Consider the following 57671-nt stretch of genomic DNA (forward strand, 5'->3'; position numbering starts at 1 on the left):
TTAACCGTATAGGGGAGCCGTAGGGAAACCGAGTCTTAACTGGGCGTCTAGTTGCAAGGTGTAGACCCGAAACCGGGTGATCTAGCCATGGGCAGGTTGAAGGTTGAGTAACATCAACTGGAGGACCGAACCCACTAACGTTGCAAAGTTAGGGGATGACCTGTGGCTGGGGGTGAAAGGCCAATCAAACTCGGAGATAGCTGGTTCTCCCCGAAAGCTATTTAGGTAGCGCCTCGGACGAATACTACTGGGGGTAGAGCACTGTTTGGACTAGGGGGTCATCCCGACTTACCAACTCCATGCAAACTCCGAATACCAGTAAGTAATATCCGGGAGACACACGGCGGGTGCTAACGTCCGTCGTGAAGAGGGAAACAACCCAGACCGCCGGCTAAGGTCCCAAAGTTCTGGTTAAGTGGGAAACGATGTGGGAAGGCTCAGACAGCTAGGATGTTGGCTTAGAAGCAGCCATCATTTAAAGAAAGCGTAATAGCTCACTAGTCGAGTCGGCCTGCGCGGAAGATGTAACGGGGCTCAAACCAGGCACCGAAGCCGCGGATTCACACTTATGTGTGAGTGGTAGGGGAGCGTTCTGTAAGTCTGCGAAGGTGTATCGAGAGGTATGCTGGAGATATCAGAAGTGCGAATGCTGACGTAAGTAACGATAAAGGGGGTGAAAAGCCTCCTCGCCGGAAGACCAAGGGTTCCTGTCCAACGTTAATCGGGGCAGGGTGAGTCGACCCCTAAGGTGAGGCCGAAAGGCGTAATCGATGGGAAGCAGGTTAATATTCCTGCACGACTTGTAATTGCGATGGGGGGACGGAGAAGGCTAGGTGGGCCAGGCGACGGTTGTCCTGGTGAAAGTGCGTAGGTGGTGTTTCTAGGCAAATCCGGAGACACAACACTGAGACACGAGACGAAGCCACTACGGTGGTGAAGCCATTGATGCCCTGCTTCCAGGAAAAGCCTCTAAGCTTCAGATTACAAGTCATCGTACCCCAAACCGACACAGGTGGTCGGGTAGAGAATACCAAGGCGCTTGAGAGAACTCGGGTGAAGGAACTAGGCAAAATAGAACCGTAACTTCGGGAGAAGGTTCGCTCCTGACAGTGAAGTCCCTTGCGGATGGAGCAGTTGGGAGTCGCAGTGACCAGATGGCTGGGACTGTTTATCAAAAACACAGCACTCTGCAAACACGAAAGTGGACGTATAGGGTGTGACACCTGCCCGGTGCCGGAAGGTTAATTGATGGGGTTAGCGCAAGCGAAGCTCTTGATCGAAGCCCCGGTAAACGGCGGCCGTAACTATAACGGTCCTAAGGTAGCGAAATTCCTTGTCGGGTAAGTTCCGACCTGCACGAATGGTGTAACCATGGCCATGCTGTCTCCACCCGAGACTCAGTGAAATCGAATTCGCCGTGAAGATGCGGTGTACCCGCGGCTAGACGGAAAGACCCCGTGAACCTTTACTACAGCTTGGCACTGAACATTGAACCTACATGTGTAGGATAGGTGGGAGGCTTTGAAGGCGTGACGCCAGTTGCGCTGGAGCCGTCCTTGAAATACCACCCTTGTATGTTTGATGTTCTAACGCAGGGCCCTGAATCGGGCTCGCGGACAGTGCCTGGTGGGTAGTTTGACTGGGGCGGTCTCCTCCCAAAGAGTAACGGAGGAGCACGAAGGTTGGCTAATCCTGGTCGGACATCAGGAGGTTAGTGCAATGGCATAAGCCAGCTTAACTGCGAGACGGACAGGTCGAGCAGGTACGAAAGTAGGTCATAGTGATCCGGTGGTTCTGAATGGAAGGGCCATCGCTCAACGGATAAAAGGTACTCCGGGGATAACAGGCTGATACCGCCCAAGAGTTCATATCGACGGCGGTGTTTGGCACCTCGATGTCGGCTCATCACATCCTGGGGCTGAAGTCGGTCCCAAGGGTATGGCTGTTCGCCATTTAAAGTGGTACGCGAGCTGGGTTCAGAACGTCGTGAGACAGTTCGGTCCCTATCTGCCGTGGGCGTTGGATGATTGAAGGGAGTTGCTCCTAGTACGAGAGGACCGGAGTGAACGAACCTCTGGTGTTCGGGTTGTCACGCCAGTGGCACTGCCCGGTAGCTAAGTTCGGAATCGATAACCGCTGAAAGCATCTAAGCGGGAAGCGAGCCCTGAGATGAGTCATCCCTGACCCCTTGAGGGTCCTAAAGGGCCGTTGGAGACCACAACGTTGATAGGTGGGGTGTGTAAGCGCAGTGATGTGTTGAGCTAACCCATACTAATTACCCGTGAGGCTTAACCATACAACACCCAAGAAGTGTTTCTGGCCTTGTAGCGAATGAACGAACTACTTACCTAATTCAGTGATAGTGATAAGCCAAGCGCAACATCATTACTCACGTCAGCTTTCTGGATTAAGAATTTGCCTGGCGGCCATAGCGCCGTGGAACCACCTGATCCCATGCCGAACTCAGAAGTGAAACGCGGTAGCGCCGATGGTAGTGTGGCATTCGCCATGCGAGAGTAGGACACTGCCAGGCACCCAACATTGAAAGCCCGCTCATCCGAGCGGGCTTTTTTATTGGCTGAAATTCAAGTGCTGGGCTGCAATGGCGGGGTGATGCTTTCCTTCTGGCCCTTTCATTCGTTTATTTTTCCCCGCTCTGATTCGGATTACTGCGCTATCCCGCGTTATATATCCCCGTCCATTTCGCTTGTCTGAATATAAAAAACACAGAATGTGATACCCCTACCTTTCTTGTTATGCCTGCTCTGCTTTAATTCGTCTGCTCAAGTTTGATGGGCCAAGGAATCACAATAATTTGAGGAATGGATACATGTTCAAAAGAACAGTAACGATGATACTGGCGGCGGGAACCCTGGTATTAGGCGGTTGCGCGTCCCATGGTGGTGCAGAGCAGACTGCGGCAGACAACAGCGACTTCGGTGGCAAGTCCATCTACCTGCGTGGGGAGATGAACGACTGGATGGCGGTGGATGAGAGCAAGGTGGTCAAGGTGGCCGACAAGCTTTACATGGCCAAAGGCACCCTCAAAAAAGAGTGGGCTCCCTACAAGTTCAAGTTTGCTGACTCTGGCTGGAGCTGTGGTACCAACTTTGGCTACAAGAGTCCGAGTGACGGTGTTGCCGTATTGGGCGGTGAGGCAGTGCCGGTCAACCCCTGCTCCAAGTATGAGGAGATGAAGTTCTCACCGGATGTGGATGGTGTCTATGAGTTCTATCTGAATATGGCGGGTGAAACGCCGACCGTTTACGTCAAGAAGCCCTGATCTATCTCTGAGTGTTAAATTTCTCAGAAAATTAATCGGTTAAGTGCCCTGGCCCAGAAATCTGCTGGCCGGGGCATTTTTTTAGGTTAGAATCGGCGCCCTCATGGCATTAGGTGTACTATATATTGTGTCATTTATTTTACATGGCACTATTTGTTGTGTTTTGTGCTGTTGTCATGATGTTGATGCATTCACATAAGGTTGATTGAAAATGGCTAAATCGAACCCGGTGCTGGAGAGTGAGCTTGGCTCCCGCCTTATCCCCCTGCAGGAAACGTCCCTCGAGATCTGGGATAGCAAGTATCGCCTCAAGAGCAAGGATGGCACTCCCATCGACAGCTCTATTGATGAGACTTACCAGCGGGTAGCCCGTGCGTTGGCAGAGCAGGAGCTGGAACCGGAGGCCTGGTTTGAGCCGTTCCTGTGGGCGCTGCGCAATGGGGCCATTCCGGCTGGCCGCATCACCTCCAATGCGGGGGCTTTTGAGCACAAGCCTGCCACTTCAACCATCAACTGCACTGTCTCCGGTACCATTGAAGATTCGATGGACGATATCCTCGGCAAGGTGCATGAGGCTGGCCTGACCCTGAAAGCCGGTTGCGGTATCGGCTATGACTTCTCGACCCTGCGCCCGCGCGGCGCTTTTGTCTCCGGTGCAGGTGCTTACACGTCCGGCCCGCTCTCCTTCATGGATATCTACGACAAAATGTGTTTCACCGTCTCGTCAGCCGGTGGTCGCCGTGGCGCACAGATGGGCACCATGGATATCCGTCATCCCGATGTGATCGAGTTCATCCAGGCCAAGCGGGAAGATGGTCGTCTGCGCCAGTTCAACCTCTCCCTGCTCATCACCGAAGATTTCGTCAAGGCGGTGAAGGAGGATGCCCCCTGGCAGCTGATCTTTCCCTACACAGCCAAAGAGGTGGCGCAGGATGGCATTGCGCTGGACGATCCCGCTCAGGCGCTCTGGGCTGACTGGCCCAACAAGGAAGGGGTTGTTTTCAACGAGCTGGGGCAGGTCGCCTGCAAGGTCTACAAGACCCTGCCTGCCCGCAAGCTGTGGAATGTCATCATGACCTCCACTTACGACTATGCAGAGCCCGGTTTCATTTTGATCGACAAGGTCAACCAGATGAACAACAACTGGTTCTGTGAAGAGATCCGCGCCACCAATCCCTGTGGCGAGCAGCCGTTGCCACCCTACGGTGCCTGCCTGCTCGGCTCGGTCAATCTGACCAAGTTTGTGCGCGACCCTTTTACTGAAAAAGCGGCTTTCGATTGGCAGGCGTTTCGCAAGGTGGTGGCTATCTTCACCCGCATGCTCGACAACGTGGTGGAGATCAACCAGCTGCCATTGCCCAAGCAGCGCGAGGAGATCACAGCCAAGCGCCGTCATGGCATGGGCTTCCTTGGTCTTGGTTCGACCCTCACTATGCTGCAGATCAAGTACGGTTCTGCGGCATCCGTGGCGTTTACCGAGCAAGTCTCTCAGGAGCTGGCGATGACTGGTTGGCAGGAGTCGCTGCGTCTGGCCAAGGAGAAGGGCCCGGCCCCCATCATGGAGCAGGAGTTCGAGGTGACCGGCAAGATGTTGCGGCTGCGTCCGGAAATGGTGGCCGATGGCCTCAAGGTTGGCGACAAGGTGAAGGGCAAGGTGCTGCACGCGCGCTACAGCCGCTATATGCAGCAGGTCGCAGAAGTGGATCCTGCGCTGGTCGCCGAGTTGGCCGAAGCCGGTGGCCGCTTTACTCATCACAGCAGCATCGCGCCGACCGGCACTATCTCGCTGTCGCTGGCCAACAATGCCAGCAACGGTATCGAACCGAGCTTTGCCCATCACTACAGCCGCAACGTCATCAAGCCGGGCAAGAAGAGCAAGGAGAGCGTGGACGTCTACTCCTTCGAGCTGCTTGCCTACCGCGAGCTGGTGAACCCGGCGGCCATGCCTTACACGGATGATGACGCCAGCCGTCTGCCGGAGTACTTCATCACCGCTGACGACATCACGCCGGCCCAGCACGTGGACATTCAGGCGGCGGCTCAGCGCTGGATTGACTCATCCATCTCCAAGACCGCCAACGTGCCGACCGATTTCCCGTTCGAGCAGTTCAAGGACATCTACATGTATGCCTCGGATTCGGGGCTCAAGGGCTGCACCACTTTCCGCTTCAATCCTGAGGCCTTCCAGGGCGTGCTGGTGAAGGAGAAGGATCTGGAGAACACTCAGTACGAGTTCACCCTGGAAGATGGCTCCGTCGTCTCCGTCAAGGGGAACGAAGAGATCGAATACGATGGTGAGCTGCACACTGCCGCCAACCTCTACGACGCCTTGAAAGAAGGCTATTACGGTAAATTCTGAGAACGACATTATGGCCAAGAAGATCGACAAGAAAATCGTCGCCTACAAGGTGAAAACCCGGGATGAGCCGCAAGAAGACCTGTCCCCGCAGGATGACGTAGTGCACATGCATGAAACCGTGCTACGCCCGGAGCGGCTGATGGGCACCACCTACAAGCTGAAGACGCCGGAGCATGTATCCGAGCACTCGCTGTTCATCACTATCAACGACATCATTCTCAATGAGGGCACGGTGCATGAGACCCGCCGCCCGTTCGAGATCTTCATTAACTCCAAGAGTCTGGAACACTACCAGTGGATAGTGGCGCTGACCCGCATCATCTCTGCCGTGTTCCGCAAAGGGGGGGATGTCACCTTCCTGGTGGAGGAGCTGAGATCCGTGTTCGATCCCAAGGGTGGCTATTGGAACAAGGGCAAGTATGTTCCCTCCCTTATCGCCGAAATTGGCAACGTGATCGAGACCCATCTCACCGAGATCGGCATGATCAAATTGCCGGGACTGGATGAGCATCAGCAGGCATTTCTGGCCGAGAAACAGGCTGAACTGCAGGTTCAGCAACAGGCAGAAGAACAGCAGGCCGGCAGTGGTTTCCCGGCCAGTGCAGCGCTCTGCTACAAGTGCCGCACCAAGGCACTTGTGCAAAAGGATGGCTGTATGACCTGTCTCAACTGCGGTGATTCCAAGTGCGGCTGACAAGCTATTGTTAACTTTGACAAGACCGGCCACAGTGCCGGTTTTTTTATTGCTGCTTTTTTGTTCGAACGATCTTGCTACTCAAGCGATTTGTTGCGTGATAGTAAAATCGGGCGTAGCGTTGGGGGTAATAAATCTGTCACGCTCGTGTGGTTTCAATGACATCTGAGATTCACACACGTGGCACCTTCAGTGCCAAGGAGGATGCTTATGGACAACACGGACCGAAAGCTGTTTATCCTGGATACCAACGTTCTGCTTCACGAACCCCTCGCCATCTACTCCTTCAAAGAGCACGATGTGCTCATCCCCATGACGGTGCTGGAAGAGCTCGACAACATTAAGGATCGCTACAAGGATGTCAGCCGCGACGCCCGGGTGGCTATTCGTGCGCTGGAAGATGTGTTCCGCGATGCAACGCCCGAGCAGATCACCCAAGGCGTACCGCTGGCGGGTGAGGCGAGTGGCAATGTCTGTATCTTCAGTGACCACCATCTGCCTCAGGATGCCGAGGTGTTCACCGATAAAGAGGCCGATAACCGCATCATCAACGCAGCCCTCTATCTGCAAAAGCACGAGTTGAAGCGTCAGGTGGTGCTGGTCACCAAGGACATCAACATGCGCCTCAAGGCCAAGGGTGCCGGGTTGGCGCATGTCGAGGATTATCGCAGCGACCAGCTGATCGATGATATCCGTCTGCTGGCCAAAGGCTTTCAGGTGGTACCCGGCAGCTTCTGGGAGCGGGTCGGCGAGTGTGACAGCGAGACCCATGGCCGTGATACCGTCCATGTGATCGATGCCAACCTGCTGGAGGGGGTACACGTCAACCAGTACCTGCTCGACGAGGAGAACTTCTTCGCCGCCAGAGTCTTGAGCAATGATGGCCACAAGATCCGTATCAAGGATCTGGGCCGTGAGCGGCTGATGTCCCGTAAGGCCTGGGGTGTACACCCCAAGAACGTCTATCAGGGGATGGCGCTGGATGCCTTGCTCGATCCACACATCGATCTGGTGATCCTGACCGGTCCGGCCGGTTGCGGCAAGACCCTGCTGGCCATGGCGGCCGCGCTGGAGCTGGTCATTGAGAAGGGGATTTACGAGAAGGTGATCGTCACCCGGAATACCCCGGAAATTGCAGAGAGCATCGGCTTCCTGCCTGGCACCGAAGAAGAGAAGATGATGCCCTGGCTGGCGGCGGTGACAGATACCCTGGAGGTGCTGCACAAGCAGGACGAGAACATGAGCGGCTCGCTGAGCTACATCATGGAAAAGGCCAATATCCAGTTCAAATCGGTCAACTTCATGCGTGGGCGCAGCATCCAGAACACCTTCGTGTTGCTGGATGAGTGCCAGAACCTGACCGCATCCCAGATCAAGACCATCATCACCCGTTGCGGTGAGGGGACCAAGATTGTCTGCTCCGGCAACTTGGCACAGATCGACTCCAACTACCTGAGTCCGGTGACCTCGGGTCTGACCTACATAGTCGAGCGTTTCAAGGATTTCGATGGCAGTACCAACATTTTCCTGAACGGGGTGGTGCGCAGCAAGCTCGCCTCCTTCGCCGAGGAAAACCTCTGATTTACCTGACTATCTTCCTATGAAAAAGGGGAAGCCAAGTGGCTTCCCCTTTTTGATCCCGTTGCCGGCTCAGCGCCCCAGGGTCATTGCCCAAGGGTGCGCAGCAGGCCGGGGTGATTGCTGTTTTGCAGGATGTCGGGTTTGCCTTGCAGGGCGATGCGCCCCTTGTCCACAAACAGCACCTGATCGGCGATGAGCTGGGTATTCTCCGGCATGATAGGGGGAGACCATCCGCTTGTTAGCCAGCGCGACCAAGGTAGCGCAACAACCCGGGATGCTCGCTGTTTTGCAGGATGTCGGGTTTGCCTTGCAGGGCGATGCGCCCCTCATCGACGAACAGCACCAGATCGGCGATGAGCTGGGTATTCTCCGGCATGATAGGGGGAGACCATCAGCTTGTTAGCCAGCACGACCAAGGTAGCGCAACAACCCGGGATGATCGCTGTTTTGCAGGATGTCGGGTTTGCCTTGCAGGGCGATGCGCCCCTCATCGACGAACAGCACCTGATCGGCGATGAGCTGAGCATCCTCTGGATTGTGGGAGACCATCAACACGGTAATGCTCTGCTCGCAGGCGAGTCTGGCTACCTCCGCCAGCATCTCCCGGCGCAGGGCGGGATCGAGGGCCGAGAAGGGCTCATCCAGTAGCAGCAAGGGCTTGCCTCGCACCAGGGCACGGGCCAGCCCGACCCGTTGTTGCTGGCCGCCGGAGAGCTGCTCCGGCAGGCGTGCCAGCATGCCGCCAAGGCTGACCCGCTCTGCGGCCTGTTTTACCTGCGCCCGCTGAGCAGGGCTCAAACGCAGGCCAGGGTGCAGACCGATAGCGATGTTGTCGAACACCGAGAGGTGCAGGAACAGGTTGTGATCCTGAAACAGGGTGGTGACCGGCCGCTCGGCAGGTCCCAACGGCAGCAGATCTTTGCCATCGAAGCTGAGGGTGCCGGACTCCACCGGCACGAATCCGGCGATCATGCCGAGCAGGGTCGACTTGCCCGCCCCGCTTGGCCCTATCAGCGCGGTGATCTCTCCCTTGGGCAGGGTCGCGCTGAAGCTGACTCGCCAATCGGGGTAGCTGGTGGCAAGCGTATCAATGTTCAGCATTTTTTCCTCCAAGCCCGCGTTCTACCAGCCAGAACAGGGAAAAACAGAGCGTAAGCAGCAGCAGGGCGGTGGCGGCCGCCTCGGTCAGCCGGTAACTGCCGAGTTGCTGATAGAGCAGCCAGGGCAGGGTGGTGAGCTTCTGGCTACCAAACATGGCGATGGCACCGAGATCTCCGAGCGAGAGGATCATCGACAGCGCCATGGCCAGTGCTAGCGGGCGGCGCAGCAGGGGCCACTCCACCAGTCGCAGGCGATGCAGACCGCGCACTCCCAGGCTGTCGGCCAGTCTATCGTACTGGTGCACCACCAGTTGCATGGGGGCTGAGAGGGTGCGCAGCACATAGGGCAGTGCCATCAGGGCGTTGACCAGCACCACCAGCCAGGGGCCGAGGGCAAAGACATCGGTAAAAGGCATGAACATGATGAAGAGGCCGGTGGAGAGCACGACTGCCGGTATCATCAGGATCATGGAGCCGCTGGCTTCCCACAGGGCGGCGGCCCGCCGCTGGTGGGTGCGAACCTTGAGGTGACGGCTGGTGAGCAGCAGGCCGCTGCCGAGCAGGGTGGCAAGGGTGCCTGCCGCCAGTGCGATCAACAGCGACTGACCGCTGGCCTGCCACAGCTGTGTTGAGGCCAGCGCCGTCAGCAGGCCGGGATTGAAACCGGCCACCAGGATTGCCAATAGCGGTGGCAGGAAGACGGCGAGTCCCAGGATGAGGGCTGCACTGTCTATCAGCTTGGTACCCGGCTGGTGACGATCCGGTCGCAGGCAGGGGCGATGGCTGCTGATCCGGCTGGCCGGCGTGGTCTGCAGCTTGTGTTGTAGCAGGAGCAGGGTAGCGGTCAGGAACAGCTGCACCAGCGCCAGTCCGCCCGCGGTGGCGAGGTCGAAATCAAAGCGCAGCGCCTGATAGACGGCCACCTCCAATGTGGTGGATCTGGGCCCGCCCCCCAGCGCCAGCACAGTGGTGAAGCTGGTGAAGCAGAGCATGAAGATGAGGCTGGCAAGCCCCGGCAGGATGCCACGAATGATAGGCCACTCCAGCAGCCGGAAGATGTGGGCGGAGCGCATGCCTAGCTGACTGGCGAGACGCCAGCTCGATTCCGGTATGCTCTCTATGCTCTGCAGCATGAGGCGCGCCGCCAGTGGCATGTTGAAGAAGACGTGGGCCAACAGTATGCCAAACAGGCCGTACAGGTAGTTGCCGGGATCCAGCCCCAGGCCGCGCAGCAGCTGCGACAGCCAGCCCTGTTTGCCGTGAACCGCCACTATGCCGAAGATGGCGATGATGACCGGCAGCACCAGCGAGAGGCCAAACAGCTTGAGCAGCAGGGAGCGGCCGATGAAACGGCGCCGCGCCAGCGCTCTTGCCACCGGAATGGCTACACCTAAGCTCAGCAGGGTGGAGAGCAGCGCCTGCCCCAGGCTGAAGCCCAGCACATGGCGCAGGTAAGGGTCTGCCAGCAGGGTGCGGGGAGCCAGCGAACCGGCCTGCCACAGCAGGGCGACGAGCGGCCCCAGGGATAACAGCAGGATCAACAGGGTGGCTGCGCTACCCGGCAGCCACCAGAGGGGACGAGCCTGTGGTTTCAGATGACGGCTCACTGGGTGACGGCTTGCAGCCACTCGCGGATCCAGTGTTTGCGATTGGCGGCCACCTCATCTGCGCTGAAGGCCAGCGGCTTGGTCACTGTGATCATCTGTTCAAAGCCCTTGGGCAGCGGTGTATCTGTTACCGGATACATCCAGTTGCCAGTGGCGATCTCATTCTGGAAGGCGGGGCTTATCATGAATTGCAGGAACTGGTCGGCGAGCTTGCCCTGAGTCGCGCTGTTCAGCTTGGCGGCCACTTCCACCTGACGATAGTGACCCTCCTGGAAGGCGGCAGCCTGATACTGGGGCTTGTTCTCGGCAATCAGGTGGTAAGCGGGGGAGGTGGTGTAGGAGAGCACCATGTCCGCTTCCCCATCGAGAAACATGCCATAGGCTTCGGACCAGCCCTTGGTGACGGTGACCGTCTTCTTGGCAAGCTCCGCCCAGGCTGCCGGCGCCTCATCCCCGTAGACCGACTTCATCCACAGCATCAGCCCCTGCCCCGGGGTTGAGGTGCGTGGATCCTGGTAGATCACCTTGAGATCCGGGCGTTCTACCAGCTCTTTCAGGCTCTTGGGAGGCGTTTTGAGTTTGTCTTGGTTGTAGACGAAGGCGAAGTAGCCGTAGTCATAGGGAACGAAGGTGTCATCCTGCCAGCCGCCCGGCACCTTGATGCCATCCAGTCTGGTGGTATGCGGGGCGAACAGACCACTCTGCTTGGCTTCGCTGATGAGAGCATCATCCAGCCCCAGCACCAGATCGGCCTTGCTGTGTTTGCCTTCCAGCCGCAGCCGGTTGAGGATGGCGACGCCGTCTTCCAGCGCCACAAGGTTGAGGTTGCAACCGCACTCTTTCTCGAACGCCTGCTTGATCTTGGGACCGAGTCCCCAATCGGCGGTGAAGGAGCTGTAGGTATAAACGGTGAGGGTGTCGGCCGCGAAGGCCTGGGTACTGAGCAGGCTGGTGGCAACCAGCAGCAGGGTTTTCATCAAGTGGCACTCCCTGTTAATGATGAGGTGCCAGCGGATGAGGGCGCAAAAAATGAGCGCCATGCCTCAAATTCCTCCGCCAGCATTATCTGGATCAGGTACACGGGTATAATCTCAGCGGTAAACCGCACCCCGTTTGAGAAACGAACCGCATTGTATTAACGTTCTTGGGGGGAGGCCAGTACAATTGTTCCTGCGGGCCATCGAGATAGCGTCAGCACAACAGAGGATGTTCGTGTGATCACCAGTACCAAGGAAAGACGCGCCTTCCAGCGCATGATAATCAACGCCCCCGTCACCGTCGTTCAGCAACAGCCGGTGCTGGAGGGGATCTGTCGGGATCTTAGTGCCAACGGCATGGGGATCGCGGTATCTGAGCACCAGCTCGACATCAATCTGCCGATCCGGGTCAGCCTGGCCACGCACAACAACCTGCTGCCCCCTTTCGAAGCGCAGGCCCGTATCATTCGGGTACTGGAGGAAGAGGCAGGTTTGCTGTTGGCGATAGAGTTTCTACCCGTGACTTAAACCGGCGATCCAATCAATCGGCCGCCATTGTTAACAGTGCAAGCCTGAGTGCTACAGGTTCACTTGTTGGCCTGAACCGGTTGCACACTTAACTGTTTGCTATCGACCAGCGTTTTGCTGGTCGATGCGATTTGGCCAGCAGGCAAGGTGGCGGGGCCCGTGGGCTCGAGCAGCAGGTAGTTCTGACCCTGCCAGTTGAGGGTCACATCCCCCGGCTTGGCGGGCAGATCAACAGCCAGCAGGGCATGGCCGGGTACGAACACCATGGCCTGTTTCAGTTCCGGAAAAAGCTGGGCCAGCATGGCCGCCATCAGGGTTACCTTGCTGTCACAGTCCCCTCTATTTTGCTCCAACACCTGGCGGGGGGACAGAAATCCTTTGCCTTGCCGTCCGCTCTGGTTATCCAACTGCTGGTAGGGAATGCTCTGAATAAAGGTGAGCATATGGGCCACGGTTTTCTGGCGTGTTTCGACTTCGGTTGCCCCTTGTTGTTTCAACTGCTCTGCCAACGGTGCCAGTCCGCTGCGGCTCTCCAGCGCAATGCGCACATGATCTTGCTTGACCACCAGTTGCCCGTCAGGGGTAGTGAAGTACTGGAAATAGTACTTGGTCAGCCACGCCTGTTCTTCCTTGCTCCGTTGTGACTCCAGCCAGGCCATGGCCTCGCGAGCCTTGTCCTGATTGCGACTTTTCAGATGCAGCTCAAGCGTGGGGCGGGTGAGGGTGAACTGTACCTCGGGATAGTTTTTGCGCACCTCCCGCAACAACACCTGCAACACTTCCTCCTGCATCCTGGCGGGGCGATAGGCGATAAGTGGCGGCAGCTTGCCCTGTTCGAGCCGGTAAGTAAGCTGTTGGGGCTTGCCTTCGCTATTCTGCCAGCCGACGTTGATCTGACCGGGACGGTTGTTGAAGCTGGTTTGACTGGCGCCCGCAGGCAGGGCCAGCAGCAGGGCACAGAGCAGAGGGATTGCCGTCGGTCTCTTCATCATCCTTTCCTGTGGTGCGGGCTCGGTTTCGGTGACCCTGAGTGGGAAGCGTGGCAGACAGTAAAACAGGGAGCCGAAGCTCCCTGTTGATTCTACTTGGTTTATTGCCGCTGGCGTGTCAAATCCAGCTGGGCTGTTTGGCCTCAAAGGCGCTGATGGCAGCCTCGTGCTGCATGGTCAGGCCGATGGCATCCAGCCCGTTGAGCAGGCAGTAGCGGCGAAACTCGTCGATCTCGAAGCCGAAGCTGAGCTCACCGGCACGCACCAGATTGGCCTCCAGATCCACCTCGATCTGCAGGCCGGGGTTGGCGGCGACGAGCTGGAACAGCGCCTCTACCTCTTCCTCTTTCAGGCGCACCGGCACCAGACCGTTGTTGATGGCGTTACCGTAGAAGATGTCGGCAAAGCTCGGGGCTATCAGGGTCTTGAAGCCGTAATCCGCCAGTGCCCAGGGGGCGTGCTCGCGGCTGGAACCACAGCCGAAGTTCTCCCGCGCCAGCAGGATACTGGCACCGGTATAGCGTGGCTGGTTGAGTACGAACTCGGGGTTGGGTTGCTCGCCGGCATCGTCGAGGAAGCGCCAGTCGTTAAACAGGTGCTTGCCAAAGCCGATGCGGTTCACCTTCTGCAAAAACTGCTTGGGAATGATGGCATCGGTGTCGACGTTGGCGCTGTCGAGGGGGACGACGATCCCCTTGTGTTGCTTGAAACCTGTCATGTTAACTCCCTCTTACAGTGCGCGTATGTCGGCGAAATGACCTGTGATGGCGGCGGCGGCAGCCATGGCGGGGCTTACCAGATGAGTGCGGCCGGCGCGGCCCTGACGCCCTTCGAAGTTGCGGTTGCTGGTGGAGGCGCAGCGCTCCCCGGGTTGCAGCCGGTCGTTGTTCATGGCCAGACACATGGAGCAGCCGGGCAGGCGCCACTCAAAGCCTGCGTCTATGAAGATCTTGTCCAGTCCCTCGGCCTCGGCCTGGGCCTTGACCTGCTCGGAGCCTGGCACCACCAGTGCCTGTACCCCTGCGGCCACTTTACGGCCACGGGCGATGGCGGCGGCGGCCCGCAGATCCTCGATGCGACTGTTGGTGCAGGACCCGATGAATACCTTGTTGATGGCGACATCGGTGAGCTTCTGGCCCGGTTGCAAGTCCATGTAGGCCAGCGCCTTGCGGGCGGACTGCTGCTCCATCGGATCGGCGAAGGATTCCGGTGCAGGTATGGGTTCATTGACGGCGATCACCTGTCCCGGGTTGGTGCCCCAGGTCACCTGCGGCGCTATGTCGGCGGCGTCGAGCACCACTTCGGCATCGAAGTGGGCGCCGTCGTCGCTCTGGAGGGTCTGCCAGTAGGCGATGGCCTGCTCCAGTGATTCCCCCTTGGGGGCGAACTCCTTGCCACGGATGTAGTCGATGGTGGTCTGGTCAGGGGCTATCATGCCCGCCTTGGCACCCAGCTCGATGGCCATGTTGCACACCGTCATCCGCCCTTCCATGGAGAGGCCCGCAATGGCCTCGCCAGCGAATTCCACCACGTAGCCGGTACCACCGGCATGGCCGACCCGGCCTATGATGGCCAGCACCACGTCCTTGGCGCTGATGCCATCGCTCAGCTTGCCGTTGACCGAAATGCGCATTGTCTTGGCGCGGCCCTGTTTCAGGGTCTGGGTCGCCATCACGTGTTCCACTTCCGAGGTGCCGATGCCGAACGCCAGCGAACCGAAGGCGCCGTGGGTGGCGGTGTGGGAGTCGCCGCAGACGATGGTGGTGCCGGGCAGGGTGATGCCGAGCTCGGGGCCCATCACATGGACTATCCCTTGGTATTTGTGGTTGAGATCGTAGAGGCGAACCCCGAACTCTTTGCAGTTGTCGGCGAGCGTCTCCATCTGGATGCGGGCCATCTCGCCGGAGGCGGCGATGTCCTTGGTGGTGGTGGAGACGTTGTGATCCATGGTGGCCCAGGTCAGATCCGGGCGACGCAGCTGGCGGTTCATGGCGCGCAGGCCATCGAATGCCTGCGGGCTGGTCACTTCATGCACCAGGTGGCGGTCGATATAGATGAGCGGCGTTTCGCCTGCCACTTCACGCACCACATGGGCGTCGAATACTTTCTGATAGAGGGTCTTGGCCATTGCTTCTCTCTTCCTTGTTATCTGTTATGCGGCTCAGATCCGGGCGGCGATCTGACTGCCCATCTCGGAGGTGCTCTGTACCGGATAGCGGGCGCTGGCCTGGTGCAGGTCGGCGGTGAAGTAACCCTCTGCCAGGGTCTGGGCCACGGCTTGTTCGATGGCTTGTGCGGCAGCCTCCTGGCCCAGGCTGTAACGCAGCATCAGGGCGGCAGAGAGGATCTGGGCGATGGGGTTGGCGATCCCTTTGCCTGCGATATCGGGGGCCGAACCACCGGCCGGTTCGAACAGGCCGAAACCCGATTCGTTGAGGCTGGCGGAGGGGAGCAGCCCCATGGAGCCGGTGATCATGGCGCACTCGTCAGAGAGGATGTCGCCAAACAGGTTGGAGCAGAGCAGCACATCGAACTGGGACGGATCCTTGATGAGCTGCATGGTGGCGTTGTCGATGTACATGTGGTTCAGCGCCACATCCGGGTAGGACTTGGCGACGTCAGTCACCACCTCGCGCCACAGAATGGAGGAGGCGAGCACGTTGGCCTTGTCGATGGAGGTGACCTTGCCACGGCGCACACGAGCCGACTCAAAGGCAATCTTGGCGATGCGCTCAATTTCGAAGCGGTGGTACACCTCGGTGTCGAACGCCTTCTCGTTTGCCCCTTCGCCCTCTCGCCCCTTGGGCTGGCCGAAGTAGATGCCGCCGGTCAGCTCGCGCACGCAGGCGATGTCAAAGCCACGATTGGAGATGTCGGCCCGCAGGGGGGAGAACTGCTCCAGACCGGTATAGATGCGGGCCGGACGCAGGTTGCAGAACAGCTTGAAGTGGGCGCGCAGGGGCAAGAGGGCGCCACGCTCAGGCTGATCGTTCGGCGGCAGGTGCTCCCACTTGGGGCCGCCGACCGAGCCGAACAGCACCGCATCAGCCGCTTCACAGCCCTTGATGGTGCTTTGTGGCAGCGGGGTGCCGTGGTTGTCGATGGCGATGCCGCCCACGTCGTGGCGATCATATTCGAAGGCGAAGCCGAACTTGGCCTGCACCTTTTCCAGCACCTTGACGGCTTCGGCCATCACTTCCGGGCCAATGCCGTCACCCGGCAATACTGCGATCCGATAACTGCTCATACTCACACACTCTCCGTATTGATCTTGTCTGTTTTTGTGACGTTGCGTTCCATCTGTTCGGCCACCTGATCGGCGCGCCAGATGCTGTTGATCACGTGGATCAACGCCTGGGCCGAGGATTCTATGATGTCGGTGGCCAGGCCCATACCGTGGAATTTTCGGCCCTTGTATTCGGCCACTATGTCGACCTGGCCGAGGGCATTTTTGCCTTCGCCCTTGCCCTTGAGTTCGTACTTGTCGATGCGGATCTCATAGCCGGTGATGCGATTGATGCACTGGTAGACAGCATCCACAGGACCATTGCCGGTGGCCGCTTCGCTGATGGTCTCCTGACCCACTTCCAATTTCACCGAGGCGGTGGCCAGCACCGAGCTGCCGCTCTGCACGCCCAGATACTGCAGCTTGAAATGCTCGGGCTCTTCGTGGATCTGGCTGAAGAAGGCCAGCGCCTCCAGGTCGTAGTCGAACACTTGCCCCTTCTTGTCGGCCAGGGTCAGGAACTTGCCGTAGAGGTCGTCGAGATCGTAACTGCTCTCGGCGTAGCCCATGGACTCCATCCGGTGCTTGATGACGTGGCGACCGGAGCGGGAGGTCATGTTGAGGTTGTTTTGGGTCAGGCCAATGCTCTCGGGGGTAATGATTTCATAGGTGTTTTTCGCCTTGAGTACCCCATCCTGGTGGATGCCGGAGCTGTGGGAGAAGGCGTTGGCGCCGACGATGGCCTTGTTGGGCTGCACCGGCATGTTGCACAGCTGGCTTACCAGGGCGCTGGTGCGATGAATTTCACTGTGGCGGATGTTGGTGTGCACCCCGAGCAGGTCGGCGCGGGTTTTCAGGATCATCGCCACCTCTTCCAGCGAGCAGTTGCCGGCCCGCTCACCGATGCCGTTGATGGTGCACTCGATCTGGCGGGCCCCCATCTGCACGGCGCCGATGGAGTTGGCTACCGAGAGGCCCAAGTCGTCGTGGCAGTGCACCGAGATAATCGCCTGATCAATGTTCGGCACCCTGTTGAACAGGGTTTGGATGATGCCGGAGAACTCGGTCGGCACCGTGTAGCCCACTGTATCCGGGATATTGATGGTGCGGGCGCCCGCCTTGATGGCGGCCTCGACCATGCGGCAGAGATTATCAATCGGGGTGCGGCCAGCATCCTCGCAGGAGAACTCCACATCGTCGGTGTAGCGGCGGGCATGCTTGATGGCGCTGATGCCCATCTCCAACACATCCTCGAAGCTCTTTTTGAGCTTGCTCTCCACATGGATGGAGGAGGTGGAGATGAAGGTGTGGATGCGGAAGGCCTCCGCGACCCGCAGGGCTTCGCCGGCGGCGTCGATATCCTTGGGCAGGGCGCGGGCCAGGGCGCAGACCCGGCTGTGCTTGATGTGGCGGGCTATGGTCTGCACCGATTGAAAATCGCCGGGAGAGGAGACCGGGAATCCCACCTCCATGATGTCGACACCGAGCCGCTCCAGCGCCTGGGCTATCTGCAGCTTCTCCTTGACTGTCAAACTGGCCGCCAGGGCCTGCTCACCATCACGCAAAGTGGTGTCGAATATGATGACCCTATCTGACATGTGACTTCCCTCTTCCTCAGTTCGGTAATGTGCACCCTGCGGCGGCATAAAAAAACCCGTGCAGGGTGCACGGGTTTTTGTAAATTCCGGCTGTGCCTGAGCCCGGCTACAAGGATCCCGCGCGACTGGTCGCGATTAGGGAGAGTAGTAGTAGCGAAGCGGCAATAGGCATGATGACTCAATCCTTCCAGTCGATAACGCTCCTACCAATATCGAGATTTTTATGCTGTGTCAACCCGGACTCACAGGTTCAATCCGCTGGTTTATTTAATCGGATTGTAAAGGAGTGCAAATTTACTTGTCCCATATTCGGCCCTTGCCCGATTATCTGGTCATTCCTGCTGTACTAGATCATCTGCGCAATCAGATCGACTTATCAGTTTTTGCTGAATTATCTGAGGTATTCAATGGAAAAACGTAGACCTGGTCGTCCGGTCGGGCGTTCTGACATTCGTGACAAGTTGCTTTCCGCTGCTCGTGAGCGTTTTCTCAATACACCCTACAGCAAGGTCACTACCCGCGAGATCGCCGAGCTGGCTGGCTCCAATCTGGCAATGATCCACTACTACTTCGGCAGTAAAGAGGGGCTTTATAAAGCGGTGCTGGGCGATGTCGCCGAGCCGTTGGACCAGGCCTGGCATGATGAGACCAGCAATCGTAGCCTCAATGATCTGCTCAACACCTACTATCAGGTGATGACCCCCAACAGCGAACTGACCTCCGCCATCTCCAGCGCATTATCGACCGAGAAGAGCCCAGGGCGGGATTTTGTGCTGAATCGTCTGCTGGAGCGCCAACTGCCCCAGTTTGATGCCTTGCTGGAGTCCATGAAGAGCAACGGTGAACTGGGTGACAATCTGGATCCCGAGATGCTGAAGATCTCCTTCCTCAGCATGATGTGGCAGCCGTTCGTGATGAAAGATCTTTACGAACAGGTGTTTGGCCTGACCGTGGATGAACACTTCATGGCCCGTCTGGCGGATCACAACTGCCGGCTGATGGAGAATGGCATGCGCGGCGCCCTGAACTGATCGTTTGCCATGCTTGCCGTAAAAAAGGGCCATTCGGCCCTTTTTTCATCAATCTGTTATCTGACCGTCAACCAAGTGTCACCTCGCCGCCCTAGCCTGCACAGAGACGTCAGGGAAGGAGGGGTGATGAACAAGATCCAGCAATGGGACCTGCAGGTGTGCCGCATCTGCCTGCTCCACGCCTACAACCGGCCGCAGGCCAGGATCAGCCGACTCATCTCCCGCACCGGTGATGGCCCGCTCTACGCCGTGCTGGCTGCGCTGCTCTGGTGGCAGGGGGAGACAGAGCGTGAGCTGGTGGGGGGTGCCCTGCTTGCCTTCGCCATCGAACTGCCGCTCTATCTGCTGCTCAAGAACGTGCTGAAACGCCAGCGCCCGCGAGGCCTGCCGGTTTTCATCACCCCCTCGGATCGTTACAGTTTGCCCTCTGGCCATACCGCAGCTGCTTTCCTGATGGCCACCATACTGGCCACCGGCTTTCCGCTCTGGGCGCCCCTGCTGTTTGGCTGGGCTGCGTTGGTGGGGGCGTCACGGCTGTTGCTCGGGGTGCACTACTTGAGTGATCTGGTGGCGGGGGCCCTGCTGGGTGGCGGTTGCGCCGTGCTGGCGCTCGGCTGGAGCCATCCATGAGGATACTGTTTGGCGTGCAAGGCACCGGCAACGGCCATATCAGCCGCAGTCGCACCCTGGCGCGGGCGCTGCGCGCCCGTGGGCTTGAGGTCGACTACCTGTTCAGCGGTCGCCCCGCCGACGGCTATTTCGAGATGGCCGAGTTTGGCGATTATCGTACCTTCGCTGGCATCACTTTTGTCAGTCACGAAGGTGCCATCTCGGGCTGGCGGACCCTCAAGGGGCTCTTGCCCCTACGCTTCTGGCGGGACATGCGGGCCCTGGATTGCCGCAATTACGATCTGGTGATCAGCGACTTCGAGCCGCTCAGTGCCCATGCTGCCCGTCGCTGGGACAAACCCAGCCTCACCATCAGCCATCAGGCCAGTTTCGACTGGCCTATCCCGCGTTGGGGCGAGAGCGGCTTCAACCGCCAGCTGATGCGTCACTTCGCGCCGGTCCGCCAGTCCCTCGGACTGCACTGGTTTCACTTCGGCCAGCCGCTGCTGCCGCCCATCATAGATCCCATCGCCCTGGCCCCCGACAATCAGCAGATCCTGGTCTATCTGCCGTTTGAGCAGACTGAGGCGATAGCGGCCCTGTTGTCGCGTTTTAACCTGCAGCGCTTCGTCTGCTTTCACCCGGCCATTCGCAGCGCCAGTCAGTGGCGCAACATACGTTTCGAGCCGCAGGCGCGGGAAAGCTTCAAGCAGCTACTGGCGGGTTGTCGTGGTGTCATCACCAACGGCGGCTTCGAGCTCTCCTCGGAGGCGCTGACGCTTGGCAAAAAGCTGTTGGTCAAGCCGCTGGGGGGGCAATTCGAACAGCTGACCAACGGCAAGACACTGGAGCTGATGGGGCTGGCCCGGCTGATGGATACGCTCGATGCCAATGCGGTGCGGGCCTGGCTGGATGCCTCGGCCCCGGGCCAGATCTTTTATCCCGATGTGGCGGGCGAACTGGCGTGCTGGCTTGCGGCTGGGGCAAAGGAGAGCGTGGCCCAGCTTTCACGCCGACTGTGGGCTCGCACCCTGTTTCCGGAAGAGGTGTGTGACCGGTTGAGTGAGTTGGAAGGTGGATGTCCGTTCAATCGCGGTTGGTTATCGCAAGTGAGCGCCTTTGACTAGACTGAAAGTGATCCCACCAAGGAGAGGATGGACACAATGCGCTTTACCAATGAAAACGGCGACACCATGAACCTGGCAGACAATCTGACCCTGCACGAATTGCTGGACATGGGGGTCAGCATCTCGGTCTGCGAAGAGACGGATCCTGATCAGCAGATCTGGCTGGCAGAGCCGGAAGACGAGCAGTAAGTCTATGTTCTGCTTGATGGCCCGCCCCCAGAGGCGGGCTATTTTTTCTCGTTCCCCTCATGGTGACAGCATGATCCGCTAGCCAGTCTCGGATCTTCCCCGCATTGTTCCCACCCGTCTTATTAAGTCACTGAATGTTAATAGCTGTTTGAAATTTATGACTGTTATGGTCAGACAAAGCCGTGGACAAGCGTTCATAAGCGGGTTAAGTTGGTTTTTCACCCGCTTTTGGGGTGAATGATGGAAAAAACCTATTTTTCTACTATCGACGGCACCGAACTCGCCTGGCCCGTATTCAGACAACAACAAGACACGGACCGGCGCTGCCGGGAAGCAGCGGACTGTCGATAGCTTTCGCTTAACGGAGCAAAGCCTGGAGGGCTTTATCATGGAGATGTTATCAGGCGCCCAGATGGTGGTTAGAGCGCTGGAAGATCAGGGAGTTGAGCATGTTTTCGGCTACCCTGGTGGCTCAGTGCTCGACATCTATGACGCTCTCTTTGAAAACGGCAAGATGGAACATATCCTGGTGCGGCACGAGCAAGCCGCGGTGCACATGGCGGACGGCTACGCCCGCTCCACCGGCAAGGTGGGCACAGTGCTGGTGACCTCGGGTCCCGGCGCCACCAACTGTATCACGGGGATCGCGACCGCCTACATGGACTCCATCCCTCTGGTGATCCTGTCCGGCCAGGTGCCGACCAGCATGATCGGGGAGGATGCATTCCAGGAGACCGACATGATCGGCATCTCCCGTCCTGTGGTGAAGCACAGCTTCCTGTGCAAGAAAGCCAGCGATATTCCCGAGGCCATCAAGAAGGCTTACTACATAGCTGCCAGCGGCCGCCCGGGGCCGGTGGTGGTGGATCTGCCCAAAGATGTGCAGAATCCGAAAGAGAAGTTCCCCTACCAGTATCCCGAGTCGGTATCCCTGCGCTCCTACAATCCGACCAAGGTCGGACACAAGGGCCAGATCAAGCGGGCCGCCAAGTTGCTGGTGGAGGCGCAGCGCCCCGTCATGTACGTGGGCGGTGGTGCCATCAATGCCAATGCGGAACATCTGGTAACCAAGCTGGCCGAGTTGTTAAACCTGCCGGTGACGACCACTCTGATGGGGCTGGGGGTCTTCTCCGGCACCCATCCGCAGTGCATCGGCATGCTGGGGATGCATGGCACTTTCGAAGCGAACAAGACCATGCACAACGCGGATCTCATCTTCGCCGTGGGTGCACGCTTCGATGATCGGGTGACCAACAACGTGGCCAAGTTCTGTCCCAACGCCACCATAGTGCACATCGACATAGATCCCACCTCCATCTCCAAGACGGTGCAGGCCCATGTGCCCATCGTCGGCTCGGTGGAAACCGTGCTGGAGCAGCTGTTGGACGTGGTCCGCGAGTGTGGCTTTGACAACGACAAGCAGGCGCTGGCGGACTGGTGGAGTCAGATCGCCCAGTGGCGTTCTCGCAACTGCCTGGCCTATGAGACCCACCCCACCCTGATCAAGCCGCAGCAGGTCATAGAGGCGCTTTACAAGGTGACCAAGGGGGAGGCGTTCGTCGCCTCCGACGTTGGCCAGCATCAGATGTTTGCCGCGCTCTACTACCCCTTTGCCAAGCCGCGCCAATGGATTAATTCGGGTGGCCTCGGCACCATGGGCTTTGGCATTCCGGCCGCCATGGGCGCCCAGTTTGCCAACCCGGATGCCGTGGTCTGCTGCGTCACCGGTGACGGCTCGGTGCAGATGAACATCCAGGAGCTCTCCACCTGTTTGCAGTACGGTGTGCCCATCAAGATCATCTCCATCAACAACCGTGCCCTTGGCATGGTCAAGCAGTGGCAGAAGATGTTCTACGGCGGCCGTCACAGCCACTCCTACATGGAATCTCTGCCTGACTTCGTCAAGCTGGCGGAGGCCTATGGCCACGTCGGCATCGCAGTGAGCGATCCGGCCGAGCTGGAGAGTGCCATGGAGAGGGCCTTCGCCATGAAGGATCGGCTGGTGTTCATGGATATTTCGGTCGATCCGGATGAGCATGTCTACCCGATGCAGATCAAGTTTGGTGCCATGGACGAGATGTGGCTGAGCAAGACGGAGAGAACCTGATGAGGCATATCATTTCAGTACTGCTGGAGAACGAATCCGGCGCCCTGAGTCGCGTGGTAGGTCTCTTTTCCCAGCGCGGCTACAACATCGAGACCCTGACGGTGGCGCCTACCGAGGATCCCACCCTGTCGCGCATGACCATCGTCACCATGGGTGACGAGCGGGTGCTGGAGCAGATCCAGAAGCAATTGCACAAGCTGGTGGACGTGCTCAAGGTGTGCGATTTGAGCGAAGGGGAGCATATCGAGCGGGAGATAGCCCTGATCAAGGCGCGCGCCAGCGGTGGGGCTCGCGACGAGCTGAAACGGCTGGCGGACATCTTCCGTGGCCAGATCGTCGATGTGACCCCGGAACAGTACACGGTACAGCTGGTGGGCACTAGCGAGAAGCTGGATGCCTTTATCAAGACCGCAGCGCAGACTAACGAGATCATCGAGGTGGTGCGCTCCGGGGTCTGCGGCATTTCCCGGGCGGACAAGGCACTGCGCGCCTGATTGTTACGCGGATGAGACGGTTGTCGAAAAGGGGCTCTTCGGAGCCCCTTTGTTATTCCTCAAGGTCAAGGTAGACGGTGCGTGATCTCTCCCAAGTGGACAAGGCACAGCGCCCCTGATTGTGACGCCGATGGGACGATTGCCTAAAGAGGTTCATGGGAGTCCTTTTTGCCTGCGCAAGGTGAGCCAGGGGGAAGTGCGAGTCTGTCATTTTCTTTCAAATGATCAGTAAACTATCCACAAAAGCTGTGGAAAACTCTGTAGATTAGCGGTGTGTCTAGTGTTAGTTAGCTGATCTTAAAGGGGTATTTTGATCTGATCTCTGCTGGGGGGCAATTGTGCAATCGGCTCTGGCGGGTGTGAGTGTTTGCTTATCTTCTCCCCCTTGCCTGGCAGGCGCTGGTGATGAGGATGGGGATCCGGTCAGGATCCTGATGTGATCTTGCAGATCAACATATTGCCCGCCGACCATAAAAAAACCCGCCTCTCGGCGGGTTTTTCACTGGGCAGGCTGAAAGTCGATTACTCGGCCTGAGCTGCCTGGATACCGGTCAGGGCGATGGTGTAGACGATGTCGTCAACCAGGGCGCCACGGGACAGGTCGTTGACCGGCTTGCGCATGCCTTGCAACATGGGGCCGATGGAGACCAGGTCAGCGGAACGCTGTACCGCCTTGTAGGTGGTATTACCGGTGTTCAGGTCCGGGAACACGAACACGGTGGCTTTACCTGCAACCGGTGAGTTCGGTGCCTTGGACTTGGCCACGTTCTCCATGATGGCCGCGTCGTACTGCAGCGGGCCGTCGATGATGAGGTCGGGGCGCTTGGCCTTGGCCAGCTCGGTCGCTTCACGCACTTTCTCTACATCGGCACCGGCGCCAGAGGTACCGGTAGAATAGGAGATCATGGCGACACGCGGCTCGATGCCGAAGGCAGCGGCGGAGTCGGCGGACTGGATGGCGATCTCGGCCAGCTGCTCGGCAGTGGGATCCGGGTTGATCGCACAGTCGCCGTACACCAGCACTTGATCAGGCAGCAGCATGAAGAAGATGGAGGAGATCAGGGAAGAGCCCGGGGCTGTCTTGATGATCTGCATCGGCGGACGGATGGTGTTGGCGGTGGTGTGTACCGCGCCCGATACCAGGCCGTCTACTTCGCCACGCTCCAGCATCATGGTGCCCAGCACCACGTTGTCTTCCAGCTGTTCGCGGGCGACCACTTCGGTCATGCCCTTGTTCTTGCGCAGCTCGACCAGACGCGGCACGTAGCGCTCACGCACTTCCAGCGGATCTATGATCTCGACACGGTCGGTCAGCACCACGCCCTGCTGTTCGGCGACGCGACGGATCTCTTCCGGGTTGCCCAGCAGCACCGGACGGGCGATGCCACGCTCGGCACAGATGGCGGCAGCCTTGATAGTACGCGGCTCTTCACCTTCCGGCAGCACGACGCGCTTGTTGGCCTGACGGGCCAGCTCGGTCAGCTGATAACGGAATGCCGGCGGGCTAAGACGACGGGAGCGGGTAGAGCTGACAGTCAGCGACTCGATCCAGTGCTTGTCGATGTGGCCAGCCACATAGTCTTGCACCAGTTCGATACGCTCGCGGTCATCTTCCGGAATGTCGACGTTGAAGTTTTGCAGGCTGACGGCGGTCTGCCAGGTGTTGGTACCGGTGATCATGATCGGCAGGCCGGTGGCCATGGCCTGTTGGCACAGGGCCAGCACTTGCGGTTCCGGATGATAGTTGCCGGTCAGCAGCAGCGCGCCCAGCTTGACGCCGTTCATGGCGGAGAGGCAGGCGGAGACGATGACGTCGGAACGGTCGCCGGAGGTCACCAGCAGGCTGCCCGGACGGAAGTGCTCAACCATGTTGTGGATGGAACGGGCACAGAAGGTCACGGTTTGCAGGCGACGGCTGTCCAGCTCACCCTTGTGCAGGATCTTGGCAGCCAGGTGTTTGGCGAGATCTTTGGCACGGGGGGCGATCAGCTGGGTATTCCAGGGGATGCAACCCAGGATGCGCAGCGGGCTCTTGCCGAACACCTGCAGCACTTCCAGATTATGAGCCGCTTCAGACGCATGGTGGTGCGCCTCGAACATCTCGGTCAGGTCAGGGCGGGTCACGCCGTGCTCGTCAACCGGTGCACCAACCTTGTTGATGACGCAGCCCACGATGCGGGGATTGCTGACACCACCGAAGTTGGAGCAGGCCAGCTCGATGCGCTCTTTCAGCTTCTGGCTGGAGTCATTGCCCGGATGGGTCACGAACACCATGTCGGCATCCAGCGCCTTGGCGACGTCGTAGTTCAGCTTGTTGGCAAACGGCTGCTTGTCGGCCGGGACCATGCCTTCGATGACCAGCACCTCGGCACCGCTCGCTTTCACGTGCTCTTCAAAGCGGGCCACTATCTCTTCCAGCAGGATATCGGTATTGCTGGAGGTGATCATGTTCTCGGCGTAGGAGAGGGCGAACGGCTCGGGCGGGTTGATGTTGGCAGCGGCGCGGATCACGGCGGTGGAGCGCTCAGTACCGGTTTCACCCGGACGTGGCTGAGCGACCGGTTTGAAGAAGCTGACATTGACACCGTGACGTTCCATGGCGCGGACAACGCCAAGACTCACGGAAGTTACGCCGACACCAGTGCCGACCGGGATAAGCATAATAGTGCGTGCCACTTAATACCCCTTGTTCATTTTTTGGGATCAGGAAAAGGCCGCCCTGGGGCGGCCTTGCTCTACAGCGAAATTATGCGCCGACCAGTTCCAGCGCATCGTGGGCAATGACCCACTCCTCGTTGGTCGGGATTACCAGGGCCTTGGTGGAACCAGCCTTGGTGATCTCGCCACCCTTGCCGAAGCGGGCAGCCAGGTTGGCGTCGTGATCGACGTCAAAGCCCAGCAGACCCAGCTTGTTCAGAGTGATTTCACGGATCGGGGCGGAGTTTTCACCGATACCACCGGTGAAGACCACGGCATCCAGACGACCGTCCATGGCGGCGGCGTAGGCGCCGATATACTTGGCCAGGCGATAGCAGTAAACGTCCATGGCACGCTTGGCTTCTTCTTTGCTGTCGTAGTTGTCTTCAACGAAACGGCAGTCAGAAGTGACTTCGGTCAGACCCTGCAGGCCGGACTCTTTGGTCAGCATGGTGTTGATATCCGCCACGCTCATACCCAGTTTGTCATGCAGGAAGAAGATGATGGCCGGGTCCAGATCGCCGGAGCGGGTCCCCATCACCAGACCTTCCAGCGGGGTCAGACCCATGGAGGTATCAACAGATTTGCCGTTCTTGATGGCACAGACGGAACCGCCGTTGCCCAGGTGGCAGTTGATGATGTTCAGATCGGAAACCGGTTTGTTCAGCTGCTTGGCCGCTTCCAGGCTGATGTAGTAGTGGCTGGTGCCGTGAGCGCCGTAGCGACGGATGCCGTTCTCTTTGTAGAGCTTGTACGGCAGGGCGTACAGGAAGGCTTCTTCCGGCATGGTCTGGTGGAATGCGGTGTCGAACACGGCCACGTTCTTGTCGGCCAGGGCCGGGAAGATACGGCGGGATTCACGGATACCGATCAGGTGAGCCGGGTTGTGCAGCGGTGCATACGGCACGGCGGCTTCAATGCCGGCGATCACGTCATCAGAAATCACGACGGAGGAGGTGAAGCGCTCACCACCGTGAACAACACGGTGACCGATGGCGATCAGATTTTTGGACAGTTCCGGATTGAGCGGCAGGATCTTGTTGACGATGTAGTCCAGCGCTTCCTGGTGAGCGGCACCTGCGCCCAGATCGGCACTGCCTTTCTCGCCATTCAGTTTCCACTTGATGCGGGCGTCGTCGAGGTTGAAACACTCGGCCAGGCCGGACAACAGATCATCACCGGTGGTTGCGTCAATGACAGCAAACTTCAGGGACGAGCTGCCACAGTTAAGTACAAGAACCAGCTTACTCATGAATAAATCCTATCGCAGATTGGGTTGTGTAGGAGGATGCGCTGGACGCGCTGCGTCCAAAAACTTTCAACTTATCCTTATTGAGGGTTGGCAATCTATTGCTTGCCCCTTGTATAGTGATACAAGACCCGAAATCCAGACGTCACTGACCGCTCAACGGCAGGCAGTTGGCGCAAAAAATGGGCGTACAAAGGATAACCCGATTGTTGAAAAATAACAAAGTCATCCTCAACCTTTGTTATTGCACATCAAATATAGTCGAGGTTTTGCCGTTAATACGTTCGAAAAGAGCTCGGAGGTAGCATGAGCATGAACATTTTTGGAACTAAGTTACAGCAAGGCCGTCATTATATGACCCTTTGGCCCCGCCGTCCCGAGCTTAATTCCATGTTTCCCGAGAACCGGGTGATCAAGGCCACCGAATTCGCCCTCAAGATCATCCCGGCGCTGGCGGTGTTCAGCGTCATGCTGCAGTTCCAGCTTGGTGAGCTGCACTACTGGCCTTCGGTCATGGCCTCTGTGCTGTTTCTGCTCAGCCTGCCGCTGCAAGGCTACTACTGGCTCGGTCAGCGAGCTGATACCCGTCTGCCTCCTTCCCTTGCCAGCTGGTATCGCGAGATCAACGGCAAGATGAACGAGCAGGGCGGGCATCGCCAACTGGTGGCCCAGCCCCGTTACGAAGAGCTGGCTGATACTCTCAATGCCGCCTTCAAGCAGCTGGACAAATCTTTTCTCTACGAATAGACGAGCACAGTTTTCCAATCAGACAAAGGCGCCCAGAGGCGCCTTTTCCATCTATGGCGATCAGGCTGCCAATACCTTGCGGATCTCCTGGATGGAGAGCTTGTATTGACGGGGGCACTGGCGCCATACGGTCAGCATCCGCTGGTACTTGTCACGCATGGCGATGTCGCTGGAAAGCTCGTCACACGGGCACTTGAGTTCGGGGAAGCGCTTGTCCACTTCCAGCAGGAAGCAGACGTAGTCGGCCAGCTCCCGCTCCTGGCTGCGGCTGTAGCCATTGAACTCCAGCCGGCTGGCATTGATTTCACCTTGATCTGCGCCATCCAGGTTGCCCCAGGAGATGGCCAGTGCATGGTGTAGCTCCAGGGTGTCGATCACCTCCTGACAGGTAGCCAGATCCAGATGACCGAAGCTCTTCTCCAGTTCGAGGATCTGCAGGCAGTAGCCGCGCGCTATGATGGTGCTGGCCCGCTGGTAAGACGCTGCCTTTTCCGGATGGAGTTTGGCCAGGATCTCGTACTGATTGCTCAGGAGCAGGCGTTCGGTATGGCTCATGTTCATGGGCTTTTCTCACTGGAAAATGAAACTGGGGTCACGTTAACCCATATCTCAGATGAATTTTTTGATCTGGCATGGGAGGTTGGCGAGAAAGCGGGGTTGGGAAATCAAAACGGGTCTGTGACTGGTTAATTAAATGTAACGGCTACGCACTTGTATTTCGGCCTGAGCTGGCAACAAGAGAGGTGTCATTTGGCTTGTACCAAATGACCTGCCACCCAAGCACCCGAAACAGGCGCATGCACGACCAACACAACGATGACTTCGTCGCTGTGACCACAGGCTCTGGCCGACGGGGCAACGAAAGAGGGGGCCGAGATGGCGCCTCCACAGGGATGTGTTGGCTGATGCCATCATCACACAGTGAGACTGGCGAGCTAGACAAGCGAAGGGCCTGCAGTTGCAGGCCCTTTTTGTATGGTGTGTTTTTAATGCCGGGCGGGGTCAGCCCTTGATGAGGTCGAGCACCACCTGATGGTGGTCGCTGGTCTTGAACTTGTCGAAGCGGTGGGCGACCTTGCCCTCTTCATCGATGAGGAAGCTCAGACGGTGAATGCCGTCATACTCCTTGCCCATGAACTTCTTCGGACCCCAGACGCCAAAGGCATCGGCCACAGCGTGATCTTCGTCGGCCAGCAGGCGGAAATTAAGGCTGTCGCGCTCCTCGAATTTCTTCAGGCGCTTGGCCGGATCCGGGCTGATGCCGAGCACCACCACGTTGAGGGCGGCCAGCTCGCTATTGACGTCGCGCAGACCACAGGCCTGAGTGGTGCAGCCCGGAGTCATCGCCTTGGGGTAGAAATAGATGAGTACCTTCTTGCCGCGCAGGTCGGCAAGACGAACCGGGTTGCCGTCCTGATCGGACAGGGAAAAATCGGGGGCCTGGGTACCAGCTTGTAGTGGTTGCATGCGGTCTCCTCGGGTAAACGCCGTCAGGCGTGTTTGTTGTTGACGATGAATTCGAACGATTCTGCGCCCAGTTCGCGACAGAATCCGGCGAAGGCCGTTTCCGAACCGGCAGTCTCTCCCTGCTTGGCCAGATTGAGCTGAAAGCTCGCCTTGAGCAGATTGAAGGGCTCCTGTTCAAGGGTAATGGTCTGCATAGCCTGAATGTCCCAGCCGTGGTCGCTGAAGAACTGGGTGCACTGGCTTACGATGCCGGGCTGGTCGCGGATCAGGATCTCGGCGTTGGCGCTGATGTCGTATTGCAGTGAGTGGTGGCGCTCGGTGCGTTTCATCATGGTGATGAGATCCCACTCCTGACTGCGCAGGGGCAGGCTTATCTCGAGTTGCATCAGGCTGTTCCAGTCCCCGGACAGCAGCATGATGAAGGTGAATTCATTACCGAAGATGCCAAGACGGCTGTCGACAATGTTGCAACCGCAGCCACTGACGTGGCGCGTGACCTCATTGACGATGCCAGGCCTGTCCGTGCCTATGGCCGTTACGACCAGGTAGTGAGTCATAAATCTTCTCTCGTCCATTAGCTGGTTGCGAATGTGAACGCAGTGGGCGCCACCCTGACTGGGCGACTGGCCTTAGGCCATTCCCTGCGCTTGTACATGGCAACTTTGTTGAGAATGCAGTGGCCGCGAGCCTTGTCTTTAGTCGAGATGACTTGAGACTGGCGCCGACCGTCGCGCTCGTGCACCGCTTTTTGTGCAGAATGGTATCACGGCTTGCCCCCTGCCTCCCTTGTTTTTCCAAGGGGGCAGCTTTACCATAACGCCCCTGAAAATCGGGAGAAATATCCATGTTACGCGGTAGTATCGTTGCCCTCGTTACCCCCATGCTGGCTTCAGGCGAAGTCGATTGGACCAGTCTGGCCGCCTTGGTCGATTATCATGTCGGCGCAGGCACCACCGCCATCGTTGCGGTTGGCACTACGGGGGAATCGGTCACCCTGAGCGAGCAGGAGCACATCGCCGTCGTGGAAAAAACCGTGGAACTGGCCGCCGGACGCATTCCCGTCATCGCCGGTTGCGGTTCCAACAATACCGCTCATGCCATCGACTTGGCCAAACGATTCGCCGAAACTGGCGTGGTGGCGGGTCTCTCGGTTACCCCTTATTACAACAAACCCACGCAAGAAGGTCTCTATCGTCACTATTGTGCGATCGCCGAGGCTAGTGGTCTGCCCCAAATTCTTTATAATGTGCCCGGTCGCACCTGTTGCGACCTCAAACCGGAGACGGTAGCCCGACTGGCCAGGGTGCCCGGTATCATAGGTCTGAAAGAGGCCACCGGGGATTTGAGTCGTACTCCGCTGCTGCGTGAGCTGTGCGGAGCGGAATTCGCGCTTTATAGTGGCGATGATGCCAGTGGATGTGATTTTATGCTGCAAGGTGGCGATGGAGTCATTTCGGTCACCACCAATATTGCAGCGGCCCAGATGGCCGACATGTGTCGTGCAGCGCTGGCCGGTGATGCCGGTCTGGCCCATGACATCAACAATCGATTGATGCCGTTGCATCAGACTCTGTTCTGCGAACCGAGTCCCATCCCGGTGAAGTGGGCCTGTGCCCGACTGGGATTGATGGCGACGGCGACCTTGCGTCTGCCGCTCACCGACCTCACCCCCGAGGGCGAACAAGCGATGACGCGAGCACTGACCACTGCGGAGTTGATGGCGAGTGTTTAAAGCAAATGGAAAGGGAAATGCAGTGCGCCTGGTGCTGAGTGTGGCGACCGTTGCCGTGCTGGCAGCCTGTAGCTCACCCCAAGAGCGCAAGATGGCCAACCGTGGTTTCGAGTACGAGGATGCCCGCCTTGAAGGGCGCGCGTTCCTGGTGCCTGCCGGGTTGAGTACCCCCGCCTTTAACAGCAGCTTCGACATCCCGGCGCTGCCCGAGAGCAGTCGCGAAGGCGCCGTCGGCGCCAAGATTGACGTGCGCCCACCCGCCCAGCTGCTGACCGTGGTGCCGGGCAGCCAGGTGGTGCCCAATGCCAGCGAGCCCACCGTGGCCTTCTATGCCCTGAGCACCTCCCAGAGCGTGGAGCACGATACCTGGGCCTTCCTGATGAACTTTCTGGCCCAGTACAAGGTGACCACCGAGAAGCTGGATAAGCAGGCCGGCGTATTGCAGACCGGCTGGTTTGACAACACCAAGGCACTCGATGGCTGGAGTGAAGAGGATGACGACTTCAACATCCGTCAGCGTTACCAGTTTACCCTGCGCAACGATGCCCAGCGTCACGCCGTCAACATGTCGGTGCGGGTGTTGGAGCACGAAGAGACCATCGGCGGCGAGACCAGCACAGTGCTGACGCCGGCTGATGCCCAGCGCTACGCCACTCGCGCCCTGAACCAGTTCTCCCTCTTTTACGACAAGCAGCTCAGGTCCCGCGAACAGCACAAGTCCAATGATGGCATGGGGCTGGAGCTGGGGCTGGACAACAACGAGTTGAGTGCATGGATTGTCGAGGGTTCCTTTGAGCAGGTATGGCGCCGCCTCAACCAGGTGTTGCCTGGCTATGGCTTCACCATCAAGGATACCCAGCAGTCTCTGGGCTGGATCGACGTTGAGTACGACGAGCCGGGCAGCGACTTCTGGAAGGCCAAGGGCAGCGAGCCGTTCAAACTGGAAGAAAACAAGTATCGCTTCCAGCTTGGCGAGATGGCTGGGGGCAAGACCTCCATCACCCTGTTCGACAAGGACAAGAAGCCGGTGTCGTCCGGTGTCATCTCCCAGATGTACATCAGTCTGTCCGAGGCATTCGCCAAGGGCTTGGCTGACCAAGCAGCAAAAACAAAATAGAAACAGGGGCCTAGTGCCCCTGTTTTGTTAGGTTGCTCCCCCTGTAAATACAGGGTCTGATGCGCTTGATATGTTAACCCCCCAGAAACAAGGGCCTGGTGCTCTTGTTTTATTCCTCCCACAAACAGGAAGTGTTATTAGCCATGAGTCTTGCAGATCAAGTATTGGCGGTGAATGACGATTTGCCGATCCGTACCGATAAACCTGTCCATTCCGGCAAAGTGCGCAGCGTCTACTGGTTGACCCCCGAAGACAGTGCCCGGCTCATAAAAGAGAAAGGCTACGATGTGCCGGCCGATGCGCCCCTCGCCCTCATGGTGATCAGCGATCGCATTTCGGCCTTCGATTGCATCTGGCAAGGTGTGGATGGGCTGAACGGCGTACCGGGCAAAGGGGCGGCGCTCAACGCCATCTCCAGCCACTGGTTCAAGCTGTTCAAGGAGAAGGGTCTGGCTGACAGCCACATTCTGGATATTCCGCACCCCTTCGTCTGGATCGTGCAAAAAGCCCGTCCGGTGATGATCGAGGCGATTGCCCGTCAGTACATCACCGGCTCCATGTGGCGTGCCTACAAGGATGGTGAGCGGGAGTTCTGTGGCATCACCCTGCCAGAAGGGCTCAAAAAAGATCAGAAGCTGCCGGAAATCCTCATCACCCCCTCCACCAAGGGCGTGCTGACAGGGCTGGATGGCGTGCCGGAAGCCGATGACGTCAACGTCTCCCGTGCCGATATCGAGCGCCACTACCAAGGCTTTAACTTCAGCAAACCGGCCGACATCGACCGCTACGAAGTGCTGCTCAAAGAGGGCTTCAACGTCATCAGCGACGCGCTGGCCGGGCTGGATCAGATCTTCGTCGATACCAAGTTCGAGTTTGGCTACGTCCACGATGCCGCCGGCAACGAGAAGCTGATCTACATGGACGAAGTGGGTACCCCCGACAGCTCCCGTATCTGGGATGGCGCGGCCCTGCGCGACGGTCAGATTGTCGAGAAGTCCAAAGAGGGTTTCCGTCAGTGGCTGCTCAACCACTTCCCGGATCCGGACATCCTGCTCAACAAGAACCGCATGCCGGAACGTTTTGCCCTGGCTCGCGACAACAAGCTGCCCACCGAGGTGATGATGGATATCTCCAACACCTATGTCGGGATCGCCGAGAAGATCATCGGCCACAAGCTGGTGCGCTCTGCCAATCCCAAGCAGGAGATCATCGAGGTGCTGCGCGATCAGTACGGTCTGATCGACTAAGGGTTGCCCTCTTTTTTCGCCACTGAAAAACAAACGTTTGCTGGTGGCGAAAGAGAGAGGCAGAGAAACAGACGGGCCCCGCTGCGGGGCCCGTTTTTATTGCTGGTCTGGCGGCAAGGGGCAGCTATCAGCCGTTGACCCTGAACACCTGACCGGTCTGGATGCCCAGCACCGACCTCTTGTAAGCCTGCGCCACCTTGGCGGCGGGCACCGGCACGAAGCCCGGGAAGAAGTCGGCGTATTTGTCCATCGACTCCTCCAGCACGGTCGGGCTCACCGCGTTGATGCGAAGGCCGCGGGGCAGCTCGCAGGCGGCCGCTTTTACAAAGTGATCGATGGCACCGTTGACTGTGCTGGCGCTCACCCCCCAGTTGATTGGCTCCTCGCTCAGGATGCCGCTGATCAGGGTGATGGAGCCCTTGTCATTCAGATAGGGAATGGCGGCGCGGGTCAGGTTGATCTGGCCCATCAGCTTGCTCTGGATCCCCACCTGCCACTGCTCGTCGGTCATTTCGGTCAGGCCGTTGAAAGCGACGCTGCCGCTGGCCACCACCAGCGCATCGAACGGGCCCACTTGGGCAAACAGCGCCTTGATGGAGGCGGGATCGCGCATGTCGACTCTGGCATCGCCACGGCTGTGGCCGACCCGGATCACCTGATGACCTTTGGCAAGCAGTTCACTGACCGCGGAGCCGACGGTGCCGGAGGCACCCACAATCACAATGTTCATCTGCATCACTCCTGGTTGGGATGTGTCGATTCTAGCGCAACAGAAAATGTGAAAAAGCGCGTAAAATAAACTCATTGTTTCCATATTGGAGCTAATGATGGATATCGCCCATCTGGCCAGCTTTTACGAAGTGGTGCTGCGAGGCAGTTTCTCGGCCGCAGCCGATACGTTGGGGGTCAGCAAGGGGATGCTGAGCCGCCACGTCAGTGCGCTGGAGTCCTCCCTCAATGCGCAATTGCTGCAGCGTACCACCCGTCGCCTCAGCCTGACCGAGGCGGGCAAGACCCTCTATCAGCAGGCGGGGGAGATCTTCGTGCTGGCACGGCAGGCGGAGCAGGATATTCAGGCACTGACCGAAGATGATGGCGGCCGCCTGCGCTTTACCTGCCCGGTCAGCACCGGCGATCGCATGGTGAGCGAGCTGCTGACCTGCTTTGCCGCGCTCTGCCCGGGGGTTGAGGTGGAACTCAACTTCACCAACCAGATGGTCGACATGAGTCAGGGGGAGAACGACATCGCCCTGCGGGCCATGAACGAGGTGCCGGACAATCTGGTGGCCCTGCCGCTGGGGCGGCTCAAGGATGTGGTGGTGGCGAGTCCCGAACTGGTGGCGCGCGAGGGGCGTCCGGCCACTCCCTATGAGCTGAGCGGGCGCAGGTGCCTGTTGCAGGGGCACAATCCGGCCTGGGAGCAGTGGCACTTTATCCGTGAGGGGGAAGAGGTCCACATTCTGGTGCAGGGCAAGGTGCGGGCCAACCACTACAGTACCGTGTTGCAACTGGCCCGCGCCGGTATGGGCTATGCCAAGTGCCCGCTGATGCTGGTGGAGTCAGCGCTGACGGCGGGGGAGCTGGTGACCGTGCTCGACGAGTGGCAGAGCGGCCTGCATCAGCTCCATGTGCTGCATGCCCAGCAGCGGCGGGTACCGCGCAAGATCCGGCTGTTCAAGCAGGTGCTGGCCCAGTGGTTTGCCGAGCGGCCCCACTATCTGCTCTGAGCGGCGTTATTTTTCTGTCATCTTCGGTTGTTACCCTGCGCCCATCACAGCGATCAGGAAGATGAGTGAACATGAAAGGTTCTCAGGGTTGGATTGGGTTGACGCTGCTGTGCGCGGCGACGGGCATGAGTACGGCGCAGGCCGAGGTCGAGGTGGTGGTGCCAACGGATTTCCAGATCCTGGCGGTGAGCAGTGGCACCTTGCAGGACGAGCAGCACGCTACCCTGGCGGACGGAGAGCAGCAACTGCTGGTGCGCTATGAGGGGGTGATCCCGAGTCGCAATAGCAGCGAAAACGACCGGCAGGTGCGGTCCGAGCCACAGGTGGTGCGCTATCAGGCCAGCAATCAGCGCTTGACGCTGGTGGCCCAACAGCCAGCTGATGAGCAGGCGATGGTGGCCTATGCCAAGGGGCCAGTTGTGATGCTGCAGGCCAATGGTCAGGCGCTCGATACTCAGCAGGATGCGCTGGTGACCAGCGGCATGCTGCTTGGGGTGGACTGGAGCGGCAAACTGGCTGAATACAACCGCAGCGGCGGCAAGGCGGCGCTGACGGCGGGAGCAATATCCGCACAGCCAACTGCCACGTTCGCTAGCGGGGCGCAACCCGTTGTGGCCGCCAGCGAGCTGGAAGGGCAGTTACAGCAGCTGTTCCTCAAGGCCGACCCCGAGCTTCGCAAGCGCTTTATCGGTTGGGCTGTGCCGCGACTTTAAGTTTGTTGCCCGTTGCAGTAACGTGGGCGCTCTTTTCGTGCATTGCGCCCACCTTATCCAACGAGGTCTTCATGTTTGAATTGCATACTCGCTTGCAGGCGGATACCCAGGTGCTCGGGGATCTACCGCTGTGCCGTGTCCTGCTTGCCAAAGATAGCCAGTATCCCTGGCTCATCCTGGTGCCACGGGTCGCCAACTTGCGCGAAATTCACCATCTGGCGCCCGCGCAGCAGCAACAGCTGATGCAGGAGTCTTGTGCCGTTGCCGCCCTGATGGAACAAGCCCTCAGCCCGGAAAAGATCAACATCGGGGCGCTCGGCAATCTGGTGCCGCAGCTGCATCTGCATCATGTCGCCCGCTTTACCACGGATCGGGCATGGCCAGGTCCCATCTGGGGGGCGCATTCCTCCTTGCCTTATGACGAGGCCAGCTTGCAGCAAGAGGCCGCCAGTTGGCGCCTCAAACTTGCTCATCTGGCTGGCTTCACTCCGCTTGTTGCTGACAATTGAGTCAAGTGAGAGGCGGCTCGCTATTTCGAAGCCCAAGCCGCGCTATCTGTTAGAGTTATGGTATAGATAAGCCCATTTTCGATGTTCAGGAAGGTCCCATGATAGTGACAAGAGCCGACAACGATACCGTATTGACCACAGAGGATGTGCTGCTGAGTCTGTGTCATTCGGTTACGGACGTATTGAGTGCGGCGACCATGAGTCAGGTGCGTTTCTCCGGCATGGTGCAGCGGATCAGCAAGACCTGCCTCAAGCCGGATATCGGCTGTTTCGTGCTGTTTGATGGCGGCTTCTCCGGCCTGGTAGTGATCAACTTCTCCGCCTCTGCGGCCATGGAGCTCTATGAGAGCTACATGCTCAGCATGGGGCTCTCCAAGGAAGATCTCGCCATTTCCCACACCTCGGACGAGGTGAGTAACGTCATGGGTGAGCTGATGAACCAGATAGTCGGCAGCTTCACCGTCAAGGTGGGCCGGGATCTGCAGACTCACATTACCCAGAACCAGCCGAAAATGCTGGCGCTGAACAAGCAGGTGATGCTGAGTGTCGACACCAACCTCGACAATCCGGAAGCGCGCCGGGTTACCTTCTTCACCTCCCGCAACAACATCTTCTATCTGGAGCTGGCGATGGACCGGACAGAGTTCATCCGCATTCACAACGATGGCATGGATGAGGAGGAGCTGGATCCGGATGCCCTGATCGCCCAGACCAAGCTGGCGGCAGCCAAGCCGGCTCCGTTGGCCGCACCGGTCGTCAACGATCATGATGACTTGCTCGACTCGCTCGGTATCTGACGTCAGCCCAACGCTGAGCATGCCAAGGCCACCCATGAGGTGGCCTTGTTGCTGCAGGGGGATGGCTTAGCCGTTGTAGGGCGGACAGCTCTCGCTGTCGGCGGCGCCGAGCTCATGAATGCGGCTCTTGCTGCCCTCTCCTGCATGGAGGTTGGACTTGTAGCTGATGGCGTTGACCCCGCAGGGCAGGAAACCGGACCTGCCGGGCTGCCTAGGAGTTTCGCCCGGAGCGGCGTGGGCGGCATTGACTGCCAGCGGGCCAAGACTCAGCCGGGTGAGAGTACGTATCGATAAGACTCCTGCAAGATCATCTCGTTACATTAAGCGGCCAGCATGCTGGCGCCGCAGACTTGGCCCTGGCTGACCGAGTTTATCCCTGCATGCGGGGGCATAGATTAATCGATAATTAATCGTGCAACGGCACAAGAGTTCGGCGCGCCGTGCTGGTATTCTGTTCGGCGAATATGGGGAGAAAACAATAAGATGAAACAAATCAAATCCTGGGCGCAATACTACGTCGACCTGATGACCAAGCTCGGACTGGTGCGCTTTAGCATGTTCCTGGCGACGGGCATCATAGTGCTGGCTGTTTCCATCCAGATGGGCGTGACCCTGTTTCTGCGCGGCACAGTGGACATAGTCGACCTGGTGCGCTCTGTCTTCTTCGGTCTGCTGGTGACACCCTGGGCCGTCTATTTTCTCTCCATAGTGGTTGATCAGCTGGAGGATTCCCGTCAGCGCCTGACTCGCATGGTGAGCAAGCTGCAAGACATGCGCGAGCGGGATCTGGGGCTCAACAGCCAGCTGCAGGAGAACATCAGCCGCCTCAATGCCCAGATCGCCGAGACCAACCGGGCCGAGACCCTGCGTCAGCAGGCGATCGAGGATCTGGAAAACGAGGTGTTCCAGCGCGAGAAGGCCCAACTGCATCTGGGTGAGCGCACCGCTCTGCTGCGCTCCTTTATCGACTGCTCCCCGGATCTGGTCTACTACCGCAACGAAGACGAGCAGTTCTCCGGCTGCAACCGTGCCATGGAGGAGCTCACCGGCAAGGTGGAGGCCGAGCTCATCGGGCTGACACCGTTCGATGTCTACAAGCAGGACATCGCCAGCAAGGTGGTGGAGACCGACAAGCAGGTCTTTGCCAGTAACGAGCCGCTCACCTATGAGCAGTGGCTGGAGTATCCGGATGGTCGCAAGGCCTACTTCGAGCTGCGCAAGGTGCCCTTCTTCGATCGCTTCGGCAAGCGGCTCGGTCTGCTCGGTTTTGGCCGTGATATCACCGAGCGCAAGCAGTATCAGGACAAGCTGGAGAAGGCGAGTCGCGACAAGACCACCTTTATTTCCACCATCAGCCACGAGCTGCGTACCCCGCTCAACGGCATAGTGGGGCTCAGTCGCATGTTGATGGATACCCCCCTCGATCCCAAGCAGCATCAACAGCTCAAGACCATTCACCTGAGCGCGGTGACGCTCGGCAATATTTTCAATGACATCATAGATCTGGACAAACTCGACCGGCGCCGGTTGGAGATAGCACCAACCCCCATCGACCTGCCCGCCTTTCTCGACGAGCTGGAGACGCTGTCGCGTATTCAGGCGGAGCAGAAGGGGCTCTATCTGCATTTCGACCGGGATGGTGACATGCCGCAATTCGTGATGACCGATGGCACCCGGCTGCGTCAGGTGTTGTGGAACCTGGTGGGTAATGCGGTCAAGTTTACCGATGAGGGCGGGGTGACGGTACGTTGCCTCTCCCACGCGGCCGATGAGCCGGGCAAGCTGGCCTTGCACTTCGAAGTGGAGGACACCGGCGTCGGCATTCCTCGCGCCCAGCAGGAGAAGATCTTCGCCATGTACTATCAGGTGCAGGGCAAGAAGCACGCCACCGGCACCGGCATCGGTCTGGCCGTTTCCCGTCAGCTGGTGCAGGCCATGGGCGGTCAGCTCTACGTGGACAGCGACCCGGGTGAGGGCTCCTGCTTTACTGCCGAGCTGGAAGTGGACTGTGTCGAGCCTCAGGCCGCCAGAGCCGAGCCCGAGATGCCCTCCCTCGATATCCTGCTGGTGGAGGATGTGGAGCTGAACGTGACAGTGGCCTGCGCCCTGCTCAACAAGCTGGGTCATCAGGTACAGGTGGCGCGGGACGGTGCCCAGGCACTGGCCATGGCCAATCCCGATGACTTTGACCTGATCCTGCTGGATATCCAGTTGCCAGACATGACCGGCTTTGACGTGGCGGCCCAACTGCTTGAGCGCTACAGCGACAGTCTGCCGCCCATGGTGGCGCTCACCGCCAACGCCACTGGCAATCGCCAGTACTATCGGGATCGCGGCATGCAGGATGTGATTAACAAGCCCCTGGGCTCCAGGGCGGTGCGGGAGGTGATTGGCCACCTGTTTGCCGACCTGGCTGACGATGAGGCGGACGAGCAGGCCGATGTGGGTAGCCAGGATGAGTTGCTGGATCTGCCCTTCCTCACCGATTACGCCGATACGGTGGGCAAGCCGGTGCTGCTCTCCAGCGTCGATCTGTTCGAGAAGATGATGCCCGACTACATGGCGGTGCTCGATTCCAATATGATCGCCAAGGATCAAACCGGGGTGGTGGAGGAGGCGCACAAGATCAAGGGCGCGGCCGGCTCCATTGGTCTGCGCCGGCTGCAGCAACTGGCCCAGCTGATCCAGAGCCCGGATCATCCCGCCTGGTGGGAGAACGTGGAGGACTGGATAGAGTCGCTGCGTCGCGAGTGCCCGGGCGATATCGCCAGGTTGAAGCGCTGGCTGCTCTCCTGAGGCGCGTGCCGCCTCTTTACGCACCCAAGGAGATAAACAACATGTATCAGCGTTTGATCCCGTCACTGCGCAGTCACCCCTGGGGTGAGGAAGATCTGCTGGAGGCGACCGAGCTGGATCGCGCCCGCATAGTGCAGGCCGCGCCGGTGCGCCGGTTGCAGCAGAAGACCCAGGTCTTCCCGCTGGATGTGAAGGCCTCGGTGCGCAGCCGTCTCACCCATTCGCTGGAGGTGCAGGAGACGGGCCGCCAAATCAGCCGTCGCATTCTGGCGGCACTGCCCGCGGGGTCGGTGTGCGAGGGGGCCTTCATCAATCTGGTGGAGATGTCCTGCCTGCTGCACGACGTCGGTAACCCGCCGTTCGGTCACTTTGGCGAGCAGGTGATGAGTCAGTGGCTGGGGCAGGCGTTGGATGAGCTGTTTGCCGCCGCGCTTGGGGCCGCGCCCAGCCCGCAATGGGCCGCATTGCGCCAGGATCTGCTGGTGTTTGATGGCAATGCCCAGAGCCTGCGGCTGGTGCACAGTCTGCACGAGCTGAATCTGACCCTGGGGCAGCTGGCCGCCCTGTGCAAGTATCCGCAGCAACCCCTGCACGACGGCCAACATCATGGTTGGGCCAGCAAGCGCGGTATCTTCTTCAGTGAACAACCCCTCTACCGTTCCCTGAGTCAGAGCCTGGGACTGGCGCCCGGTTGCCGCCACCCGCTGGTCTATATCATGGAGGCGGCCGACGACATCTCCTACTGCATCGCCGATCTCGAAGATGCGGTGGACAGGCGCATTCTCAGCCTGAGCGAATTGCAACAGGCGCTGCGTCTGGCCGATGAGGGGGCCTACATGGCGGGCTTGCTGGCGGATGCCACCGCTTCTGACAGAGGTTTCTTCCCCCATTTTCGCCAGCACCTTACCCGGGATCTGATCGCGCTGGCCGCCCACACCTATGTGAGCGAGCATGAGCTCATCCTGAGCGGTGCCTATCCCCAGGCGTTGCTGCATGGTCAGGCGCCGGCGGCTATGGTGCTCGACACCCTCAAGCAGGTGGCCCGCGAGCAGGTGTTCATGCGGCCCGAGGTCGAGGCGTTGGAGCTGGAAGGCTATGCCGCCTTGCGTGGTGTGCTCTCCACCTATGCCTGTCTGCTGGCATTGCCCGCCAGCCAGTTCGAACGCCTGCTGGCCGGGCAGGGGGGCAGCGAGCTGTTCTTCGCCCGCCGTCTGTTTCACCGCCTGTCGGCCCGTCATCTCAAGGCATACCGGCTGGCGGTGGCCAGCCGGGATCCCCGTTTCGACAAGGGTGCCGAACAGGAGTGGTATTACCGGGTGCGGCTGCTGCTCGACTATGTGAGTGGCATGACGGATACCTATGTGCTGGAAGAGTTCCGCCTCTTGTCCGGGATCTGACACGCGCCAGGCAAATCCTGTGCGTGCAGTCCGGCGCCTGATGTGTGCGGCTGATGGGCGAGAGTTCTGTGTCTCGTCCGGATATTGATAGATGACTCACTCCCCATGTGGGGGGGAGGTTCTTGTATAAAATTCGGTCTTTTTTTAGACTGTGGCAACTTGTTCAACTTTCACGCGGTAAGGAGACGATCATGCAACATTCAATGCTAAACGTTGCGTTCGATCGCTGCATTGGCAGCGCGAAGACTCGTGCTCTTTTTCTACCGCGTGGAGGAAACAGGTAACACCTGCTTTTTCATCACCCGCGGTTGTCCCGCAGGGTGATTGCCTCTCTCCGGGAGAACCGCACGTTCAACTGGAGAATATCATGTCTATCGAACTGACCCTGCTGCGCACCGTCGAATCCCTGGTTCAGAAACGGATCACCCGGCTGGAACGCCGCACCTCTTACCTGCACCTCTCGCCCGCCTTGCTGAAAGACATAGGTCTGGAAGGGCAGAATGTGCAGATCGCCCACGTCCGTGAGCAGGAGTATCAAACCGGCTTCCGGCTTGGGAATCGAATAACCTGACAGGAAGGGGCCAGGCCCCTTCTTGCAAGAAGATGGCAGGATTAGACCTTAATGCCAGTCAGTTAAGATAATTTGAGTCTCAGCCCGCGAGGTATAAGGGCCAAAGAGTGAGGGAGGCATGATGCCTCCCTTTTTTATTGGATGCTAGTTAGGGCAAGGGTTTCAGACCAATTTAGGCTTAAACCATAGCGCTGTTTCTTTAATTAAAAATTTGAATATTTAGTCAAAAAAATGCTTTACTGACTGGCATTCGGCTTAGGTCTGCCATTTTTCGTATCCGCTTGAGTTTGGTTCCGAATTTTCATTCGCACATTCTGCCAAAATCTTTATCATCGCTCTCTGATCTGTTCAGGAGTTGTCCATGTTGCGTCTTTGCTATCGCGCCTTCCTGTTGTGCTGGCTTGCTTGTTGGAGCCTTGCCGCCGCGGCAGAAACCGGTCTGGACAAGGATCGAATGGGGCTGTCCGAGCGCCTGTGGCTCGCCACACGCAGCGATCTGGTGGTCGGCATGCCCTCGGTGGCCTGGCCCCCTTATGTCTATGCCAATAGCCAGGACGGTTTCAGCGGCCCGCTGGATGATTTTGCCTCTCTGGTTGCGAGCCGACTGGGGCTGACCCTGCGCTACAAGACCTACCCCTACTATGCCGGAGCCCAGCAGGCCTTGCTCGATGGCGAGGTCGACATGTTGCTCGGCGTGACACCCAGCCAGTCGCGGCAGCAACAGATGCGCTTTACCTCGGATCTCGTGGGGATGCCCCGTGGCATTCTGCTGGCGAAGGGGGATGACCAGCTGACCCTGCCCGCGGCCGGTCAACTGCGCTGGGTGTGTGAACATGGTTTCAGCTCCTGTGAGACGCTGGCTGAGCTGGGTATGGCACACCTGGCGGAGGCGGACAGCAGCGAAGAGGCTGTCTTCATGGTGAAGAGGGGCCTGGCGGATGCCTATCTGGCGGATCTGCCTGCTCTTGTTCGCTTGCAGCGTCTGCAACAGCAGGCGAGTTTGAAGGTGATCACCCCGGACTGGGTGACGGATACCTCGCTGGCCATGGCGGTGGGACCCAACAATCAGGGCCTGCAGGGACTGCTGGAGCGGGCACTCAACGACATTCCCCTCAATGAACGGCGCCGCATTCTGGAGACCGGCGGCATAGTCGACTACGAACTGGCCAATGGTCCTCGCCAGATTATTTTCAACCAGAGCGAGCTGGAGTGGTTGGCGCAGCACCCGACCCTGAGATTCGGCGTCGCCCCTGACTGGCCAGCGGTGAGTGAGATAGACGGTAGAGGTCAGCTCAAGGGATTCCTCGCTGATCTGCTCAAACTGCTCAGCATGCGCTCCGGCCTCAAGTTCACCCTGGTGCCGACCAGCAGCTGGGCCGAGACTCTGGCGCTGTTCAAGGCGGGCAAGCTGGATCTCATTCCGGCCATGACGCCGACCCCCGAACGCCGCCAATTTTTTCTGTTTACCCCCGAATACGCCTTCATCCACAGGGCGATTGTGGCCAGGCATGGGGAGGTTGAGCTTGAGGATCTCAATCAGCTCAAAGGGCGCAAGGTGGGAATCGTCGCAGGTTCGGTCGAGAAGTCGGTGCTTAAGGCGGTGGGTGCCTATCCGGTGACGGTCAGCAGTGACACCCGGCTGTTGCCCCTGCTCGATCGACACGAGGTCGATTATGTGGTGATGAGCATGACGACGCTGCAGCTGGCGTTACAGAGAGGGTTCAATAACCGCTATCAGGTGGTTTTCTCCGGCAACGAGTTGCGAGTGCCCATCGCCATGGCGACGCATCAGCAAGATCCCATGTTGCAGCAGATCCTGACCAAGGTGTTGCTCTCCATCCATCCTGACGAGCTGTCGAGGCTGGAGCAGAAGTGGCTCTCCCTCACCATCCAGACTGGCATCAACCCGGCGACCGTGATGCGCTGGTCTTTCTTCGGGATTGGTGCCTTCCTGCTCAGCGCTTTGCTGTTCATCGGCTGGAACCGCACGCTGCGCCGCCAAATCGTCCAGCGTCAGCTGGCCGAGCACAAGTTGAACGAGCAGCTGACCTTCGTGCAGACCCTGCTTAACTCCCTGCCCAACATGGTGGCGCTGCGAAATCGTGAGCAGTGTATCACCCTCTGCAACCAGGCTTACCGGGATGCCTTCATCGGGGCCAAGGACGGCGATGATTACGACGATCTCGACGGCATGCCGCCCCAGGAGCAGGAGCGGGTGCTCAGGGAGGAGTTGGAGGTGTGGCAGAGCGGTGAGCAGCTGGAAGGGGCGGGTTACAGCCGCCGCCAGGATGGCGCCATGTTCCACGTCATCTATACCAAGCGCCCCTATCGCTCCCCGAATGGCGATATGCTGGGCGTACTGACTGTGCTGACCGATGTGACCCGCATCAAGGAGGCCGAGGCGCGGGCCCGCCAGGCGGAGACCCGGCTCACTCAGATCACCGACAGCATGCCGGGCATCGTTTATCAATATCTGTGGCAGGGGCCTGGCAAGGGCCGCTTCCTCTATGCTTCCCAGGGGGCGAGTGAGATCCTGGGCGTCAGTCAGCAAGATATACTGTCGGCCGAGTCGGGCGGCGAGGTGTTCGGCTTTACCGAAGAGGCGCTGCAGGACTTTGTCAGCAAGGTGGCCAATCATGCCGAGACGCTGGCGCGGCTCGATCTGGAGGTCAGGGTCGAGCGTCCCGAAGGGGATCGCTATTTGCAGGTGCGCGGCAGTTTCGTGCCGCAGGATGAGGGAAATCTGATCCTCAACGGGGTGATCCAGGACATCACTGCACTCAAGCACCAGGAGAACGAGCTGAGAGAGGCTCGTGCCTATGCGGAGCAGGCGATGCAGGTGCGCAGCCGCTTCCTCGCCACCATGAGCCACGAGCTCAGGACCCCCATCTCCGGCATGCACGGCATGTTGGAATTGTTGCAGATGAGCGAGCTGAACGAGGATCAGCGCTACATGCTGCGCAACGTCATCACCTCCACTAACAACCTGCTGTATCTTGTCAACGACGTGCTCGACTTTTCCAAGATAGAGGCGGGCCAGTTGCAACTGCATTATCAGGATTGTCGCCTCTCCTCCGTGATCTGCGATGTGATCCGTGGCCATGCCACACTGGCTCATGGCAAGGGGTTGAAGGTGGCGTTGGAGTGGGCGCTCGAGGTGCCGGATCTGGCCCGTATCGACGCCGTGCGGGTGGGGCAGGTGCTCTCCAATCTGCTTAACAATGCGGTCAAGTTCACCGAGCGAGGAGAGATCCGTATCCAGGTCAGCTATCGCGTTGAACAATTGTTTATCGCCGTCAGCGATACCGGTATCGGCATCGCGGAAGAGAAGCAGGATCGCTTGTTTACCCCGTTCGAGCAGGTGGAGTCCGACATAACCCGACGCTTCGGTGGCACCGGGCTGGGACTGGCCATCTGTCATCAGCTGGCCCAGAAAATGGGGGGCAGCCTGGCTCTTGAGAGCAAACCGGGCCAGGGCACCCGGCTGACCTTTGGTTTCCCGCTGACGGAGTGCCAATGGGATGCGCCGCCGCTGGCTGGTCAGCAGTGGTGGCTGTTTGGCGAGGATGCGGCCCTGCAGTCTGCCATGCAGCGGCTGGGGGCCAGATTGAATCGTCTGGACCCCCAACAGTGGCAGCAACCGGTGAGTGGTTTGTTATTAGCGGAGGAGGGCTGGCTCGAGCAGGCGCTGGGCAGCGAGTGGTCGACACGTTTGCAGCAATCCGCCCTCAAGGGCATAGTGCTCTCCCCGCTGGAAGCGCTGCGCGGCCGCATGGACTCGGATGCTTGGTGGCGCCTGGGTCAATCCCCGCTTTACCCCGATCTGTTGCTGGAGACCTGCCACCAGTTGCTGGGGGAAAAAGCGATCAATCCGGTGCAGGCCCATGCCGCTCAATTGCAGGGGCGGGTGCTGGTGGCCGACGATCATCCCATCAATCGCGCCCTGTTGGCGCGCCAGCTTGGCATTCTCGGGGTGGACGCCGAGGTGGTGGACGATGGCGAGAAAGCGCTGCGTACCTGGCAGGGGCAGGACTTTTCCCTGCTGCTGACCGACTGTCACATGCCGGTGATGGATGGCTACACCTTGACCCGGACCCTGCGGGCACAGGGGGAACAGGCTCCCATCATCGGCGTCACTGCCGATACGTCGGAAGGGGCCGGCCTGCAGATGCAGCAGGCCGGCATGAACGACATGCTGTTCAAGCCCTACACCCTGAATACCCTGCGCCAGATGCTAGCCCGCTGGTTGCCAGCGGTCGTGCCGGCGGAGGAGGCGGCGCCACAGCCTACTGAACCGGCCAGGCAGCAGGGAGAGCGCTGGATCTCGTTGTTCGGGGATGATGAGGTGGCCCGCAGCATGGCGCAAGAGTACCTGGATTCCAACCGACAGGATGGCGATGACATGATGCAGGCGGTGGCTTGCCAGGATACCCATGCCCTGGTGGAGACGGCGCACCGCATCAAGGGCGCTGCCCGCATGGTAGGACAGTTGGCATTGGCAGAGGAAGCTGCCCGACTCGAAGCGGCGGCCCGTCTGAAGCAACTGGAAGAACTCACCGAGTTGAGCCAGACAGTACTGGCGCTGATGAATTCTATTACACGCGAAATTGGACTATGGCTCGATGAACAAAACACAGCATGAGTTGGTGATCATGGTGGTGGAAGACCACGCGTTCCAGCGCAAGGCACTGATGCACCAGATCCGTGGGCTCGGTTATTCCTCCTTGCTGGAGGCCCAGGACGGATTGGAGGCGCTGGCCATGTGTCAGCGTCATCAGGTCGACATCCTGTTTTGCGATCTGCGCATGCCCGGCATGGATGGCATGGCGTTGCTGCGCCGTCTCTCCCTCGGCGGTTTTCGTGGCGGCATTATCCTCTCCAGCGCGCTGGAAGATGACGTGGTCGAAGCCGTGCTGCGGATGAGCGCTGCCTATGGTCTGCAGGTGCTGGGGCGCATCGAGAAGCCCTCCAGCCAGCAGCAGATCAGCCAGCTGATTGGCGCCTGGCGGCCACAACAGGAACGGGCCCAGGAGGAGGACGGCCACAGCCTGACCCTGGATGGGCTGAGTCGGGCGTTGGAGCAGGATCAGTTGCTGCCTTGGTATCAGCCCAAGGTGAGCTTTGGCTCGGGGCAGTGGGTCGGCATGGAGGCGCTCGCACGCTGGCAACATCCGGACTACGGCCTCATCTCGCCGGCTCGCTTCATTCCGCTGGCGGAGCACAATGGTCTCATCGACCAGCTGACCGAGGTGATCATCAGCAAGTCCCTGCGCGATGGCCACCTGTGGGAGCGGACCGGTCTTTCCCTCAACCTGTCGATGAACCTCTCCACCACCTCCCTCATCGAAGGGGATCTCTGTAACACCCTGATCAACCAGTGTCAGCGCTGGAGTATCAACCCCGAGCTCATCACCCTGGAGGTGACGGAGAGCTCGTTCGTGAAGGATCTGGGTAAGTCGCTGGAGGTGCTGACCCGTCTGCGCATGCATGGCTTTGGGCTTTCCATCGATGACTTCGGGACCGGTTACTCCTCCATGCAGCAGCTGGCCCTGCTGCCTTTCACCGAACTCAAGCTGGATCGCTCCTTCGTTGATCGCTGCTATGAGGATCCCTCACGTTTGGCCATAATAGAGTCAAGTATCGAGCTGGCCCGCAAACTGGGGCTCAAGTCGGTCGCCGAGGGGGTTGAGGATGAGCTGACCTGGCGACTGCTGGCCAGATTGGGGTGCGATGTGTGTCAGGGCTTCTTCTCCGCCCGACCCATGCCGCGTGATGAATTGATGGGATGGCATGACTCCTGGCGCGAACGGTTACCGGGTCTGATCGGAGACTGAGTGCCGGGGTGCATGCCGAAACGAAGCTACTGGAGCTGGCGCTACCGGCCCTGCAGCGGGATGAGGCAATCCAGCCAGCGCAGTCGGCAGGGGGAGGAGATAGTGGCCCGACTGGCGCAGGATACTGGACGACTGACGTCCGTCATCAGCCGCTTCGAGCTGGATGCCAGATGGCCGGATAGTGAGGAGGAAACAGATAAACTGAGACGGGCCTGTGGGCCCGTTTGCTTATCAGTCCAGACGGCGGAAGGCCTGATTGTCGAAACTGCTGCTGGTATCCTGGTTCAGCAGACTGACCAGCAGGAGTGAGGCGTTGCTCGCCATGGACGCCAGATGAGGGTTAGTCCAGACGGCGGAAAGCCTGATTGTCGAAACTGCTGCTGGTCTCCTGGTTCAGCAGACTGACCAGCAGGAGTGAGGCGTTGCTCGCCATGGACGCCAGATGAGGGTTAGTCCAGACGGCGGAAGGCCTGATTGTCGAAACTGCTGGATGTCTCCTGGTTCAGCAGACTGACCAGCAGGAGTGAGGCGTTGCTCGCCATGGACGCCAGATGAAGGTTAGTCCAGACGGCGGAATGCCTGATTGTCGAAACTGCTGGATGTCTCCTGGTTCAGCAGACTGACCAGCAGGATGGCGCGTTTCTCCCCATCCGGTTCCAGATAGATGGCCTCGAACCCGGCCAATGGACCCGATTCGATCAACACCTTGTCGCCCTGGGTCGGCAGGTTGGCGTAGCTGGCTCTCGCCTCGTCGCTGTCATCGCGGCTCATCAACTGATAGACCAGCTGGCTGCTGATGGAGGTCCACTCCTTGCCAAAGTGGATGATGCGGCTGATGCCACGGGTCGATTTCAGGGTGACAGGGGTGACCTCTTCCAGATCTACATAGATGAACAGATAGTTGGGAAACATGGGTTCCCGCACTGGGACACGCTTGCCCCGCCGCAGCTTCTCGATTTCGACCATGGGGTAATAGGATGCAATCCCCTGGGCCTCAAGATGGGCGCGGGCGCGGGCCTCTTCCTTTGGCTTGCAGTAGGCCAGATACCATTTTTTCATGTTCTGTTATGTTCGTGTTGCCGTGCTCCCGGTTATGATAACCGCGACAATAAAAAAGGCCACGCTTGGCGTGGCCTTTTTTGCAGAGTGAGTGATTACCAACCTTTGACGATGCCGCCTTTGAACAGTTCGTTAGCAGTTTTGTACACTTCATCGCTCTGGAAGGCCTGGACGAACTCCTTCACCTTGGCGTCATCCTTGTTGTTGCCACGAGAAACGAGCAGGTTGACGTAGGGGGAGTCCTTGTCTTCCACGAACAAGCCGTCACGGCTTGGCAGCAGGTCGATCTGGGAGGCGTAGACAGTGTTGATGATGGCCAGATCCACGTCTTCCAGGGAACGGGGCAGCTGGGCTGCTTCCAGTTCAACAATCTTCAGCTTCTTCGGGTTGCTGGCGATGTCGAGCACGGTCGCTTCCAGGCCTGTGCCCTCTTTCAGGGTCAGCAGGCCCTGCTTTTGCAACAGGATCAGGGAACGACCCAGGTTGGTCGGATCGTTCGGCACGGCGATCTGCGCACCCTCTTTCAGATCGGCCAGGGTCTTGATCTTCTTGGAGTAGCCGGCGATGGGGTAGACGAAGGTGTTGCCGACCGGCACCAGATCAAAGCCGCGATCCTTGACTTGGCTATCCAGATACGGTTTGTGCTGGAAGGCGTTCAGATCGATGCTGCCATCGTTCAGGGCCACGTTCGGGGTGGCGAAGTCGGAGAAAGTAACTACTTCGACATCCAGACCGAACTTGTCCTTGGCGACCTTGGCCGCGGCTTCCACCAGCTGGGATTCCGCCCCGGCGATGGCACCCACTTTCAGGGTCTTGTTCTCTTCTTTTTGACCACAACCGGCCAGAACCAGGCCAGCCAGCAGGGCAGCCGCAACGGATTTAATGCCAAATTTCATAAAAACCTCCTGTCAGCAATCGACGATTAACGATGATCACATGTGTTGACCAGGCGCTCACCTGCGCTCTGGATGAGTTGAACCAGTAAAACCAGAATGACGACGGTTGCCAGCATGACGGTGGGGTCAAAGCGCTGATAGCCGTAGCGAATACCCACATCACCCAGACCACCGCCGCCGATGGCACCGGCCATGGCGGAGTAGTTCACCAGCGTGACCAGGGTAATAGTGACGCTGTTAACGATGCCGGGCAGGGCCTCGGGCAGCAGCACCTTGGTAATGATTTGCAAGGGTTTGGCACCCATGGCCTTGGCCGCTTCCAGCAAGCCGTCCGGCACCTCCATCAGGGCGCCTTCCACCAGACGGGCGATGAAGGGCACGGCACCTATGGTCAGCGGCACTATGGCGGCTATGGTGCCTATGCTGGTGCCGACGATCAGCCGGGTCAGCGGAATGATGGCGACCAGCAGAATGATGAAGGGCACTGAGCGGCCAATGTTGACCAGGATGCCGAGCAACTTGTTCAGGACCGGGTTGGCCAGGATCTGGCCCGCCTTGGTCACGTGCAGTGCAACACCCAGCGGCAGGCCGAGCAGGCAGCCAAACAGGGCGGAGGCAAACACCATCAGCAGGGTATCGCCGAGTGCTGTGACCAGCAGATTAATCATTGCTTCGGACATAACCCATTACCTCCAGCTGAATGCGATTGTGATCAGGGACTGCGTCTGGCATCCCTTGAGGGCAGTGATGAGTAGATCAGTCATTGCTGCGGACATAACCCATTACCTCCAGCTGAATATGGTTGTCGATCAGGAACTGCTGGGTCGCCTTGCACTGGGCCTCATCCCCGAACAATTCTGCCAGCAGGAAGCCGAACTTGACGCCCCCGGCGTACTCGATATCGGCGCTCAGTATGCTGATATCGATGTTGAAGCGACGGCTCGCCTCGGAAATCAGTGGCGTATCGACTGTGCTACCGGTAAAGCCGAGCTTCACCAGCGGATAACTGTTGGCCACCCGCTCTGCACTTAGCCTGTCCTGATACTCCTGCGGCACCTCCAGATGTATGGTGGAGTGGATGAAGTCCCGTGCCAGCTGGGTCTTGGCATTGCTGAAGAACCAGGCGACCTCGCCCTGCTCGATCAGACTGCCGTCGCTGATGATGGCTACGTCATCACAGATCCCCTTCACCACGTCCATCTCATGGGTGATGAGCAAGATGGTGAGCCCCAGTTTGACGTTGATCTCCTTGAGCAGGCTCAGGATCGAACGGGTAGTCTGCGGATCCAGGGCCGAAGTGGCTTCGTCACACAGTAATACCTTGGGAGCCGGTGCCAGGGCGCGGGCGATGGCGACGCGCTGTTTCTGGCCGCCTGACAGCTCGGACGGATAGGCATGCGCGCGGGCTTCCAGCCCGACCAGGGCCAGCAATTCATCAACCCGGGCCCGTATTTGGGCCTTGCTCCAGCCCGCCAGTTCCAGCGGGAACGCGATATTGGCGAACACGGTACGGGAGGAGAGCAGGTTGAAGTGCTGAAAAATCATGCCGATCTGGCGGCGGGCCAGGGTCAGCTCCCGCTCCGGCAGGGCGACCAAGTCCTGGCCATCGACGATGACCTGGCCCTCTGTCGGGCGCTCCAGCAGGTTGACACAACGAATGAGGGTACTCTTGCCAGCCCCTGAGGCGCCGATCACCCCGAAAATTTTGCCTTGTGGCACATGCAGGCTCACGTCACGCAGGGCGTGCACGGCATCACTGCCTTTACCGTAGACTTTGTTGAGACCGTTCAACTTAATCATGGATTCTTCCGTGCTAACAGCCTTAAAGCACAGGGCGCTACAGGCGGGTGAATTGGGCAGAGGTTCCACTGGGTTACTCTGTCATCATGGAGGATGATGCTAAGATGTCTGGATGGCTGTGTCAATGCTGATTTAGACGTTTAGACGTCTAAAAAAGTGCTAAGGATTCCCGTCTGCCGACTAACGCGAACGGTGATCTGGTTCACATCAATATTGTATTTGGCAGTGTAGCCATATTGCCGAATATCACATGGTAAATGTGTTCTTATATCCTTCTTTATTAGTCTCGATTCAGATTTGCCTGGTCATGCTGCCATCGCGACCGGATCGGCACAAATCATTCCACTTTGTTCTTATCGCTGCTTTCTTGGTCGGTGCCTGCCATGCCCAGACTCAGGACATAGTGCAGCAGGTGTGTCGTCAGGAGGAGAAACTCATCGGCGAGCTGGGCCACCTGGCCCGCGAGTGTCCGACGCAAGAGACGAGTGCGCTGTCATCGCACGAGCAGACCCGCCTGACCCGGCTGGTGCACGGAGGCATTGGCTCGACGACCTCTAGCTACACAGGTGTAATGAGAGAGGCCCAGCATCTGCCGGGCCTTTTCTATGATCGACCCAAGGTGGGGATGCCGCCTTACTGCTGCTCGGCGGTGCGTTCGGCCGCATGGAGGGCGGCGCCTATGATACCGGCCTGATTGAGGTTGGCGGCCGCTACCAGGGGGCCCGGGTCTCAATCTTGTCGATGAACTTATCGAGCTTGGAGGAGCTGCCGCCCCCCAGAATGAAGAGGTCGGGGGAGAACAGAAACTCCAGCCTGGCTAGGTATTTGTTAAAGCGTTTGCCCCAGCGGCCCCAGGAGAGATCCTCGCGTTTGCGCACCGCATCGGAGCAGTAGTGCTCGGCAACCTTGCCCTCCAGCATCAGGTGGCCCAGCTCGGTGTTGGGCAGCAGCTGGCCATTGACGAACACGGCTGTGCCTATGCCGGTGCCGATTGTGACGAGTATGATGACGCCCTTGCGATCCTTGCCGGTACCGAAGCGCATCTCGGCCAAGCCAGCCGCATCGGCATCGTTGAGCACATGGCAGGGCAGGCCGGTCACATCGGCAAACAGGTGAGCGGCATCGGTCTCAACCCAGCGCTTGTCGATGTTGGCCGCACTCTTGGCGATGCCGTTGTGGATGGTGGCGGGAAAGCCGCAGCCCACCGGGCCCTTCCATTGGAAATGTTCTACCAGTGCCTTGAGGGTATGTGCCACGGCGGCCGGGGTGGCCGGTTGCGGTGTCACCAGACGATGGCGCTCGCCAATCAGCTCGCCCGTTTCGGTATCGACCAGGCATCCCTTGATCCCTGAGCCACCGATATCCACTCCCAACATCTGCATCAGATTGTTCCTTTTATAGTGCCGACGCTTTACCGTCGACAGAGCATGAAAAAATGACGTGTATCCGGCAAGGGGCAGACCGCTTATGCGTGATCTGGTAAACCTTTTTCGATGCAACGGATCAGCAAACGGGTTTTTTTGCTGTCATCCTGCTGGCGCCGGGCCAGGGTTGCCAGCGCCCACGTTATGTGTTCGGCCACCATGGGCTCAGCCTCGTCCAGCGCGAGTTGCAACGCCGCTATCACGTCGGGGATGGCCGGGCCGTTGCCGAGTGCCACCGCCAGGTTGCGGCGCCAGCGCTGATAGCCGATACGCCGGATCGGGCTCCCCTCAGTGTGCTTGAGAAACTCGCTCTCGCTCCAGCGCCACAGCTCTAGCAGGGGGGGGCGGTGCAGGTTGGGGCGCGCTTTGAAGTCGGGTTCCGGGCTTACATTCGCATAGCGATTCCAGGGGCAGATGAGCTGGCAATCGTCACAACCATAGATGCGATTGCCCATCAGCGGCCTGAACTCTTCCGGGATGGGGCCGTCGTTCTCTATGGTGAGGTAGGAGATGCAGCGGCGCCCATCCACCACATAGGGGGCGACGATGGCGCCGGTCGGGCAGATATTGATACAGGCCACGCACTTGCCGCACAGCTCTTTTTCCACCGGGGCATCCAGGGGGAGCGGCAGGCTGATCAGCAGCTCCCCCAGAAAGAAGAAGGAACCCGCCGACTCGTTGAGCAACAGTGAATGCTTGCCAATCCAGCCTAGTCCCGCCTTGGCGGCCAGTGGCCGCTCCAGTATGGGGGCCGAGTCGACGAAGGGGCGCCACTCTCCCATGGTGTCCTGGTCGGTGTGAAACAGCGCCTGGCAGCGCTGCTCGATCCGCTCCCCCAGCTGCTTGAGGCGGTTGCGCAGCACCTTGTGGTAGTCGCGGCCGAGGGCGTAGCGGCTGATGTAGCCGAGGGTCGGGTCGCGCAGGGTGGCGGCAAAACCGGCCTCGAAAGGCAGGTAGTTCATCCGTACCGAGAGCACCCGTAGGGTGCCCGGCAGCAGTTCGTGGGGCCTGGCTCGCATCATGCCGTGGCGGGCCATGTAGTCCATGCTGCCGTGATGGCCGGCATCCAGCCAAGCCTGCAACCTGGGCTCTTCGAGGCTGAGATCCGTGTCCGTGATGCCGATCTGGTCAAATCCTAGCTCGCTCGCCCATAGCTTGATATCGTGGGCCAACTGCTGCAAATCAGGTGTGCTCATGCTGCATCCAGCCCCAAAGGCTTGATGTCCCGGGTCAACCTGCGGTGAAAATCAGGCGTGCTCATGTTGCATTCAGTCCCAAAGGTTCGATGTCCCGGGTCAACCTGCGGTGAAAATCAGGTGTGCTCATGCGGCATCTGGTCCAAAGGCTTGATGTCCCGGGTCAACCGGCAGTGAAAATCTGCCGCACCGGATGCCCGGAGCGTGTCAGCCAGGGTCAATGGATGAAAGTCAGGAGCCGTCATGGTAAAGGTCATCAGGGATACTATCAGCGGTAAAGAGGTGCGCAGTTTACCACGATCACTGTGGCGGACTGAACAGATCCGCGCGCTGGAGCTGCGCTGGGCCGAGCGTGAAGGGCAGGCACTTTATGCCCTGATGGAGCGTGCAGGTGCGGCGCTGCGCACCTATGCCACCCACCATTGGCCGCAGAGCCGCAACTGGTGGATCTTTGTCGGCCCCGGCAACAACGGGGGGGACGGCTATGTGCTGGCCCGTCTCGCCAGGCAGATCGGTCTCGAGCCTCAGGTTATCGCCGCGAGGGACCCCGCCGAGCTGAAAGGGGATGCCAGACGGGCTGCGGATGAGTGGCTGGCGCTGGGGGGAACTGTGCTGATGGCCGGCGCGAGCGAGCTTGATTCACTGCCGTCGCCAGATCTGGTGATAGACGCACTGCTCGGCACGGGTGTTCATGCCCCCCTCTCCTTGCCTTTGACAAAGATCGTCGCAACAATCAATGGCTTGCCGGCACCCGTGTTGGCGGTGGATCTCCCCTCCGGCCTCGATGCCGATACGGGCCTTGCCATGGGGGCATTGGTCCGTGCCAGCCGCACCCTTACCTTCATCGGCATCAAGCAGGGCATGCTCACCGGCGAGGGGGTGGATGGTGTCGGCCGGCTCGATTGCGATCCCCTCGGCGTGACGCCGGAGGCTGGCCTGGAAGCGACCGCCGAACGGATCGATTATCCCGGCCTCAAACACCTGCTGACGCCGCGCCAGCGCTCTGCCCACAAGGGGTCTCACGGCAAGGTGCTGCTGGTGGGGGGCAATGTGGGCATGCAGGGCGCCATCGTGCTGGCGGGTCTTGCCTGCCTGCGGGCGGGGGCCGGTCTGGTACGGGTATGTCAGCACCCGAGTCATGGGCCCGTCAGTCTCCATCAAGCCGAGTTGATGGATACGCAGGCTGATGCGGATGAAGGCTGGGCCTCGGTGCGACTGGTGGGGCCGGGACTGGGTCAGGATGAATGGGGCCGCCGCCATTTTGAGTCCTTGGTCAGTGGGGAGACACCGCTGGTATTGGACGCCGATGGATTGAATTGGCTGGCGCAATGTCCCCGTCATCAGGATAATTGGGTGCTTACGCCTCACCCGGGTGAGGCGGCCCGCCTGCTGGGCTGCTCGATTGCCGAGATTGCAGCAGATCGTTTTGCCGCCGTGCGGCGCTTGCAGCACGTTTTTGGCGGTGTCGTACTGCTCAAGGGGGCGGGCACGCTCATCTGTGATGGCAAGGGGATAGCGCTCTGTGACGAGGGCAATCCCGGCATGGCCAGTGGCGGCATGGGCGATCTGTTATCTGGTATAATCGCCGCCCTTTTGGCCCAGGGCTGGTCTGCCGTTGAGGCAACCCGGCTGGGCGCAGTGATCCACGGGGAAGCGGCCGATCTGGCCGCCGCAGACGGAGAACGGGGCATGCTGGCATCAGATCTGCTGCCTTTTATCCGTCGACTGGTTAATCCCGACACCATAACAAGTTAAAGAAGAACATGGCAAAACAGTTGATGATGACACTGCCGGATGAGGCAGCAACAGTGGCACTGGGTGGCCGTCTGGCACACGCCTGCCAGCAGGCGACCACGGTGTTCTTGCATGGCACCCTCGGGGCCGGAAAAACCACCCTGACCCGTGGCTGGGTGCAGGGGCTGGGCCATCAGGGCAAGGTCAAGAGCCCGACCTACACCCTGGTCGAGCCCTATGAACTGGCCGAGTGGCAGGTTTACCACTTCGATCTCTACCGCCTGGCCGATCCGGAAGAGCTGGAGTTCATGGGCATTCGGGACTACTTTGCCGCCAATACCCTCTGTCTGGTGGAGTGGCCAGAAAAGGGTGAAGGCTGGCTGCCGGTTTCCGATCTGGACATTACCCTGACTTATGTAAACGAGCAGCGTGAGGCTCTGATAGAGGCTCGCACTGCGATTGGCGAAGCCATTCTGGAACGGTTGTCATCTACGTGCGCGTGATCCTTGTTATTGTCCTCTCTCTGATGGCCTTACCCTCCTGGGCGAATCAGCTCAAGAGTGTGCGGGTGTGGCCATCGCCGGATAACACCCGGGTGGTACTCGACATGAGCAGCGCCCCCAATTACAACTACTTCACTCTGACCGGCCCGGATCGGCTGGTGATCGACCTCAAAGGGGCGAACAACGTCACCAATCTGGCCCGCATCGAGAACAAGAGCGAGCTGGTGCGCAAGATCCGCGAGAGTTCACCGCTGGAGAAGGGTGGCCTGCGACTGGTGCTGGACTTGAGCTCCACCATCAAGCCTGTGGTCTTTCCGCTGGCGCCGGCTGGCCCCTATGGTCATCGGCTGGTGATCGACCTGCCTTATGAAGAGAAAGCCTCCGTCGCCGTGCAGGCTACGCCAGTGGCCGGCAAGGGCCGAGGCGTGGTTATCGCCATCGATCCGGGCCATGGCGGGGAAGATCCGGGTTCCATCGGTCCACGCCGCACTTATGAGAAGCGGGTCACCCTGGCGGTTTCCCAGAAGTTGGCTGCACTCATCGACAGGGAACCCGGCATGCGCGCCGTGCTTACCCGTCGTGGCGACTACTTCGTCGATCTGAACAAGCGCTCCGAGATAGCCCGCAAGGCCAAGGCCGACTTGCTGGTGTCGGTGCACGCTGACAGTTTCCACAACGCCACCCCGCGGGGAGCCTCGGTCTGGGTGCTGTCGACCAATCGTGCCAATCGCGAGATGGGCAGCTGGCTGGAGAAGCAGGAGAAACAGGGTGAGCTGTTGGGCGGGGTGGGTAAGGTATTGGCCGAGTCCGATCCAAACCCCTATCTGGCACAGACCTTCCTCGATCTCTCCATGGACAAGTCCCGTGCCGAGGGGTACGACGTCAGCCGCCAGATCCTGCGTTCCATGGGCAAGGTGGCCAGGTTGCACAAGAAGGCGCCGGAGCACGCCAGTCTGGCAG

The 57671-nt window shown here is 59.2% G+C and carries 48 protein-coding genes, 2 rRNA genes, 2 pseudogenes and 1 riboswitch (2 of these 53 only partly in view); of the genes and pseudogenes, 30 read left to right on the forward strand and 22 right to left on the reverse strand.

The window, feature by feature from the left end:
* The 6 genes from WJM78_RS02790 to WJM78_RS02815 all read left to right on the forward strand — a co-directional run.
* A 23S ribosomal RNA gene (locus WJM78_RS02790) occupies window positions 1-2296 on the forward strand; it begins 594 nt to the left of the window's first position.
* 122 nt (window positions 2297-2418) lie between these two features.
* Window positions 2419-2533, forward strand: a 5S ribosomal RNA gene (gene rrf / locus WJM78_RS02795).
* Window positions 2534-2830: 297 nt separating this feature from the next.
* A complete protein-coding gene (locus WJM78_RS02800; RefSeq protein ID WP_275931637.1) occupies window positions 2831-3283 on the forward strand; it encodes a pullulanase in 453 nt (150 codons plus the stop codon).
* 211 nt (window positions 3284-3494) lie between these two features.
* Complete coding sequence (locus WJM78_RS02805; protein ID WP_339013402.1) at window positions 3495-5642, forward strand: adenosylcobalamin-dependent ribonucleoside-diphosphate reductase; 2148 nt, start codon at window positions 3495-3497, stop codon at window positions 5640-5642.
* Window positions 5643-5652: 10 nt separating this feature from the next.
* Window positions 5653-6336, forward strand: coding sequence for an NrdJb (locus tag WJM78_RS02810; protein ID WP_108537501.1), 684 nt, complete (start codon window positions 5653-5655; stop codon window positions 6334-6336).
* Between the two features lie 210 nt (window positions 6337-6546).
* Window positions 6547-7917, forward strand: a complete 1371-nt coding sequence (locus tag WJM78_RS02815) for a PhoH family protein (RefSeq protein ID WP_108537500.1) — start codon at window positions 6547-6549, stop codon at window positions 7915-7917.
* A gap of 83 nt (window positions 7918-8000) precedes the next feature.
* On the opposite strand, the pseudogene WJM78_RS02820 reads toward WJM78_RS02815, so the two are convergent.
* The 5 genes and pseudogenes from WJM78_RS02820 to thiB form a co-directional block, all read right to left on the reverse strand.
* Window positions 8001-8129 (reverse strand): annotated as a pseudogene (locus WJM78_RS02820) (thiamine ABC transporter ATP-binding protein); the annotation flags it as partial.
* 26 nt (window positions 8130-8155) lie between these two features.
* A complete protein-coding gene (locus tag WJM78_RS02825) occupies window positions 8156-8293 on the reverse strand; it encodes a hypothetical protein (protein WP_157013519.1) in 138 nt (45 codons plus the stop codon).
* 23 nt (window positions 8294-8316) lie between these two features.
* Window positions 8317-9018 carry a thiamine ABC transporter ATP-binding protein gene (thiQ, locus tag WJM78_RS02830; RefSeq protein WP_275929268.1) on the reverse strand — a complete coding sequence of 234 codons (702 nt, stop codon included), beginning with the start codon at window positions 9016-9018 and terminating at the stop codon, window positions 8317-8319.
* Window positions 9005-10624 (reverse strand): thiamine/thiamine pyrophosphate ABC transporter permease, encoded by a 1620-nt coding sequence (gene thiP / locus WJM78_RS02835; protein ID WP_339015726.1) that lies wholly within the window; start codon window positions 10622-10624, stop codon window positions 9005-9007. Before thiP ends, thiQ begins: the two co-directional genes overlap by 14 nt.
* Window positions 10621-11601 (reverse strand): thiamine ABC transporter substrate binding subunit, encoded by a 981-nt coding sequence (thiB, locus tag WJM78_RS02840; protein ID WP_339015728.1) that lies wholly within the window; start codon window positions 11599-11601, stop codon window positions 10621-10623. The genes thiP and thiB overlap by 4 nt, the downstream gene beginning before the upstream one ends.
* Before the next feature lie 54 nt (window positions 11602-11655).
* A riboswitch (TPP riboswitch) is annotated at window positions 11656-11746 on the reverse strand.
* 92 nt (window positions 11747-11838) lie between these two features.
* On the opposite strand from thiB, the gene WJM78_RS02845 reads away from it, so the two are divergent.
* Window positions 11839-12129 (forward strand): PilZ domain-containing protein, encoded by a 291-nt coding sequence (locus tag WJM78_RS02845; RefSeq protein ID WP_339013409.1) that lies wholly within the window; start codon window positions 11839-11841, stop codon window positions 12127-12129.
* Between the two features lie 59 nt (window positions 12130-12188).
* Here WJM78_RS02845 and WJM78_RS02850 read toward each other — a convergent pair whose 3' ends face one another.
* The 5 genes from WJM78_RS02850 to leuA all read right to left on the reverse strand — a co-directional run bounded on the left by WJM78_RS02850 (window position 12189) and on the right by leuA (window position 17942).
* Window positions 12189-13118 carry a transglutaminase domain-containing protein gene (locus WJM78_RS02850; protein WP_339015730.1) on the reverse strand — a complete coding sequence of 310 codons (930 nt, stop codon included), beginning with the start codon at window positions 13116-13118 and terminating at the stop codon, window positions 12189-12191.
* Window positions 13119-13236: 118 nt separating this feature from the next.
* The gene (gene leuD / locus WJM78_RS02855) at window positions 13237-13836 is read right to left on the reverse strand and encodes a 3-isopropylmalate dehydratase small subunit (protein ID WP_339013411.1); all 600 of its coding nucleotides are present in this window, start codon (window positions 13834-13836) and stop codon (window positions 13237-13239) included.
* Between the two features lie 12 nt (window positions 13837-13848).
* Window positions 13849-15246 (reverse strand): 3-isopropylmalate dehydratase large subunit, encoded by a 1398-nt coding sequence (gene leuC, locus WJM78_RS02860; RefSeq protein ID WP_339013414.1) that lies wholly within the window; start codon window positions 15244-15246, stop codon window positions 13849-13851.
* A 33-nt stretch (window positions 15247-15279) separates the two neighbouring features.
* Entirely contained in the window at window positions 15280-16365 is a 1086-nt protein-coding gene (leuB, locus tag WJM78_RS02865) for a 3-isopropylmalate dehydrogenase (protein ID WP_042039361.1), read from the reverse strand.
* Window positions 16366-16367: 2 nt separating this feature from the next.
* Window positions 16368-17942, reverse strand: coding sequence for a 2-isopropylmalate synthase (gene leuA / locus WJM78_RS02870; protein WP_108537493.1), 1575 nt, complete (start codon window positions 17940-17942; stop codon window positions 16368-16370).
* A gap of 407 nt (window positions 17943-18349) precedes the next feature.
* Between leuA and WJM78_RS02875 the strand changes: the two genes are divergently transcribed.
* The 6 genes from WJM78_RS02875 (at window position 18350) to ilvN (ending at window position 23499) form a co-directional block, all read left to right on the forward strand.
* Window positions 18350-18973 (forward strand): TetR/AcrR family transcriptional regulator, encoded by a 624-nt coding sequence (locus WJM78_RS02875; protein ID WP_042039364.1) that lies wholly within the window; start codon window positions 18350-18352, stop codon window positions 18971-18973.
* Between the two features lie 126 nt (window positions 18974-19099).
* The gene (locus WJM78_RS02880) at window positions 19100-19603 is read left to right on the forward strand and encodes a phosphatase PAP2 family protein (RefSeq protein ID WP_339013419.1); all 504 of its coding nucleotides are present in this window, start codon (window positions 19100-19102) and stop codon (window positions 19601-19603) included.
* A complete protein-coding gene (locus tag WJM78_RS02885) occupies window positions 19600-20709 on the forward strand; it encodes an MJ1255/VC2487 family glycosyltransferase (RefSeq protein ID WP_339013422.1) in 1110 nt (369 codons plus the stop codon). Before WJM78_RS02880 ends, WJM78_RS02885 begins: the two co-directional genes overlap by 4 nt.
* 36 nt (window positions 20710-20745) lie before the next feature.
* Window positions 20746-20898: a hypothetical protein gene (locus WJM78_RS02890; RefSeq protein ID WP_108537489.1), complete on the forward strand. Its 153-nt coding sequence runs from the start codon at window positions 20746-20748 to the stop codon at window positions 20896-20898.
* A 388-nt stretch (window positions 20899-21286) separates the two neighbouring features.
* The gene (locus WJM78_RS02895) at window positions 21287-23005 is read left to right on the forward strand and encodes an acetolactate synthase 3 large subunit (RefSeq protein WP_339013425.1); all 1719 of its coding nucleotides are present in this window, start codon (window positions 21287-21289) and stop codon (window positions 23003-23005) included.
* A complete protein-coding gene (ilvN, locus tag WJM78_RS02900) occupies window positions 23005-23499 on the forward strand; it encodes an acetolactate synthase small subunit (RefSeq protein ID WP_042039370.1) in 495 nt (164 codons plus the stop codon). The genes WJM78_RS02895 and ilvN overlap by 1 nt, the downstream gene beginning before the upstream one ends.
* A gap of 522 nt (window positions 23500-24021) precedes the next feature.
* On the opposite strand, the gene pta is transcribed toward ilvN, so the two are convergent.
* A complete protein-coding gene (pta, locus tag WJM78_RS02905) occupies window positions 24022-26175 on the reverse strand; it encodes a phosphate acetyltransferase (protein WP_042039371.1) in 2154 nt (717 codons plus the stop codon).
* A gap of 70 nt (window positions 26176-26245) precedes the next feature.
* Complete coding sequence (locus tag WJM78_RS02910) at window positions 26246-27448, reverse strand: acetate kinase (protein WP_212513679.1); 1203 nt, start codon at window positions 27446-27448, stop codon at window positions 26246-26248.
* A gap of 303 nt (window positions 27449-27751) precedes the next feature.
* Between WJM78_RS02910 and yfbV the strand changes: the two genes are divergently transcribed.
* Window positions 27752-28192 carry a terminus macrodomain insulation protein YfbV gene (gene yfbV, locus WJM78_RS02915; RefSeq protein WP_108537486.1) on the forward strand — a complete coding sequence of 147 codons (441 nt, stop codon included), beginning with the start codon at window positions 27752-27754 and terminating at the stop codon, window positions 28190-28192.
* A 60-nt stretch (window positions 28193-28252) separates the two neighbouring features.
* Here yfbV and WJM78_RS02920 read toward each other — a convergent pair whose 3' ends face one another.
* The 3 genes from WJM78_RS02920 to WJM78_RS02930 form a co-directional block, all read right to left on the reverse strand.
* Entirely contained in the window at window positions 28253-28753 is a 501-nt protein-coding gene (locus WJM78_RS02920; protein WP_275929273.1) for a YfbU family protein, read from the reverse strand.
* A gap of 441 nt (window positions 28754-29194) precedes the next feature.
* Window positions 29195-29659, reverse strand: coding sequence for a thioredoxin-dependent thiol peroxidase (bcp, locus tag WJM78_RS02925; protein ID WP_042039376.1), 465 nt, complete (start codon window positions 29657-29659; stop codon window positions 29195-29197).
* A 23-nt stretch (window positions 29660-29682) separates the two neighbouring features.
* On the reverse strand, window positions 29683-30216 hold the full coding sequence (locus WJM78_RS02930; RefSeq protein WP_042039377.1) for a glycine cleavage system protein R: 534 nt from the start codon (window positions 30214-30216) through the stop codon (window positions 29683-29685).
* A gap of 287 nt (window positions 30217-30503) precedes the next feature.
* Between WJM78_RS02930 and dapA the strand changes: the two genes are divergently transcribed.
* From dapA to WJM78_RS02945, 3 genes are all read left to right on the forward strand, one after another.
* Entirely contained in the window at window positions 30504-31391 is an 888-nt protein-coding gene (gene dapA / locus WJM78_RS02935) for a 4-hydroxy-tetrahydrodipicolinate synthase (protein WP_339013437.1), read from the forward strand.
* On the forward strand, window positions 31384-32508 hold the full coding sequence (gene bamC, locus WJM78_RS02940; protein WP_339013439.1) for an outer membrane protein assembly factor BamC: 1125 nt from the start codon (window positions 31384-31386) through the stop codon (window positions 32506-32508). The genes dapA and bamC overlap by 8 nt, the downstream gene beginning before the upstream one ends.
* Before the next feature lie 143 nt (window positions 32509-32651).
* Entirely contained in the window at window positions 32652-33755 is a 1104-nt protein-coding gene (locus WJM78_RS02945; protein ID WP_287146556.1) for a phosphoribosylaminoimidazolesuccinocarboxamide synthase, read from the forward strand.
* A 127-nt stretch (window positions 33756-33882) separates the two neighbouring features.
* Here WJM78_RS02945 and WJM78_RS02950 read toward each other — a convergent pair whose 3' ends face one another.
* A complete protein-coding gene (locus WJM78_RS02950; RefSeq protein ID WP_339013442.1) occupies window positions 33883-34485 on the reverse strand; it encodes a short chain dehydrogenase in 603 nt (200 codons plus the stop codon).
* A gap of 97 nt (window positions 34486-34582) precedes the next feature.
* Here WJM78_RS02950 and WJM78_RS02955 point away from each other — a divergent pair, with 97 nt between their 5' ends.
* The 9 genes from WJM78_RS02955 (at window position 34583) to WJM78_RS02995 (ending at window position 48099) form a co-directional block, all read left to right on the forward strand.
* Window positions 34583-35482, forward strand: a complete 900-nt coding sequence (locus tag WJM78_RS02955; RefSeq protein ID WP_339015733.1) for a LysR family transcriptional regulator — start codon at window positions 34583-34585, stop codon at window positions 35480-35482.
* Window positions 35483-35553: 71 nt separating this feature from the next.
* Window positions 35554-36195 carry a DUF2057 domain-containing protein gene (locus tag WJM78_RS02960; protein ID WP_339013445.1) on the forward strand — a complete coding sequence of 214 codons (642 nt, stop codon included), beginning with the start codon at window positions 35554-35556 and terminating at the stop codon, window positions 36193-36195.
* Window positions 36196-36266: 71 nt separating this feature from the next.
* Window positions 36267-36704 carry an HIT domain-containing protein gene (locus tag WJM78_RS02965; RefSeq protein WP_339013448.1) on the forward strand — a complete coding sequence of 146 codons (438 nt, stop codon included), beginning with the start codon at window positions 36267-36269 and terminating at the stop codon, window positions 36702-36704.
* 98 nt (window positions 36705-36802) lie between these two features.
* A complete protein-coding gene (locus WJM78_RS02970; protein WP_108536567.1) occupies window positions 36803-37501 on the forward strand; it encodes a DUF3334 family protein in 699 nt (232 codons plus the stop codon).
* 483 nt (window positions 37502-37984) lie between these two features.
* Window positions 37985-40297, forward strand: coding sequence for an aerobic respiration two-component sensor histidine kinase ArcB (gene arcB / locus WJM78_RS02975; RefSeq protein ID WP_339013451.1), 2313 nt, complete (start codon window positions 37985-37987; stop codon window positions 40295-40297).
* A gap of 41 nt (window positions 40298-40338) precedes the next feature.
* Window positions 40339-41694 carry a dGTPase gene (gene dgt / locus WJM78_RS02980; protein WP_339013454.1) on the forward strand — a complete coding sequence of 452 codons (1356 nt, stop codon included), beginning with the start codon at window positions 40339-40341 and terminating at the stop codon, window positions 41692-41694.
* A gap of 367 nt (window positions 41695-42061) precedes the next feature.
* On the forward strand, window positions 42062-42265 hold the full coding sequence (locus tag WJM78_RS02985) for a hypothetical protein (protein ID WP_042039391.1): 204 nt from the start codon (window positions 42062-42064) through the stop codon (window positions 42263-42265).
* A gap of 361 nt (window positions 42266-42626) precedes the next feature.
* Entirely contained in the window at window positions 42627-46907 is a 4281-nt protein-coding gene (locus tag WJM78_RS02990; protein ID WP_339013460.1) for a transporter substrate-binding domain-containing protein, read from the forward strand.
* Window positions 46888-48099: an EAL domain-containing response regulator gene (locus tag WJM78_RS02995; protein WP_339013463.1), complete on the forward strand. Its 1212-nt coding sequence runs from the start codon at window positions 46888-46890 to the stop codon at window positions 48097-48099. Before WJM78_RS02990 ends, WJM78_RS02995 begins: the two co-directional genes overlap by 20 nt.
* A 558-nt stretch (window positions 48100-48657) precedes the next feature.
* Here the strand turns inward: WJM78_RS02995 and rfaH are convergent.
* From rfaH to metN, 4 genes are all read right to left on the reverse strand, one after another.
* Window positions 48658-49158: a transcription/translation regulatory transformer protein RfaH gene (gene rfaH, locus WJM78_RS03010; RefSeq protein WP_042035136.1), complete on the reverse strand. Its 501-nt coding sequence runs from the start codon at window positions 49156-49158 to the stop codon at window positions 48658-48660.
* A gap of 95 nt (window positions 49159-49253) precedes the next feature.
* Entirely contained in the window at window positions 49254-50054 is an 801-nt protein-coding gene (gene metQ, locus WJM78_RS03015) for a methionine ABC transporter substrate-binding lipoprotein MetQ (protein ID WP_042035135.1), read from the reverse strand.
* A 26-nt stretch (window positions 50055-50080) separates the two neighbouring features.
* Window positions 50081-50734, reverse strand: a complete 654-nt coding sequence (locus tag WJM78_RS03020; RefSeq protein ID WP_042035134.1) for a methionine ABC transporter permease — start codon at window positions 50732-50734, stop codon at window positions 50081-50083.
* A gap of 76 nt (window positions 50735-50810) precedes the next feature.
* Window positions 50811-51854, reverse strand: a complete 1044-nt coding sequence (gene metN, locus WJM78_RS03025) for a methionine ABC transporter ATP-binding protein MetN (RefSeq protein ID WP_275929288.1) — start codon at window positions 51852-51854, stop codon at window positions 50811-50813.
* Window positions 51855-52161: 307 nt separating this feature from the next.
* On the opposite strand from metN, the gene WJM78_RS03030 reads away from it, so the two are divergent.
* Window positions 52162-52548 carry a hypothetical protein gene (locus tag WJM78_RS03030; RefSeq protein WP_339016005.1) on the forward strand — a complete coding sequence of 129 codons (387 nt, stop codon included), beginning with the start codon at window positions 52162-52164 and terminating at the stop codon, window positions 52546-52548.
* On the opposite strand, the pseudogene ppgK reads toward WJM78_RS03030, so the two are convergent.
* Both ppgK and queG read right to left on the reverse strand, forming a co-directional pair.
* Window positions 52488-53236: pseudogene (gene ppgK / locus WJM78_RS03035) on the reverse strand (polyphosphate--glucose phosphotransferase). The gene WJM78_RS03030 and the pseudogene ppgK overlap by 61 nt on opposite strands.
* Window positions 53237-53319: 83 nt before the next feature.
* Entirely contained in the window at window positions 53320-54474 is a 1155-nt protein-coding gene (queG, locus tag WJM78_RS03040; RefSeq protein WP_042035130.1) for a tRNA epoxyqueuosine(34) reductase QueG, read from the reverse strand.
* A gap of 243 nt (window positions 54475-54717) precedes the next feature.
* On the opposite strand from queG, the gene WJM78_RS03045 reads away from it, so the two are divergent.
* The 3 genes in view from WJM78_RS03045 to WJM78_RS03055 are tightly spaced (at most 8 nt apart) and all read left to right on the forward strand, a layout consistent with a single transcriptional unit that may run on beyond the window.
* Complete coding sequence (locus WJM78_RS03045; protein WP_339013471.1) at window positions 54718-56229, forward strand: NAD(P)H-hydrate dehydratase; 1512 nt, start codon at window positions 54718-54720, stop codon at window positions 56227-56229.
* Between the two features lie 8 nt (window positions 56230-56237).
* Window positions 56238-56711 (forward strand): tRNA (adenosine(37)-N6)-threonylcarbamoyltransferase complex ATPase subunit type 1 TsaE, encoded by a 474-nt coding sequence (gene tsaE, locus WJM78_RS03050; RefSeq protein WP_042035128.1) that lies wholly within the window; start codon window positions 56238-56240, stop codon window positions 56709-56711.
* Window positions 56702-57671, forward strand: partial view of an N-acetylmuramoyl-L-alanine amidase gene (locus WJM78_RS03055; protein ID WP_275929291.1) — the 5' portion only. It continues 572 nt past the right edge of the window; 970 of the gene's 1542 nt are visible here — the first part of the coding sequence; it begins with the start codon at window positions 56702-56704; the stop codon falls past the right edge of the window. Before tsaE ends, WJM78_RS03055 begins: the two co-directional genes overlap by 10 nt.

The organism is Aeromonas popoffii, from assembly GCF_037818705.1.
GTDB lineage: Bacteria > Pseudomonadota > Gammaproteobacteria > Enterobacterales > Aeromonadaceae > Aeromonas > Aeromonas popoffii.

Excerpts from the sequence above, each read along its gene's own strand:
- arcB (WP_339013451.1), top strand. The coding sequence starts at position 37,985 with ATGAAACAAATCAAATCCTGGGCGCAATACTACGTCGACCTGATGACC.
- WJM78_RS02965 (WP_339013448.1), top strand. The coding sequence starts at position 36,267 with ATGTTTGAATTGCATACTCGCTTGCAGGCGGATACCCAGGTGCTCGGG.
- WJM78_RS02825 (WP_157013519.1), bottom strand. The coding sequence starts at position 8,293 with ATGCCGGAGAATACCCAGCTCATCGCCGATCTGGTGCTGTTCGTCGAT.
- WJM78_RS02910 (WP_212513679.1), bottom strand. The coding sequence starts at position 27,448 with ATGAGTAAGCTGGTTCTTGTACTTAACTGTGGCAGCTCGTCCCTGAAG.
- WJM78_RS03030 (WP_339016005.1), top strand. The coding sequence starts at position 52,162 with ATGCTGCCATCGCGACCGGATCGGCACAAATCATTCCACTTTGTTCTT.
- tsaE (WP_042035128.1), top strand. The coding sequence starts at position 56,238 with ATGGCAAAACAGTTGATGATGACACTGCCGGATGAGGCAGCAACAGTG.
- metN (WP_275929288.1), bottom strand. The coding sequence starts at position 51,854 with ATGATTAAGTTGAACGGTCTCAACAAAGTCTACGGTAAAGGCAGTGAT.
- metQ (WP_042035135.1), bottom strand. The coding sequence starts at position 50,054 with ATGAAATTTGGCATTAAATCCGTTGCGGCTGCCCTGCTGGCTGGCCTG.
- dapA (WP_339013437.1), top strand. The coding sequence starts at position 30,504 with ATGTTACGCGGTAGTATCGTTGCCCTCGTTACCCCCATGCTGGCTTCA.
- WJM78_RS02850 (WP_339015730.1), bottom strand. The coding sequence starts at position 13,118 with ATGAAGAGACCGACGGCAATCCCTCTGCTCTGTGCCCTGCTGCTGGCC.
- ilvN (WP_042039370.1), top strand. The coding sequence starts at position 23,005 with ATGAGGCATATCATTTCAGTACTGCTGGAGAACGAATCCGGCGCCCTG.
- WJM78_RS03020 (WP_042035134.1), bottom strand. The coding sequence starts at position 50,734 with ATGTCCGAAGCAATGATTAATCTGCTGGTCACAGCACTCGGCGATACC.
- WJM78_RS02990 (WP_339013460.1), top strand. The coding sequence starts at position 42,627 with ATGTTGCGTCTTTGCTATCGCGCCTTCCTGTTGTGCTGGCTTGCTTGT.
- rfaH (WP_042035136.1), bottom strand. The coding sequence starts at position 49,158 with ATGAAAAAATGGTATCTGGCCTACTGCAAGCCAAAGGAAGAGGCCCGC.
- WJM78_RS02885 (WP_339013422.1), top strand. The coding sequence starts at position 19,600 with ATGAGGATACTGTTTGGCGTGCAAGGCACCGGCAACGGCCATATCAGC.
- WJM78_RS02930 (WP_042039377.1), bottom strand. The coding sequence starts at position 30,216 with ATGACTCACTACCTGGTCGTAACGGCCATAGGCACGGACAGGCCTGGC.
- WJM78_RS02950 (WP_339013442.1), bottom strand. The coding sequence starts at position 34,485 with ATGAACATTGTGATTGTGGGTGCCTCCGGCACCGTCGGCTCCGCGGTC.
- WJM78_RS02890 (WP_108537489.1), top strand. The coding sequence starts at position 20,746 with ATGCGCTTTACCAATGAAAACGGCGACACCATGAACCTGGCAGACAAT.
- WJM78_RS02875 (WP_042039364.1), top strand. The coding sequence starts at position 18,350 with ATGGAAAAACGTAGACCTGGTCGTCCGGTCGGGCGTTCTGACATTCGT.
- WJM78_RS02985 (WP_042039391.1), top strand. The coding sequence starts at position 42,062 with ATGTCTATCGAACTGACCCTGCTGCGCACCGTCGAATCCCTGGTTCAG.
- WJM78_RS02960 (WP_339013445.1), top strand. The coding sequence starts at position 35,554 with ATGAAAGGTTCTCAGGGTTGGATTGGGTTGACGCTGCTGTGCGCGGCG.
- WJM78_RS02805 (WP_339013402.1), top strand. The coding sequence starts at position 3,495 with ATGGCTAAATCGAACCCGGTGCTGGAGAGTGAGCTTGGCTCCCGCCTT.
- leuB (WP_042039361.1), bottom strand. The coding sequence starts at position 16,365 with ATGAGCAGTTATCGGATCGCAGTATTGCCGGGTGACGGCATTGGCCCG.
- thiB (WP_339015728.1), bottom strand. The coding sequence starts at position 11,601 with ATGAAAACCCTGCTGCTGGTTGCCACCAGCCTGCTCAGTACCCAGGCC.
- WJM78_RS02970 (WP_108536567.1), top strand. The coding sequence starts at position 36,803 with ATGATAGTGACAAGAGCCGACAACGATACCGTATTGACCACAGAGGAT.
- WJM78_RS02810 (WP_108537501.1), top strand. The coding sequence starts at position 5,653 with ATGGCCAAGAAGATCGACAAGAAAATCGTCGCCTACAAGGTGAAAACC.
- WJM78_RS02945 (WP_287146556.1), top strand. The coding sequence starts at position 32,652 with ATGAGTCTTGCAGATCAAGTATTGGCGGTGAATGACGATTTGCCGATC.
- yfbV (WP_108537486.1), top strand. The coding sequence starts at position 27,752 with ATGAGCATGAACATTTTTGGAACTAAGTTACAGCAAGGCCGTCATTAT.
- queG (WP_042035130.1), bottom strand. The coding sequence starts at position 54,474 with ATGAGCACACCTGATTTGCAGCAGTTGGCCCACGATATCAAGCTATGG.
- WJM78_RS02955 (WP_339015733.1), top strand. The coding sequence starts at position 34,583 with ATGGATATCGCCCATCTGGCCAGCTTTTACGAAGTGGTGCTGCGAGGC.
- dgt (WP_339013454.1), top strand. The coding sequence starts at position 40,339 with ATGTATCAGCGTTTGATCCCGTCACTGCGCAGTCACCCCTGGGGTGAG.
- WJM78_RS02800 (WP_275931637.1), top strand. The coding sequence starts at position 2,831 with ATGTTCAAAAGAACAGTAACGATGATACTGGCGGCGGGAACCCTGGTA.
- bcp (WP_042039376.1), bottom strand. The coding sequence starts at position 29,659 with ATGCAACCACTACAAGCTGGTACCCAGGCCCCCGATTTTTCCCTGTCC.
- thiQ (WP_275929268.1), bottom strand. The coding sequence starts at position 9,018 with ATGCTGAACATTGATACGCTTGCCACCAGCTACCCCGATTGGCGAGTC.
- WJM78_RS02895 (WP_339013425.1), top strand. The coding sequence starts at position 21,287 with ATGGAGATGTTATCAGGCGCCCAGATGGTGGTTAGAGCGCTGGAAGAT.
- leuC (WP_339013414.1), bottom strand. The coding sequence starts at position 15,246 with ATGGCCAAGACCCTCTATCAGAAAGTATTCGACGCCCATGTGGTGCGT.
- WJM78_RS02995 (WP_339013463.1), top strand. The coding sequence starts at position 46,888 with ATGAACAAAACACAGCATGAGTTGGTGATCATGGTGGTGGAAGACCAC.
- WJM78_RS02920 (WP_275929273.1), bottom strand. The coding sequence starts at position 28,753 with ATGAACATGAGCCATACCGAACGCCTGCTCCTGAGCAATCAGTACGAG.
- WJM78_RS02880 (WP_339013419.1), top strand. The coding sequence starts at position 19,100 with ATGAACAAGATCCAGCAATGGGACCTGCAGGTGTGCCGCATCTGCCTG.
- leuD (WP_339013411.1), bottom strand. The coding sequence starts at position 13,836 with ATGACAGGTTTCAAGCAACACAAGGGGATCGTCGTCCCCCTCGACAGC.
- leuA (WP_108537493.1), bottom strand. The coding sequence starts at position 17,942 with ATGTCAGATAGGGTCATCATATTCGACACCACTTTGCGTGATGGTGAG.
- WJM78_RS02815 (WP_108537500.1), top strand. The coding sequence starts at position 6,547 with ATGGACAACACGGACCGAAAGCTGTTTATCCTGGATACCAACGTTCTG.
- WJM78_RS03045 (WP_339013471.1), top strand. The coding sequence starts at position 54,718 with ATGGTAAAGGTCATCAGGGATACTATCAGCGGTAAAGAGGTGCGCAGT.